The 57,671-nt window shown below is 63.7% G+C and carries 25 protein-coding genes and 4 pseudogenes (1 of these 29 running past the window's edge); 17 read left to right on the top strand and 12 right to left on the bottom strand.

All coding sequences use genetic code 11. From position 1 onward, the window contains the following. Nucleotides 1-234, bottom strand: partial view of a hypothetical protein gene (locus tag ABH933_RS43410; protein WP_429428645.1) — the start only. Its footprint begins 294 nt before the window's first position; only the first 234 of its 528 coding nucleotides appear in the window; it begins with the start codon at nt 232-234; the stop codon falls past the left edge of the window. 629 nt (nt 235-863) lie between these two features. Beyond that, complete coding sequence (locus ABH933_RS43405; RefSeq protein ID WP_429428643.1) at nt 864-1,106, bottom strand: MbtH family protein; 243 nt, start codon at nt 1,104-1,106, stop codon at nt 864-866. A gap of 822 nt (nt 1,107-1,928) precedes the next feature. Here ABH933_RS43405 and ABH933_RS43400 point away from each other — a divergent pair. After that, complete coding sequence (locus ABH933_RS43400; RefSeq protein ID WP_429428641.1) at nt 1,929-2,720, top strand: FkbM family methyltransferase; 792 nt, start codon at nt 1,929-1,931, stop codon at nt 2,718-2,720. Nucleotides 2,721-2,761: 41 nt separating this feature from the next. Here ABH933_RS43400 and ABH933_RS43395 read toward each other — a convergent pair whose 3' ends face one another. Then, on the bottom strand, nt 2,762-3,775 hold the full coding sequence (locus ABH933_RS43395) for an IS110 family transposase (protein ID WP_429428647.1): 1,014 nt from the start codon (nt 3,773-3,775) through the stop codon (nt 2,762-2,764). A 965-nt stretch (nt 3,776-4,740) separates the two neighbouring features. Here ABH933_RS43395 and ABH933_RS43390 point away from each other — a divergent pair. Both ABH933_RS43390 and ABH933_RS43385 read left to right on the top strand, forming a co-directional pair. Further along, entirely contained in the window at nt 4,741-6,531 is a 1,791-nt protein-coding gene (locus ABH933_RS43390) for a cutinase family protein (protein ID WP_429428639.1), read from the top strand. Between the two features lie 879 nt (nt 6,532-7,410). Then, the gene (locus tag ABH933_RS43385) at nt 7,411-8,772 is read left to right on the top strand and encodes a cytochrome P450 (RefSeq protein WP_429428637.1); all 1,362 of its coding nucleotides are present in this window, start codon (nt 7,411-7,413) and stop codon (nt 8,770-8,772) included. Between the two features lie 669 nt (nt 8,773-9,441). Here ABH933_RS43385 and ABH933_RS43380 read toward each other — a convergent pair. Then, nucleotides 9,442-9,834: pseudogene (locus tag ABH933_RS43380) on the bottom strand (transposase); the annotation flags it as partial. Nucleotides 9,835-9,842: 8 nt separating this feature from the next. Between ABH933_RS43380 and ABH933_RS43375 the strand changes: the two are divergent. Continuing rightward, nucleotides 9,843-10,575: pseudogene (locus ABH933_RS43375) on the top strand (transposase); the annotation flags it as partial. A gap of 563 nt (nt 10,576-11,138) precedes the next feature. Here ABH933_RS43375 and ABH933_RS43370 read toward each other — a convergent pair. Beyond that, nucleotides 11,139-35,606: a non-ribosomal peptide synthase/polyketide synthase gene (locus ABH933_RS43370; RefSeq protein ID WP_429428635.1), complete on the bottom strand. Its 24,468-nt coding sequence runs from the start codon at nt 35,604-35,606 to the stop codon at nt 11,139-11,141. A gap of 1,682 nt (nt 35,607-37,288) precedes the next feature. Here ABH933_RS43370 and ABH933_RS43365 point away from each other — a divergent pair. From ABH933_RS43365 to ABH933_RS43325, 9 genes and pseudogenes are all read left to right on the top strand, one after another. Continuing rightward, nucleotides 37,289-37,639: pseudogene (locus ABH933_RS43365) on the top strand (helix-turn-helix domain-containing protein); the annotation flags it as partial. 59 nt (nt 37,640-37,698) lie between these two features. Then, nucleotides 37,699-38,412 carry an IS630 family transposase gene (locus tag ABH933_RS43360; protein ID WP_429428633.1) on the top strand — a complete coding sequence of 238 codons (714 nt, stop codon included), beginning with the start codon at nt 37,699-37,701 and terminating at the stop codon, nt 38,410-38,412. 543 nt (nt 38,413-38,955) lie between these two features. Next, nucleotides 38,956-39,192: a hypothetical protein gene (locus ABH933_RS43355; RefSeq protein ID WP_429455300.1), complete on the top strand. Its 237-nt coding sequence runs from the start codon at nt 38,956-38,958 to the stop codon at nt 39,190-39,192. A 477-nt stretch (nt 39,193-39,669) separates the two neighbouring features. After that, complete coding sequence (locus tag ABH933_RS43350) at nt 39,670-40,005, top strand: helix-turn-helix domain-containing protein (RefSeq protein ID WP_429428631.1); 336 nt, start codon at nt 39,670-39,672, stop codon at nt 40,003-40,005. Nucleotides 40,006-40,764: 759 nt separating this feature from the next. Then, entirely contained in the window at nt 40,765-41,580 is an 816-nt protein-coding gene (locus ABH933_RS43345) for an alpha/beta hydrolase family esterase (RefSeq protein WP_429428629.1), read from the top strand. A gap of 100 nt (nt 41,581-41,680) precedes the next feature. Beyond that, nucleotides 41,681-41,797, top strand: a pseudogene (locus ABH933_RS43340) (ISAzo13-like element transposase-related protein); the annotation flags it as partial. A 167-nt stretch (nt 41,798-41,964) separates the two neighbouring features. Continuing rightward, entirely contained in the window at nt 41,965-42,144 is a 180-nt protein-coding gene (locus tag ABH933_RS43335; protein WP_429428628.1) for a hypothetical protein, read from the top strand. 586 nt (nt 42,145-42,730) lie between these two features. Further along, nucleotides 42,731-44,080: a lipase family protein gene (locus ABH933_RS43330; RefSeq protein ID WP_429428626.1), complete on the top strand. Its 1,350-nt coding sequence runs from the start codon at nt 42,731-42,733 to the stop codon at nt 44,078-44,080. Nucleotides 44,081-44,370: 290 nt separating this feature from the next. Next, nucleotides 44,371-44,964 carry a hypothetical protein gene (locus ABH933_RS43325; protein WP_429428624.1) on the top strand — a complete coding sequence of 198 codons (594 nt, stop codon included), beginning with the start codon at nt 44,371-44,373 and terminating at the stop codon, nt 44,962-44,964. Between the two features lie 300 nt (nt 44,965-45,264). On the opposite strand, the gene ABH933_RS43320 is transcribed toward ABH933_RS43325, so the two are convergent. Next, nucleotides 45,265-46,362, bottom strand: coding sequence for an acyl-CoA dehydrogenase family protein (locus ABH933_RS43320; protein ID WP_429428622.1), 1,098 nt, complete (start codon nt 46,360-46,362; stop codon nt 45,265-45,267). 564 nt (nt 46,363-46,926) lie between these two features. Between ABH933_RS43320 and ABH933_RS43315 the strand changes: the two genes are divergently transcribed. Further along, entirely contained in the window at nt 46,927-47,166 is a 240-nt protein-coding gene (locus tag ABH933_RS43315) for a transposase (RefSeq protein ID WP_429428620.1), read from the top strand. Between the two features lie 23 nt (nt 47,167-47,189). Here the strand turns inward: ABH933_RS43315 and ABH933_RS43310 are convergent, their stop codons facing one another. Beyond that, on the bottom strand, nt 47,190-48,176 hold the full coding sequence (locus ABH933_RS43310) for a hypothetical protein (RefSeq protein ID WP_429428618.1): 987 nt from the start codon (nt 48,174-48,176) through the stop codon (nt 47,190-47,192). 1,453 nt (nt 48,177-49,629) lie between these two features. Here ABH933_RS43310 and ABH933_RS43305 point away from each other — a divergent pair. Together ABH933_RS43305 and ABH933_RS43300 are read left to right on the top strand one after the other, a co-directional pair. Beyond that, entirely contained in the window at nt 49,630-50,058 is a 429-nt protein-coding gene (locus tag ABH933_RS43305; RefSeq protein ID WP_429428617.1) for a hypothetical protein, read from the top strand. A gap of 52 nt (nt 50,059-50,110) precedes the next feature. Next, complete coding sequence (locus ABH933_RS43300; RefSeq protein ID WP_429428615.1) at nt 50,111-50,401, top strand: hypothetical protein; 291 nt, start codon at nt 50,111-50,113, stop codon at nt 50,399-50,401. A gap of 507 nt (nt 50,402-50,908) precedes the next feature. Here ABH933_RS43300 and ABH933_RS43295 read toward each other — a convergent pair. Continuing rightward, nucleotides 50,909-51,562, bottom strand: coding sequence for an IPT/TIG domain-containing protein (locus ABH933_RS43295; RefSeq protein ID WP_429428646.1), 654 nt, complete (start codon nt 51,560-51,562; stop codon nt 50,909-50,911). Nucleotides 51,563-53,338: 1,776 nt separating this feature from the next. Further along, nucleotides 53,339-53,518 carry a hypothetical protein gene (locus ABH933_RS43290; protein WP_429428613.1) on the bottom strand — a complete coding sequence of 60 codons (180 nt, stop codon included), beginning with the start codon at nt 53,516-53,518 and terminating at the stop codon, nt 53,339-53,341. Nucleotides 53,519-54,046: 528 nt separating this feature from the next. Here ABH933_RS43290 and ABH933_RS43285 point away from each other — a divergent pair. Continuing rightward, on the top strand, nt 54,047-54,589 hold the full coding sequence (locus tag ABH933_RS43285) for a hypothetical protein (RefSeq protein ID WP_429428611.1): 543 nt from the start codon (nt 54,047-54,049) through the stop codon (nt 54,587-54,589). Nucleotides 54,590-55,229: 640 nt separating this feature from the next. Here the strand turns inward: ABH933_RS43285 and ABH933_RS43280 are convergent. Genes ABH933_RS43280 through ABH933_RS43270 form a run of 3 tightly spaced genes read right to left on the bottom strand, consistent with a single transcriptional unit; the run spans nt 55,230 to nt 56,632 of the window. Beyond that, nucleotides 55,230-55,433 (bottom strand): FAD-dependent oxidoreductase, encoded by a 204-nt coding sequence (locus tag ABH933_RS43280; protein ID WP_429428609.1) that lies wholly within the window; start codon nt 55,431-55,433, stop codon nt 55,230-55,232. A gap of 52 nt (nt 55,434-55,485) precedes the next feature. After that, nucleotides 55,486-56,490: an NAD-dependent epimerase/dehydratase family protein gene (locus ABH933_RS43275; RefSeq protein WP_429428607.1), complete on the bottom strand. Its 1,005-nt coding sequence runs from the start codon at nt 56,488-56,490 to the stop codon at nt 55,486-55,488. A gap of 10 nt (nt 56,491-56,500) precedes the next feature. Continuing rightward, nucleotides 56,501-56,632, bottom strand: coding sequence for a hypothetical protein (locus ABH933_RS43270; RefSeq protein ID WP_429428605.1), 132 nt, complete (start codon nt 56,630-56,632; stop codon nt 56,501-56,503). Nucleotides 56,633-57,671: the final 1,039 nt, after the last annotated feature.

Raw genomic sequence — 57,671 nt, 5'->3', positions numbered from 1 at the left:
GGACCGGCTGCGCTCCATTCCGACTGAGTCGAGGAAGGTTGCCGTGCTGGCCTCAGCTTGGGCGGCGCCATCGTTGAGCTGGATTGCTTGCTCCCGATTCAGCCACTCCGGTGAATCGACTTGTACGTCGCCGAATCGCAATTTGCCTGGCGGAGGCGCAATTGGCGGCACTGGAGCTACCGGCACGGGCGGATGCAACGCTCCCAGGGGAGCGAGGTACTTGTTCTCCGGCATCGGCCGCGCCCACTGTAGCGAACTCAGCGTGTTATCTGGAATCCGAAACCCCTGGTACGGATGTACGTTGGGTACTTCAGCTGCAGGCCACTGCGCCGGCTGGTCCGATCGAGGTTGGTTGCCCCAGATCCGGTCAGGCTGTGGTCCTTCAGACTGAGTCTGGCCGGGCCGAGACGGGTCGGGCTGACGTTGGCCCTGTTGAGAATGGTTGGACTGGGCGACATTGGTGTTCTCGGTGTACGAGGCGTTCGCGAGCCCGGTTCCTGCCAGCCCGAACGCCACTGGAACTGCTCCCGCGGCAACCAACGACACAATTTTGTATCGGTGCAGGTGGGGAGTTCCATGTTTGCCTAAGCCCATAGATCGCCTTTCATGTGGAAAAAGATTCAACCCCCCACATCTGTTAACAAACGAGCTACGGAGATGCGCAAGGAGTGTAGCTACTCGATTGCTTTCTGTTACCTCCTTGTCGGTTCGGCTCATGGACTCACCCGCAAGCCATCCGACTTCCGGCATTCCCCGCCATGTGGGACTGCCAACCTTCATCGGATGTCGGCGGACTCGGTTGATGCTCGATAAGCCTTTCTATTGGTGCCCTCGTTCTATCGCAAGTGTAATTCTCGTACGGGTCACGCCTCGCTGACTTGAGCTGCTGCGGCTTCGGCACGCATGGACTGTCTCAGGCTTTTCGGACGCATATCAGTCCAGTTGTTCTCGATGTATTCCATGCAGGCGCTTCGACTGTCCTCGCCGAACGCTCGACGCCATCCGTGCGGGATATCGGCAAAGCTTGGCCACAGGCTATACTGTTCTTCATCGTTGATCAGAACGGAAAACCGGCCATCTTCGCCGTCGAATGGGTTCGTGCTCATCTCACCTCACTGTATACCGGCATTGTGTGCGAATGTATGTCATCCGCCCTCCGCTGTGGAAGTTCGGGCAAATCAACTGGGCCTGCCGACGATCTGAACAGTAGCGACATTGTCTGCGTCGTGCATCAGGTGGTTGGAATCAGGAAAATAATCCCGGGTACGTACACGCTATGTACGTACCCGGGATAACCCGATTGGCGCCACCAGCAGTTCTCCGTCCGCGCGAGTCGACATCCCCGCAGACCATACCTGCGAACCGCACCTGTTCTGTACCACGCGGCGCACGGATGGGAACTGACCGGAAATCTATCCACCGTGAGCCAGGACGTCAAGCACTGCCGCATAGCCAGCGTGTCACAGGGCTTGTTCGTGACAAATCGGGTAAATGTGAATATTGGGTCACTGGGTGCGTGCTATAGGCGACTAGTTCGACGAGAATCGCCCCCATCCGTGACTACCGTAGCCTCGAACTGCACATGGTGTTGCTGGCGGATCAAAGCATCCGAAAGGTAAACGCTTCGTGCAGCATGCGACGTCGCAGTAGGAGAAACGCGGTCAGGAAGTACGCATCAGAGCGTTCGGTGCGGCTACCATCATCCGGAATGCTGGCAGCCGCCCCGAGCCGTGTCCCGGCGAGTGCGCATCGGAAACGATCGCTTACGGCGGACAGCCTGCATGGACAACACCCGCTTACGCCCACGCGTAGCACCCTTTCTCCGGCCACATTGGCAACAACATGGTCGTCGACGCAGGTCTCCTCGAGCAGAGCAATGCGGATGCTCTGGCCGTCGTCGACCCCGACTACGAAAGGTTCACCAGCGTATGCTGACCACCCCCCTCCAGCGGCTGCGACTCGACGATGACAGGATGGTGATTTGCACGAGTCCAGCCGAGGCGCGCATGTTGTGGCGCGAGACGATGGCGACGAACGGTTTCTATCGACACGCCGCCGCCCGCCTACGGCCCGGAGAGATCGTCCTGGATATCGGTGCGAATATCGGACTCACTGCAATGATGCTCGCCGAGGCCTGCCCCGGAATTCGGATCATCGCTGCCGAGCCCGTGCCGACGATTTTCCACTGTCTGCAGCGCAATATGGCCGCTCATGTGCCTCATGGGGTGTCGCTGCAGGTTGCGGTCGGCGCTGTGCCAGGAATTATGCCGTTCACTTGGTATCCACGGGCGTCGGCCAATTCCGGCCTATATGCCGACCGCGAAGGAGACGGTGAAACAACTAAGATCTTTCTGCGCAACAGCGGCCTAGATGATGAATCAATCGAGCACATCACTGCCGGCTTGCACGACGGCGAGCAGATCGACGTGGCGGTGACTACGGTGTCGGCAATACTGGCCGAGCACGCCCCCACCGCCGAGATCGGATTGCTCAAAGTGGATGTGGAGCGGGCGGAATTGGATGTATTGCGCGGCATTACCGAGGTGGACTGGCGCCGCATTCGCGCCGTTGTGGCCGAGGTTCACGATACTGATGGCCGCCTGGCCCAATTCTGCGACTTGTTGGGCCGGCACGGACTATCCCCGCACCGAAGGCAAGATCCAAGCTTGACCGGAACCGAACTGCACGAGATCTACGCTGCCCGGCCATTGGCCAACTGACCCGAAGGGGCTGCAGGAGTAGCGGCGGATCTTGACCTAGGTCAGACTGGCTGAACCTGAAGTTCGGCAGACCTCCGATTGTCTTTAAAAGTCAAGCGACGGCTCCTTCGGATGGTGCGGCGGCTGGGTGGCTGAAGGCTTTGATCGGATCGAACGGCTCTCGGGATTGGAGGCAATGACGGAGCTGGCCGAGCATTTTGTTGAACAGATGTCGCAGTGCCACCGGGTGCCGGACTCCGGGCGCTCGATGGCGTTGGCAGTGCCCGCGCGCGGGGTCGCAGCGGGATGCGGCAGCGAACGCCCAAATCCAGCCAGCTGCCGCGAGGCGGTCGTTCTTGATGCGGCGATAGGTGATGGAAATCGACTTGCCCGAGGCACGGGTGACCGGTGCGGATCCTGGTAAGCCTTGAGTGTCCGGTCGGTGGCGAATTTGGTTCTGTCCTCGCCCATCTCGGCCAGCACCCGGGCGCCGGTGAAGTCGGCCAGGCCGGGAAAGCTGGTGATGATGGCGTAGTCGGGGTGCTTGCGGAATTCCTCGGCCGCGGTCTCTTCCAGGTCATCACAACCGGTCCAGGCGATGTCCAGGGCCGCCAGCAGCGCCAGGGCCTAGCGGCCGAACGCCTTCTCCACCAGCTCGGACTGACGCAGTTGCAAGTGCCGAAGTCCGGCGAGGATCTCCGCGGCCAGGGCGTCGATGCCGCGCTGGCGGTCAGCGCGGCGCAGCGCGGCGACGATGCGGGTCTTAGTGGCTTAGCGAGGTACGCCGGGGTGGGCACGATGGCCAGGACGGCGCGGGCCTCGGGCTTGGCGAGGTTGGTGGCCGACTTCCCGGCGAACACCGCCAGGAAAGCTGGAAAGTATTCGCGCAGCAGCGATCGGAGTTCGTTGCCGGCATTGGTGCGGCGCCAGACCGCGTCCTGCTCGGCGCGGGCCAGTACCGAAATAGCTTGGGCGCGTTCGCTGTCGGCGGGCAGGCGGCGGTGCAGGTGGGCATCGACGCGCAGTATGTTGGCCAGGGTCGCCGCGTCGGCGTGGTCGGACTTGGCCCGTGCCATGCAGTGACGTTCGCAGTAGCGGGCCACGGCCATCGGGTTGATCTCGAACACCAGCCGCCCGAGGCGCGCAGCGCGGCGACCATCAGCCCTTGCGGGGTTTCGATCGGGATCAGGATCGGAGCGTGGTGGGTGTCTCCGGCTTCGGCCAGCAGCTGCATCAGCTCCGCGAAACCAGTTGGTTCGTCGCCGATGCGGTTCTTCACAACCAGTCCTCGTTCGCCGGGCCCATCGGCGCATGGGGCCACAGGTGCTGGAGGCGGTGTGCTGCGCGCTGGCCGGGCCGCTGGCCCTGAAGAGGTGGAGGGTTGGAGGGTTCCTACTACCGCGCGATGCGTATCGCCGCGGTGGACGGGTTTCTTGCTGGCACGCCGGAAACGGAAGCAAATCGCCGCCGGCTCGCTGCTTCGACGAACGCTAAGGGGCAACCAGCGAGGATTCTCAGGCCAGGGTTGTGACGCTGACGGAGACGGGGGCTGGGCAACAGTTGCGGTGCGGACGAGTAATTGGTCGAAATGAATCGGTATTGCCCGAAGCCGAAAATCTGCCCCTGGAACCAATCCGCGACGCGTCGCGGAGCGAATAACGTTAAGGTGTCCGCGGATTCGCCCGGGCGTGCGGGCGTTAAGGGGTGACACCATGTTGGACAACCGGTTGCCTGTCCGATTCGTGATCAATGATCGGATCTGGTAGCCGGCGCCTGTCTCATACGAGACAGCACAGGTTGTCGTCGAATCATTCGAATCAGAAGGAGAACTCATGCTGTTGGATGTCGTGAGCGCCTTGCTCAAGGGAGTCGTGCAGGTCTTGGGCGCGCTGTTGTCCGGGGGCGCCTGATCGCCGTCGGCCCCGGGGCGGACGATGCGGCGTCCGCCCCGGGGCCGTCGACCGGTTGTTCGCCTGTGTGTCGTGCAAGGTGAATCAGGTAGTAGCGATGGTTTTTTTCGCGTCAATGTAAGGCGGGAAGATTGCGCGCGCGTTCTTGGCTGGTCGCCGTGATCCGGGGTACGGCCACCACGGTGACAGCACTGATCCTGGCCGCAGCGGCGTTCGGTGGGGCGCAGGCTGCACCAGTAGTTATCGCCCCGCCGGAGCAAGACTGTCCGAGCCTGTATGTCCTCGGAGTGCAGGGCACCGGCCAATCGTCACCCGAAACCCTGCCGACCGGACCTGATACTGGGATGCTGGGCGCGGCCCTGGGCCCTTTGCATGCGATCGGCGAACATCTGACGGCGCATGCATACGTGCCGTACGAGGCGGGTTTCGGTGGCGCGGTACCGGGCGGCAGTGTGCCCTACGCGGAATCGGTCCGCGGCGGCCTGGAGCGTCTGCGGTCGATGGCGGCGGCGGTACTGGCACGCTGCCCGCGCACCGAGCTCGGATTGGCGGGGTATTCACAAGGGGCCCATATCGTTTCGATATTCGCCCGGCAGATCGGCACCGGTTCGGCGGCGATCCCGGCCGACCGTGTCGCTGCGGTCGCATTGCTGGCCGACCCTACTCGCGGACCGGGCGCGGCACTGTTCCCTGGTGCACCCGGCCGAACCGCACCCGCTCCCACGCCAGGCACCACCGGAACCGACGTATCGGGACTGCGCGTCGGCCTTCTGCGGGTCGCCGACGGCGAAGGGATCGGGCCCGAACGAGACATCACCTCCGATTTCGGGCTGCTCACTGGGCGGGTGGCATCGTTGTGCCTGCCCGGCGACCTAGCCTGCGACGCACCCCGCATGCCACTGCTCCGGGTACTGGTCAACATCGCCGGACAAGCCGAACTGAACCCGGCCGATCCGATAGCGACACTGACCTCGATACAACAGGCGGTTCACACCACCCTCACCAATACCGTCACCGAACTGGTCGACCACGATCTGCGCGGGTCCACCCTCGGCACCCTGTCACTGACTCCGGGATGGTCGCTGAGTCAGCGCCTCGCCCAGGCCTCCGACCCACGGGAAAGTCCCGACGCCCGCGAGGCCGCGATGAAGATTGGCACCGACACAGTGAATTCGCTGCTGGTGCTGACCGGCCGGATCCTCACGACAGCCGACGTAGCGGAGATCGCTGCCCTCGCCCCGATCAACCCGCCGGCCGCGATGACGTTGCTGGGTGAGAAATTCATGACCGCAGGACATCATCGCGTATCACGCACCGCAATGTTCCATCTGATGACGGATATCTTCGACGCGCTCGCGCAACTGGCGGACGACAGCGGCCAGTTACTCGACACCGGCATTTGGTCTAAATACGTCGACGCCGTCGATCAGCATGGTGCCTACCTATCCGATGCCTTCACAACCAGCGGACAACCCGCGGTCGGATTCATTACCGACTGGTTCACCGCCGTGGCCCACGACCTTGTCTCTCACCGCCTTCCACTCCCGATACACGCCGCTTCGCCCCGACTCACACCAACTGTGCCCCCAGCACCGCTTTGCCCCGTCACCAGACCCACCGACCCGCTCTTCCAGTCCGCCCCCGCGCCGATACCGCCGACCGACTGGACCAGCAGCGATCCCAGCACCTCACGCATGGCGGTGCACACCCGCGAACTTGATCGCGACGCGGCGTGGGTGCTCGTCCTGGCAGGGATTGCCGCCGTCGCTTACACGGCTAGCGGCGCACACACCCGCAAACACCCCGATCCGGTGCAGCAGGGAACACCCACACCGACCGGCCCGAGCACACCAACACACACCCAACCCAACCTCGTCTCGGTGAACACGCCCGAGGTCATCATCCACAGAAGGAACACATGATTCTCAGACTTGTCGGAAGCCTCGTCGGTGGTCTACTGGACCTGGTGATCAGCCTGCTGATCCCCTGAGGTAAGCCACGCCCATCCCGCATCAACGCGGTGACCCGGCCGCAGGGACTGTGGAGTCAGCACGTTCGCCGCACGTCTGCCGGTGAATGTCGATATTGTCGACCGCCGTGACCGACGGGCCCTAGAAACTTGAATGAGCCTGCAGAAGGAGCGGCTTCAACCTCGGCATCACAGGCAACCCGGCATCGTCAGCAGAATCGACCGCGAGCCGCATTGCCTCGAGGAAACCAGCTTCTTGATGGGGCCTGCCGCATCCTTCTTTGCCACGCCGTCGAGCTTATGCAGGCAGAGGTCAGCTGGTCAGCGAACTGCGGGGTCAGGTAGCCGTGCAGGAAATCCTATCCGATCCCGAATATGGTTGCGCGGAAACGGTTCCCGCCCGACTGATGTTGGACGAGCAAAGCTGCGAGCTGGTTGGCCGCTGCGATGCGCAGCTTGTGGTCGCCGCACTGACGGGTCAATGGACCGTCCCAGATTTGGGCCCACTGCGGTTGCAGGTGTCGAATTCACGGCCCGTCGGCGGGTTGTTTGATCGGCGCGTGCACGCCGATGCCGGCGCCTCGTAGCCGCCGTCGGTCCAGGGCCGGCAGATTGCAGTTGGGCGACAGCCCAATACAACGCTGCAGGACCTGTGCAGGACGGCGACCGCATCGTGGACCGAGCCGGGTTCGACATCGGCTACCCGCACCGCCCGAAAGTAAGCGGGGCCAGTTATTGACTGGCAATGCGATATCCGCTGGATATCGGGGCGGGAGGTGTTGTGATATTCGTAATGTCCAAAGGGACGCGATGCTTCGACGATGGAGGCTCGATGAAACCGCAGTACGTATATCGGTGGGTCAACAATCACGCCCTAATCCGCCTGTTTAAAAGGACAACGCTCCGGCGCGGTGACCTGTTCGCGCGGTTGAACGGCAGCGCGGAGGGTATCGAGAATCCGTACGCTTTGATCGAGGAGATGCGCGGGGAGGGCGGGCTGCACCGGGCCCTTCCGGTATGGATCACCTTCGATCACGGTATGGTCCGGGAAATTCTGCGCGACAACCGTTTCGGTGTCGGCGTGCCGACCGTATTCGGTGCACTCCGGCCCGTGCGGCGCGCGCTGGAACGCCGACCCGTCCCACCGAACCCGGCGGATCCGCCGTCGATGCTGATGATCGACCAGCCCGAGCACACCCGGATGCGCAAACCGGTCACCGCGGCCTTCACCCCGCATGCCGTCGCCCGACTGCGTGACAGGATCGAGACAGTTACCGAAGAACTACTCGCGGCGCTTCCAGACGATGGGCCCACCGATCTGGTGGCAAAATACGCGGCGCAGGTGCCCATCGCAATCATTTCCGAGATGCTCGGCTTCCCGGACTCCGACCGCGAGATGTTCCTGCGCTGGGGCGACGACATCAGTCCGTTGTTCGACCTCGGGATCTCCTGGCGAACACACCAGCGGGCGATGGAATCTTCGGAACGGGTGCACCGGTATCTCATCGAGCACATCGAGCGCCTCCGCGCCGAACCTGGCGACGACATCCTTAGCAGCCTGGTCACTGCGGGCGATCTGGAGACCTACGAACTGTGCGCATCGGCGACCCTTCTGATGGCGGCGGGCTTCGAAACCACGGTCAACCTGATCGGCAATGGCATCGTATGGCTGCTGGGCCACCCCGATCAGCTGGACCGGTTGCGCGCCGAGCCGCAACTCTGGCCCAATGCAGTGGAGGAGATCCTCCGGATCGATCCGCCAGTGCAAACTACCGCTCGCACCACCCGTACAGCGCTCGAGATCGGCGGTGTTCGGTTGCGCAAGGGGTCAACCGTGGTGCTGTCGCTAGCCGGCGCGAACCGTGACCCGGCCGTCTTCACCGACCCGGCACGTTTCGACATCACCCGGGACAACGCCAAAGGTCATCTGACCTTCAGCAGCGGCATCCATGTGTGCCTCGGTGCCGGTCTGGCCCGTATGGAAGCGGCGCACGCCCTGCGCTCACTGTTCGAAAGGTTTCCGGACCTGCGATTGACTGATCCGCCCACCCGGCGGCCGCTGTTCACCCTGCACGGTTACGAGCGCCTTCCCGTCCACACCGGTCCGCGCGTCCGCGGCCACCAGCCCATCGGCTGCACCCCAGCTGACCACGTGTTCGCAGGCCAGAAGCAGGGGTTCGCCACCGACGCATAGCGACAAGTCCCGGGGCCTTCGGGGAATCGACAGTACGGCGGCCGATATGGCAGTCGTGCCCAAATTCAGTGTTCACAAATTCGCAGCAACGCGTTGCGTAGGTAGATTGCATTTGGGAGTCGACCAATCCGATGCGACTCCGGGTACGAATGTCAGGCGTCAATATTTCCAGGTACGTCGTTGCCGTTCCTCGGAAGGAAGGTCGTTATGGGTGCGGGCAGGCACAGAGCAGTGAACCGGAATCGCATTCGAGTCGGCACCGTGGCGACGATGGGTGCGGTACCGCTGGCGTTGGCGATCATGGGAACCGGTTACCGCGAACGCTGGACCTTCGCAAGCAGGTCAGATAATTCAAGGAGAACAGGTCGCCCAGTCGGGCGGGGACATTCCAAACCTCCGGCGGTGCGAACTGGCCGACACCGCCAAAAAAAGCCTCAGCTCTCTGCAGGTGGGGGCGACCACAGACACACATCGGCTACCTTGCGCCGGTCGGTCAGCTACATCTACCCGCTCAGGTTGCACCCTTGCCACCGATCGCGCCGCCACCCGGCAAGATCCGCATCGGCGATGTCGTGGTCGACGCTCCACACTGGCTCGACAAAGGCCTGGTGACTCAAGTCAACGATCAGTCGGCCAGAGATATTGTCAAATCCTGTGGACGAGGTCGGTTCAGGCGACTTCTGTTGCGCCTGAATGGTCTTCGTCGTTTCGGTGTGATGTCGATCGGTCGTTCGAGCAGCCTGCCTTTGTGGAACAGGGCGCCGTTGCGGACGAGCGCGACCAGGTGCGGGGCGTTGACCGCGCGCCAGCGGGTCTGGGCTGCTTCGATCAACTTGTAGGCCATGGCGAGCCCAGCTGCCCGCGAGCCCGGTCCCTTGGTCACTTTTGTTCGCAAACGAACTGTCGCGAAGGTTGATTCGATCGGGTTCGTGGTGCGCAGATGGATCCAGCGCTCGGCCGGATACCGGTAGAACTCCAGGCATCACCGGTGATCTTGGCGACGGCCTTCGGATACTTGGCCCCGTAGTCGATCTCGAACGCTTTGATCGCGAGCTGCGCTTTGCAAACAGGTACTCAACCAGGCACTGCAGCAGCTGCCGTGGCAGCCCGGCTACCGAGTCGGCCGGAAAGTGCTGGTGCGCACCGATTCCGGCGGCGGCACCCACGAATTCACCCAGTACTGCCACAACCGGCATCTGCAGTATTCGGTCGGCTTCGGGCTTACGCAGATCACCGCCGCCGCGGTCGATCTCATCCCCGCCGAGGCGTGGACCGAAGCCTGCGACGCCGACGGGAAGGTGCGTGATGGGGCGTGGGTGGCGGAGCTGACCGGGCTGATCGACCTGACCGGCTGGCCACCCGGCATGCGCGTCATCGTGCGGAAAGAGCGCCCGCACCCCGGTGCGCAGTTGCGGTTCACCGACCGCCACGGCCTGCGGTTGACTGCGTTCGCCACCAACGCCCGCCGCGGACAGCTGCCGGATCTGGAACTGCGGGCCGGCGCCGCTTAGGGAGGACCGCATCCGCAATGCGAAAGACACCGGCCTGGCCAACCTCCTTTTGCAGGGATTCGACCAGAACCGGATCTGGATCGAGATCGTCTGCCTGGCAACAGAACTCACCGCCTGGATGCAGATGCTCGCCCTGGCAGACCACCCCGCACGCCGCTGGGAACCCAAACGGCTTCGGCTGCGACTGTTCTCCAAAGCAGCCCGCGTCGCCTGCCACGCTCGCCGAACCCACCTCCGGTTCTCCGCCCACTGGCCCCACACCGCACTGATCCTGACCGCCCTGGCCCGCCTCCACCCTGACTGTCCAGCACAAACCCCACTTACGACACGAAAGGCCAATCAACCCCGGGCCCGTGGAACCCCGGCAGCCGACCCGCTGAACGGGCCACGAATCATGCCGTTTTGCGGCCGGAACAGCCGCAAAACACCAACCCGAACCCGATCAGGCCAGCACATCAACCCCACGAAAGATCCGAGCTAATCAAGCGCTCCGGTCGAGGCCCGTTGCGGGAATTACCTGTTCCGCGACCATGGTCACGTCTTGTCGTAGCCGGCGTCCTCGGTCATCTCCGCCCCCAGGGCGGTCTCATGCACGGTCTTGCTCGGCTGTTTGAGCAGCGGGCCGACTAGATCAATGTCCTGCTGACCTGAGGCAGCAATTGCCGGGCTAGCTTCCTGGTGTCCACCGCGTCCTTCTTCGCCGCGAACTCGAGTTTCTCCGACATCAGTCGGTCCCCTCCTGCCGGACCGCCAGGCCGACAGGAAGGGACCGAGATCAGATCGAACGCTATGCCGACACTTCCCGTTGGCACAACCCTTTCCGATGGTGTTAGGCAGGCGCCTGTTGGAAGATGATTAGCATTCGTTTATGAACCTTTCCATGACCGAGCCGACAACGGCCATTGCATGCGGATGACTAAGTTCGAGGTGACGTGCGTCAACGACCGTGTTGTGAATCTTGCCTGTGACGTACGGGCGCCACGTCCGGGCAAGAGCCTCATCGTCCGCGCGGTCTTTGCCCGCGGTGAAAAAGAGCAGGTCTCCTTCGAAAACTTCAGGCCGGTAGTCGCCAGCAATGTCGCTCGCGGTCTCGAAACTCTGCATCACCCGATCCGCCTGTTCGACAGTGAACAGCCCGGTCCCGACCACTTGGCTACGAATGACTGCCCAGGCTTCTTCGTGGGTGTGCGCCTGTACCATGTCGCCAAGTTCGAACAGTTCCCGCCAGCCGCCGAGTAGGTCTGCTACCAAGCGTGCTGGCGCGGGTTCGTCCGCAGTGCTGGTCGTCGAATCAGCAGACAGATCCGGCACGCCGACTGCGGAATCCAACAGGGTCAGAGTTCCGACAATTTCCCCGTCGCGCTGGAACTTTACCGCCATCGCGTGTGCGATTTGCCCGCCTAACGACCATCCGAGCAAGTGGTAAGGACCGCACGGCTGCACCCGGCGAATCTCGTCCACATATCGTTCGGCCAATTCATCCACTGAAACTGCACCTTGTTCGCCTGCGACGACATGCGGATCCTGTAGGCCGTACACCGGTCGATCCTTGTCCAAATGCTCGACCACGCTGCCGTAGAACCATGCCAACCCGCCGGCGGGGTGTACGCCAAATACCGCAGGTTTCGATCCGCTCGCACGAAGCGGAAGCAGTACCTTCAGACCGGAGCTGCCCGAGGCTTCGTCGGCCCTGCGCGCCAGTGCCATCGGTGTCGCGTCGTCGAACATCCATGGCAATGCGACCGTCACATCACGAGCGCGCAGCTCGATCACCACCATCGTGGCCAGCAGCGAATTGCCGCCCAGGTCGAAGAACCCGTCCGAAGCCCCGACGCGCTGGATGCCCAAGACCTGCGCATAAACGTCAGCGATCACCTTCTCGGAATGGGTTCGCGGTGCGACAAACTCGGTCGACGACGTGTCGAAATCGGGAACGGGCAGAGCTTTTCGATCGAGCTTGCCGTTGACCGTCAACGGCAGATCCGGCAGCACCATCACCGTCGAGGGCACCATGTAGCTGGTCAGCACCTGGGCGGCGGTCTCGCGGACCTCGCCCGGATCGATCGGCCGGCCATCGATGCCCACAACGTAGCCAATCAGCTGATCGACGCCCTGCGCATGGCGATGCACCGCCGCCGCAGCGCGGACCACATCAGGATGCCGGAGCAATGCGGACTCCACCTCACCGAGTTCGATGCGATAGCCGCGCAGCTGCACCTGTGCGTCCGCTCGGCCGGCGTAGGTCAACTCGAGCCCGCGCGCGGATTTGCTCCACCGGCCGAGATCACCGGATCGGTACAACCGCGAACCATTCGGACCGAAGGGATTTGCCACGAATCGGCCCGCGGTCAGAGCCGGGGCGCGCAGGTAGCCCCGCGACAATTGCCCGCCGGCCACATAGATCTCCCCTGCGACGCCGATCGGCACCGGCTGAAGCCGGTCGTCGAGCACATACACCCGCATACCCGGCAGCGGTGATCCGATTCCGGTTACGTTTGTCTCGTCGATCTCGCGGAACGTGACATGCACCGTCGTCTCAGTGATTCCGTACATATTGACCAAAGATGGCGATCGCAGATCATGAGCCGCAAACCAATCGGCCAACCGGGACACATCCAGCGACTCGCCGCCGAATACGACGTAACGCAGGGCGAGTCGACCAGCCGTGCAACCGGATTCGCGATACTCACGCTCTGCTTCGGCGAAACCGTAGAACGCCGACGGGGTCTGGCTCAATACCGTCACGCGTTCCCGCGCCACAAGATCGACGAACGCCTCCGGCGACCTGGATGTGTGGTAGTCGACGACGACCAACCTGCCACCAGACAGCAAGGCTCCCCACATTTCCCACACTGCGAAATCGAAGGCGTACGAATGGAACATCGTCCACACATCGTCTGGGCCGAGGTCGAAACGTTTGGCCGTATTGGCAAACAACGTGACTGCTTCGCGGTGACTGACCGTCACTCCCTTGGGACGGCCCGTGGACCCGGAGGTGTAGATCACGTACGCGACGTTGTCCAGCCGCAGGTTCGGCACCACCGAAAGGGAGCCGACCGGGGCGTCGGCACAATCCTCGACGTGCACTACCGGTACCGCGCACTCCGGCAAGTCCGAAGCGGTCTTTACGGATGTGAGCACCACCACTGGACGCGCGTCGTCGAGTACGAACCGCAATCGGTCAACGGGGTACGCCGCGTCTAGCGGCAGATAACCGGCGCCTGCCCGAATCACCGCAAGCAGGCCCACAACCAGTTCGATCGAACGCGGCAATGCCACGGCCACCAGGGACTCCGGCTCCACTCCCTGTTCGACCAGCCGAGCCGCGACCTGGGCAGATCTCCGCTCGAGTTCCGCATAGGTCAGCTTCGAGACACCGTCGGTGACTGCTACGGCGTCCGGCTGGGCCATGGCTCGGGCAGCGAACAAGTGCGCGAGCGTCGCATCTGCGACCACAGCGCCTTCTTCTCCTGCCGAGTCCAGCAATTCGCGGCGCTGTATCGGATCGACGATGTCGACATCGCCGACCGGCACCGCCGGATTCGCAGTAACGTACTCCAGAATCCGCACGTAAGCGTGGGCGAACCGAGTCATCGTCTCGTCCACGAAGAGATCGGTGGCGAAGGTGAGTCGTCCCGCCATGCCACCGGGGCGGCCTCCCTGACCGAATTGCTCGACCAGCTTCACGTTCAAGTCGGCCTGGGCTTGCTCGAAACCGTTTTCCAGCGGCTCGATGCTCAGCTCCGACAGCTCCAACGCGGCCTTGCTCAGGTTCTGGACATCGAGCGTTACCTGGTACAGCGGAAGATGCGCGGTCGACCGGGGCGGATTCAGCGCTTCCACGACTTGCTCGAAAGGCACATCCGCGTGCGCGAATGCCGCCAGATCCAGCTCACGGGTCGAGGCGAGCAGTTCGGCGAACGGCTGCCGCGTCGACACCCGTGACCGCAACACAAGGGTATTGACGAACATACCGATCAGATCGTCGAGGTCACGCTCTCCACGTCCGGCTACCGGGGTGCCGATCGCGATATCGCCGACGCCGGCGAGCTTGGACAGCAGCACAGCCAGCGCGGCATGCAGGACCATGAAGACTGTCGCGTTTCTCGCGCGTGCGAGGGCGATGATCCGCCTGTGCAGTTCGGCAGGAACCTCGAACTCGACCGCGCGCCCACGCATGGACGCGACCGCCGGCCGGGGCAGGTCGGTCGGCAGCTCGAGCAGCTCGGGCAGCCCGTCGAGGGTGTCCTTCCAGAATCGCAACTGCTGGGACATGACCGAGTCCGGGTCATCCGCCGACCCGAGCATCTCGTGCTGCCACAGTGCATAGTCGGCGTACTGGACCGGAAGTACCGGCCATGTCGGCTCTGTGCGTTGTCTGCTCGCCTCGTATGCCATTGCCACGTCCCGCGCGAGCGGGATCATCGACTGGCCGTCGGCGCAGATGTGGTGCACGCAGATGACCAGAACGTGGTCCCGATCGTCGAGAGCGAACAATTCGAACCGCAACGGGGGCGCCAGTGTCACATCGAAACCGGTCGAGACCATGGTGATCGCCCGGTCCATGACCTGGTTCTGGTCGATGTGGACCGGACTCAGCACGGGAGCGACCTCGTCGGTGGCGACGACAACCTGGCAGGGCTGTCCGTTCACCATCGGGAACTTGGTCCGCAGCGACTCGTGCCGGTCGATGACCAGTTCACACGCGTGCCGCAGCGCATCGACGTCGAGTTCTCCGCGCAGACGGATCACCAGCGGGATGTTGTACCCGCCGCCGGCGGTGTCGAACTGGTTGAGGAACCACATCCGCTGCTGCGCCGGTGACAGCGGTACGCGCGCAGGCCGGGGCCGCGTCGTCAACGCCACCCGGGAGTCGCAGTCGAAGGTTGCCAGGCGGGCAGCGAGTTCCTCGACCATGGGCGCCTCGAACAGGTCTCGGACCCCGAGACGCACTCCCGATGCCGTGCTCAACTGCGCAGTCACGCGGGTGGCGGACAGCGAATCGCCGCCCAGGTCGAAGAAGCTGTCCGTCGCCCCTACGCGGTCGACGCCCAGGACGCTTCCGAACACCGCGGCGACACGTCGTTCGGCGTCGGTGCGTGGCGCGACCCATTCGCGGCCGTCCGCGAATTCCGGGACGGGAAGCGCCAAGCGGTCGAGTTTGCCGGTCCTGGTGAAAGGAAGTTCGGCGAGCGCCATGAACACCTCGGGCACCATGTGGGCGGGCAGTCGCAACCGCGCAGCGGTCCGAAGGTCGCCCGGATTCAGGTCATCGTCGGTGACGAGGTAGCCGACGAGCCGGTCGACGCCACGTTGGTCCTTCCGTCGCAGAACGACCGCTTGTTCAATCCCGGGATATTCGGCCAGAACAGTTTCGATTTCACCGAGTTCGATGCGCTGGCCGCGGATCTTGACCTGGAAATCGCGGCGGCCGAGGTATTCCAGGGTGTGCTCGGGTATCCAGCGGACCAGGTCGCCGGTGCGGTACATGCGCGAACCTGCCGCACCGAACGGATTTGCCACGAATGAGCCCGCTGTAGCCGATGCCCGGTTCACGTAGCCGCGCGCCAGTTGCACGCCCGCGAGGTACAACTCACCCACCACCCCGATCGGCACCGGCCGCAACCACGCATCCAGCACGACGGCCTCGACACCACGGTTCGGCCCGCCGATCGTCACCTGACCACCTGGCCGCAACGCGGCACTGATCATGGCGAGAATCGTGGTCTCGGTCGGGCCGTACCCGTTCAGCAGGGTTCGGCCCGGCGCCCACGCCTCGACCGTTTCCGGCGACACCGCCTCGCCCCCGGCTATCAGTACCCGCAGCGAATCCATACCGGCCGGCGACATCGTCGCCAGGACACTGGGGGTGATGAATGCATGCGAGACCTGCTGTGTACGAATCAGTTCCGACAGCTCGTGACCAGCGAACACCGCTGGCGGCGCTGCCACCAGCACGGCGCCGCTGGTGTGGGCCAGCAGTACCTCGAGGACCATCGCATCGAAGCCGGGAGCGGCGGCGAGCAGCACTCGTGATTCCGTGTCGACATCGAACCGGTCCCGTTGCACGGCAGCGAAATTCGCAAGACCCTCGTGGGTGACCGCGACACCCTTCGGCGTTCCGGTCGAGCCGGAGGTGTAGAGGACATATGCCGCATCCTGAACGTGCGGTGTACGCACGAGCTCCTGGTCCGTGACGCCGGCTGTCGGTCGCGCGGCGATCGACAGCTGTGCGTCCGGATCGTCGAGGACCAGCGGGCGCACTGTGCCGGGCAACAGATCTCGCGCCCCCTCGACCGTTACCGCCACCCGGATCTCGGCATCCGCCACCATAAGTGCGATGCGCTCGGCCGGATTTCGCGTATCGATGGGCACGAACGCCGCGCCCGCTTTGGTCACCGCCCACAGGCCGACCACGAATTCCATCGACCGCGGCATCGCGAGGGCGACCTGATCACCCGGTCCCACACCCCACGCGATCAACTGCCGCGCCACCTGGTTGGACCTGGCATCCAGCTCCGCGTAGGACACCGTACGCGGACCGGAAACTACCGCCACCGCATCGGGATTCGCCACCACGCCCGCAGCCAGCAACTCCGCTGTGAGGCATGGTGATATGGCGCCGCCGCCCGACGCGGGCACGAGCTCGCGCCGCTCGTCCGCGGTCATCAGATCGATCGAGCCGAGACGTGTAGCCGGATCGCTGGTCAGGTTCCGCAGCACGGTTTCCAGACGGGCCGCGAGACCGGCCGCCATCACCTCGTCGACGCGGGCTCGTTGGTAGCGGACTCGGATATACAGCTTGTCGGTGTGGTGTGCCTGCACGGTGATCGGGTAGTGCGCCGCGTCGGAGCCGTCCGCTGAGACCACACGCATACCGTCGATGTCGGCATCGCCCAGGCCACTGCTGTCGACCGGATACGACTCGAACACGACCAGGGTGTCGAACAACTGGCTGGTGCCTGCGGCCGCCATGATCTGCGACAGTTCGAGGTAGTGGTGGTCGAGCAGACGGGTGTTGCCGGCCTGCAGCAGGCGCAGCGCGTCCTCGATGGTCAGGTCCCGCCGCACATTGGCGACGACCGGAATCGTATTGATGAACAGGCCGATCATCGACTCGACGCCCGGCAGCTCCGCGGGGCGGCCGGATACCGTGCTGCCGAAGGCCACTCGTTCGACGCCGAGCAGGTTACCCAGCACCACGGCCCAGGCGAACTGCATGATCGTCGCCATCGTCACGCCACGTGCCCGCGCGAATGTCACCAGGTCTGCTGTGGTGGCTCGATCGACAACGATCGGCAGATCGATCGGAATGTCCGCCGTCGTCACCGTTCGGGGATCGGCGACGAGCGTAGGCTCGCTGATCTCCCGCAGCGCGTCCCGCCACACCTCGATGCCGGCGTCGCGATCGCGTCGGTCCAGCCATTCCAGGTATTGCCGATACGAAGCCGCGGGTGCAAGCAACTCCGGCTGTGCGGCAACGGCATACAAACCGATCAGCTCACGCCACAGCAGCGGCAACGACCAACCGTCCAGCAGCAGATGGTGCGCCGTCAACACCAGCCGGAACTCGCGCTGCCCGACGGCGATGAGCAGGAACCGCAGCAGCGGCGGGTCGGCGGGATCGAACACGACCGCCCGCTCGGCTTCGATCAGCTCATCTACTTCCCCGGTGCCGCCGGAGAGATCAACGCTGTGCCAGGACACCGCAGCGTCGACCGGAATGACCTGTGCGGGAACGCCATCGACCGTTCGCGTGAACGCCGCCCGCAGGTTGGGATGCCGCTCGAGCAGAGCTTGCGCGGCACGCGCGAGCCGATTCTCGTCGACCGCGCCCGCGAGGGTGAGGACCGACTGCGCGGTGTAGACGTCGAGTTCGCCCGCGGCGAATTCGGCGTGGAACAGCAGACCCTCCTGCAGCGGCGCCAATGACCACACGTCGCTCAGCGGACCGTACCGGTCTGCGAAGGCGTCCAGATCGCGCTGCGTGAGGTCGACCAGCGGAACATCTGCCCGGGACAATCCCCACTCGTCGTCGGCACCGGCAATGGTGGCGATCTCGGTCACGGCGTCAAGCCATCCGGCGACGAGTTCGGCCACATCATCCTGTTCGAGCAATCGCGAGGCGTAGCCGATATGTGCCGACAGCTCCGGTCCGATCTCGGTGTCCACGATATTGACGTCGATCGTGATCACCGCTGCGGCAGGCATATCCGGATCGAAGGCGGATCGCCGGTCGAACTGCTCATCGGTCGGGACCCACGCGACATCCGACAGCGACGTGAGGTCCACGCCGGCGCGGCCGAGATTGTTGAAACTGATCTGTGGCTGGGGCGCCGCCGCGAGCCGGTCGACCGTGTCCGGGTTCAGATAGCGCAGCAGGCCGTACCCGATGCCCTTGTCGGGGATCTCGCGCAGCTGATCCTTGACGGACTTCACTGCCGTACGCAGATCCGCGTCATCGATTCCGGCCAGATCCAGGCTGACAGGGTACGCACTGGTGAACCAGCCCACGGTGCGTGAAACATCTGCTCCAGGGGCAGTCTGCTCTTCGCGGCCGTGTCCCTCCAGGAGGACTTTCATGCCCGGGCACCGAATGCCGCGCCGTCTGCGCCAACGGGTCAGCGCGACGGCCAGCCCGGCCAGCAGCGCATCATCGACACTGCCGCGCACAGACCGCGGCACCGAGTCCAGCAACGCCGAAGTCACCGCGGCGGGAACGGAGACCGTCAGGTTCCGCACCGTAGCGTGGGTGTCGACCGCAGGATCCAATTCCGCGGTCCCGAGAAGTGGATCGGCTGCGGTACTCATCCGCTGCCACAGCTCGAGTTCGCTGCCACGGTCGATGGCGGCCGCGGTCAACGCGTGCGCCCATCGCCGCATCGATGTGCCCTGTGCCGGCAACTCGACCGTGTGTCCCTGCCCGATCTGCTGCCAAGCGGTGACAAGGTCGGGCAGCAGTATCCGCCACGACACACCATCGACGGCCAGGTGATGAATCACGATGAGGGCACGGGCATCGGCCTCCACGCCCGATTCCGGAAGCAGGCACGCGACCTGCAACATCAGGCCCTCGGGGGGGTCGAGACGACCGGATGCCTCGGTCAACGCCGCTTCCACCACGGCGGTGAAACCGTCGGTGCCCGGCGCCTCGTGCGCTCCGAATCGTCGCACGAACACCGCGCCGCCGGCATCGGCGGCGTGGGCAGGCAGCACGTCCATGTACCGTTCGCGCATTCGCGACCGCAGCATGTCGTGCTGTTCGAGCACTGCCAGCACGGTCGCGGTCACGTCGTCGACTCGCGCGTCCCGTGGCAAGCGAACCAGCATCGACTGCGCGAACCGATCAGCTCTCCCGAGCCGCTCGACGAACCAGGACACGATCGGCGTGAACGGGATGTCTCCCACGCCACCACCGGGCAGCTCCGCGAGAGACACCCGGCCCGCCGCCGCAGCCACCTGCGCCAGCCCGCGCACGGTCTTGCGCTCGAAGATGTCCCGCGCCGTCACGACGACGCCCGCCGTCTTCAGCCGCGAGGCCAACTGGATCGACATGATGGAGTCGCCACCGAGCGCGAAGAACGACATCGTCACGCCGACCGACGCGACGCCGAGCACGTCCGCGAAAGCGGCCGCGATGGTGCGCTCGAGGTCGGTCGCCGCAGCGGCGGCATCGGCGTCGCGAGTATCGAAAACGGGTTCGGGCAGCGCTTTTCGATCCACCTTGCCCGTCGAAGTCAGCGGCATGTGGTCGAGCACGGTGATCGTCGACGGCACCATATGGGCGGGCAGGACAGCAGCGACATGATCGAGCACGGCACTGGGTTCGACGCTCGCCGCGTGCTCCGCCACGATGTACGCGGCGAGCAAGGGTTGTCCACCAGGTCCCGAACGGCTCACGGTGACAGCGGAAGCAACATGTGGGTGTGCCAGCAGCGCGGCGTCGATCTCGCCGAGTTCGATGCGCTGGCCACGGATCTTGACCTGGAAGTCGGTGCGGCCGATGTATTCCAGCGCACCTTGCGCGGTCCAGCGGACGATATCGCCGGTGCGATACATCCGCGACCCGCGCCCACCATATGGGTTCGCTACGAACGCACCCGCAGTCGCTGCAGGGCGGTTCAGATAGCCACGCGCCAGCGCACCACCGGAGAAGTACAACTCCCCGCTCACACCGACCGGCACCGGACGCAACCGGGCGTCGAGCACCACAGCATCGACACCACGGATCGGACCACCGATGTTTATCGGGTCGGACGGCTGTACCGGATCGCTGATCGTGACCACGATCGTCGTCTCGGTCGGACCGTAGATGTTGTGCAACTGCCGCCCGGGCGCCCAGGAAGCGATCAGGTCCGCGGAGACCATCTCACCTCCGACCGCCAGCACCCGCACTGATGCGAAGTCCGCAGGCGACATCGTTGCCAGCACGCTGGGCGTCAGGAACGCATGCGTCACCTGATGCTCGCGGATCAGTGCGGCAAGATCCGGGCCGCCGAAGACTTCCGGCGGCGACACGACCAGGCAACCGCCGGCCGCGCACGCCATCAATGCCTCGAGTAGCACCGCGTCGAAGGCGGGCGCCGCCACTTGCAGCACACGTGACGTGGCGTCCACGCGATAGCGGACCCGCTGCTCGGCGGCGAAGCCGGCCAATCCTTCGTGGCTGACCACGACACCCTTCGGTGTTCCGGTCGATCCAGACGTGTAGATCACGTACGCGGCATCCCGAAGCTGAAGTGCCCGGGCGCGAGCCGCATCCGTGACGGCCCGGCTGGAGTGCGCGGCGATCTCGGTGGCTGAATCCGGTTCGTCGAGCACCACCCATCGGACATCGCCCGGAAGTGACATACGCGCGGACGCGACCGTGATCCCTACGGTGACACCGGAATCGTTCACCATGTGCGCAATCCGCTCCGCGGGATATCGCAGATCCACCGGTACGAACGTGGCACCGGTCTTCGCGATCGCCCACATGGCGACGTGGTAGTCGACCGAGCGTGGCACGGCCAGCGCGGTGAACGTTCCCGGCCCGGCTCCCAGGGTGAGCAGGTGCGCGGCGAGCTGGTTGGACCGCTGATCGAGCTCGATGTAGGTGAGGGTCTCGGTGTCCCCGATCAGGGCGATCGCGGCTGGGTCTGCTGCCACGGCCTCGGCCATGAGGTCGGGCAGCAGACGCGGCGACGTGGTCTCACCGCCGCGCACCGGGAGGAGCCGTTCGGACTCCTCGGGGTCGAGCAGATCGATGCCGCCCACCACGCGGCCCGGATCGGCGGTGACCGCTTCGATGACCCGAATGAACCTCTGGGCGAGCGATTCCACCGTGGATGCCGCGAAAAGGTCTGTGGCATAGATGATCTCGCCGTCGATACCGGCCAGCCGTTCACCGTCGACGCGTTCGGTCATCAGCACGGTCAGATCGGTTTTCGCCTGCGCGATACCAGGGTCGAGCAGTTCGACATCGACACCGGGCAGCTCGAATCGCGCCGCACGCATGTTCTGCAACCCGAACATCACCTGATACAGCGGCGTATATGCCGTGGATCGGGCGCGGTCGAGGACATCGACCAGCCGTTCGTAGGGCACGTCGGCGTGGGCAAGCGCATCGACGTCGACGGCGCGTACCTCCGCCAAGAGTTCGCGGAACGACAGGTCGTCTCGAACCCGCGTGCGCAACACCACGGTATTGACGAACATGCCGACCAGATCGTCCAGCACCTGGCTGCCTCGACCGGCAATCGGAGATCCGATCGAGATGTCCTCGCTGTGCGCGGTGCGCGACAACAGAATCGCGAGTGCCGCATGCAGCACGACGAACACCGTGACGCCCTCACGGTGTGCCAGCCGCACGACGTCGTCGTGCAGCCGCGCCGGCAATGCGAAGCCAACACTGTCACCGACCATCGACATGGTGGCGGGCCGAGACCGATCCGTCGGCAGGTCGAGCAGTTCCGGAGCATCACCGAGGACGTCGTTCCAGTACGCGATCTGCCGGGCGATCGGCGACGACGGATCGTCCTCCGCGCCGAGCATTTCGCGATGCCACAGGGCGTAGTCGGCGTACTGGACTTCCAGCGGTTGCCATTGCGGCGCTTCGTCGTTCACACGCGCTGCGTAGGCGGTGAAGATATCGCCGGCCAGCGGCGCCATCGACGAGCCGTCGGCGGCAATGTGATGGACCACGAGCACGATCACGTGCTCCTCGGCGCCAGTGCGATACACCCGTGCCCGTACCGGCACCGATTGCGCGACATCGAAACCTGTTCCGACGGCCTGCTGGATCCGGTCGGCCAGCTCCGCCTCCTCGGCGACCGGCTCCGGAGCCAGCACCAGCTCCCCGGCCACGGCGGCCACATCCCGCACCACCTGGCACGGTTCTCCGTCGACGGCGGGATACACCGTGCGCAGCGGCTCGTGCCGTTCCACCACATCGAGTAGAGCCGCCTGCAGCGCATCGACATTCAGCCGGCCGGTCAACCGAGCCGCGAAGCAGATGTTGTATGCCGCCGAGGCGGTATCGAACTGATTCAGGAACCACATCCGCCGTTGCGCGGTCCCCAATGGGACCGCAGCCGGTCGCGGCCGGGCTACGAGTGGGACCACCATGGAGCCGGTTCGCCCGCCCAGACGTTCGGCCAATCCGGCGATCGTCGGTTCGTCGAAGATATCGCGGATGCCGACCTCGACACCGAGCGCCGTGGTGACCCGGGCCGCGATGCGAGCGGCCGAGAGCGAGTTGATCCCGATCTCGAACAGGTTCGCCGTCACGCTCACCCGATCGCTATCGGTGAGCATCTCAGCGACGATCGACGCAAGGATTGCTTCGCGTTCGGTGCGAGGCGGCACGACCTCCTCGCCGTCGTCGAACACCGGCTGCGGCAAGGCGCCTCGATCGAGCTTGCCGTTCGGTGTCAGCGGCATCGCCTCGAGCACTTGCACAACGGCCGGAACCAGGTAGGACGGCAGTGAACGGGTGAGCTGGGCGCGAATCGCGCGCCCATCGGTCACCGTATTCGGCACCAGCGTCACGTATCCGACGATTCGTTCCGCGGTGGCGACGGCGATAGCCCGTGCGACGTCCGGGAGCGCGGACAGCGCCGCTTCGATGTCACCGGGCTCGACCCGCTGGCCGCGGACCTTCACCTGGAAATCACTGCGGCCCATGTATTCCAGCTCGCCGGCCTTCGTCCATCGCCCGAGGTCACCGGTGCGATACATGCGTTCACCCGGCGCACCGAACGGATCCGCGACGAAGGCGCCGCAGGTGAGGTCGACGCGGGCGTGATAACCGCGCGCCACCTGGACACCCGAGACATAGAGGTCACCGACGACGCCGACAGGCACCGGTCGCAGCCGCGAATCCAGCACGTAGACCTGCATGCCGGCCACCGGCATACCGATCGTGACCGTCGAAAGGGTCGCCGCACCCGGCAGGCAACGTGCAGCCGTGACGACTTCCGCCTCGGCCGGGCCGTACCAGTTCGCCACCTCGGCGTGCGGGAACACACGCGCCGAGCCGTCGACGGAACGCTGCGCCAGCGCCTCACCGGCGACGAATACCCGCCGGATCGACGGCAGCTGCGTAGTGGTGGTCTCGAGCAGGACATCGAGCATCGACGGTACGAAATGCACGGTACTGACCTGATGATTCGCGATGACGCCTGCGATATACGCGGGGTCGCGATGCCCGTCGGGTGCGGCGACCACGATCCGCGCCCCGACCTGCAACGGCCAGAACAACTCCCACACCGCAATATCGAAGGTGATCGGGGTCTTGTACAAGACCGTGTCGGACGCGTCGTGCGGCCACTGCCGCTGTGCCCATGCCAGCTGGCTCACCGTCGCGGCATGGGTCAAGGCGACGCCCTTCGGGACTCCGGTGGAGCCGGAGGTGAACAGGACGTAGGCCGCATTGTCCGGTCGCAGCGGCGCACGTCGCTCCGCATCCGTGATCGGAGTGCCGGGAAGGTCAGCCACGTCGACTCGATCGATGCGTGCGGTCTCGAATCCGACCGGAAGTGCGTCGCCGTCCCCGGACGTGGTGAGCACCAGCAGCGGCTGCGCCGCGTCCAGCACACCGGCGATTCGTGTGCTCGGATGATCCGGATCGATCGGCAGGAACGCGGCGCCCGACTTGATCACCGCGTACAGCGTCGTGATGAGTTCGACCGATCGCCGGATGGCCACCGCGACAACGGTTTCCGGGCCTGCGCCACGGGCGATGAGCCATCGGGCCAGACGGTTGACGTGGGTGTCGAAATCCCGGTAGCTCAGCACGGTGACGTCAGGAAGGCAGATCGCTGGGGCATCCGGGGTGCGGGCGACCTGTTCGTCGAAGGCGTCGACGAGCGTTCGGCCGACCGCGGCGGGGCCGCCGGTGTCGTTCCACCGCTCGAGCACCAGGTACCGCTCCGCGGCATCCAGCAGCTCGATGCCGCCGACAGCCGTATCCGCATCGGTCGCGGCGGCGTCGAGCACCCGCACGAATTGTTCGGCGAAACGCCTTACGGAGTCCTCGTCGAACAGGTCGGTGGCATACGTGAGGCGCACCGTCATGCCGGTCGGTTCGTTGTGGGTGCCGTGCCCCTCCGTCATCATCAGCAGCAGGTCGTAGATCGCGGCACTGTCGCCGGGATCCACGTTCTCGACCGAGAGTCCCGGAAGTTCGATCCGGGCCTGCGCCATATTCTGATAGGCGAGCATGACCTGGAACAACGGCGTATAAGCCGTCGACCGGGCGGGATTCAGTGCTTCCACCAGCTGCTCGAACGGGACCGCGGCATGGTCGAAAGCCTCGATGGCCGTGCATCGTACCTGGTTCAGCAGGCTCGAAAACGATTGGCCGACCTCGACCTTGCTGCGCATCACCAAGGTGTTGACGAACATCCCGACGAGGTTGTCGAGCGATCGGTGGCCGCGGCCGGCATGAGGCACGCCGATCACGATGTCGTCGCTGCCCGAAAGCCTCGACAGCAACACCGCCAGCGCGGTGTGCACGACCATGAACGTCGTCGCTCCGGCGCGCCGCGCCAGCGACTCCACCCGGCCCTGCAGCTCAGCGGGGATCACGGCGTAGACGACCCCGCCCCGTTGCGTCTGCACCAGCGGCCGCGGCCGGTCGGTCGGCACTTCGATCACATCGGGGACGCCCGCGAGTTGCGTTCGCCAGTAACCGATATCGCGGGCCACGTAGGAGTCCGGGTCGTCCGCTGAGCCGAGCACTTCACGCTGCCACAGAGCGTAATCAGCGAACTGTACGGCCAGCGGTGCCCAGTCCGGAGCGTCGCCACTCGACCGGGCACGATAGGCCGTGACGATGTCGGCGGCCAGCGGCGCGACCGAAAAACCGTCGCAACTGATGTGGTGGACAGCCAACGCGGCCACCCATGACTGGTCGGACATCTGATACAGCGCAAAGCGCAGCGGCACACCCTGCGACACGTCGAATCCGGCGCCGAAAAACTCGGACAATCGGGCCGGCAGCTCGCGCTCACCGACCGGTTGCGGTGTGAGGTCCCAGGCCCCGACGACGTCGGCTGCATCGAGTACGACCTGTGAGGCCGTGCCGTCGACGGCCGGATACATGGTGCGCAGGCTCTCATGCCGTTCGACGACATCACCGACGGCCGCTGCGAGCGCATCGATGTCGAGGACGCCGTCCAGTCTCATCGCCAGCGGCACAACGTATCCGGGCAAATCCGGGTCGAACTGGTTGAGGAACCACATCCGTGCCTGTGCCAGCGACAGCGGAAGGCGATCCGGGCGCGGCTTCCGAGCCGGCGCGGGCAGGTTCGGTATCGCCCGCAGCTGCACGATGCGTTCGGCGAGCTCGGCCACGGTGGGTGCTTCGAAGATGACCTGCACCGGTACACCCACGCCGGCGATATCGCCGATCCGGCTCAGCGCGCGCGTCGCGATCAGCGAATTTCCGCCCAGGTCGAAGAAGTTGTCGTCCGCGCCGACTTCTGGAAGATCGAGCAGGTCGCCGAAGATTCCGGCCACCGCCTGCTCGATGAAACCCTGCGGCGCGCGGTATTCGGATTCCCGGCTTCTCGGGTCCGGCACCGGCAAGGCGCGGTAGTCGACCTTGCCGTTGGCCGTGAGCGGAATCGCGTCGATCCGCATCACAGACGAGGGCACCATGTACGCCGGCAGCCGTTCCAACAGGAACTTCCGGACCTGCTTGACGTCCAACACGTCCGCGGCCACCACGTAGGCGATCAAGAACTGCTCGCCGCGGTCGGCGCGCACCTGCACGATGGCCGCGGTCACCTGCTCGTGCGCGACCAACGCGGCTTCGATGTCGCCGAGTTCGATCCGCAGACCGCGGACCTTCACCTGGGTGTCGGCACGGCCGACATAGCGCAGGCTGCCCTCCGAGTCCCGGCGAACCAGGTCGCCCGTGCGGTACAGCCGAGAACCGCCGGCACCATCGAAGGGATCGGCGATGAACGTCGCTGCCGTCAGACCGGGACGCTCGTGATAACCGCGAGCCAGCTGGACGCCACCCAGATACAGCTCTCCGGTCACCCCGACGGGAACCGAGTGCAGCCGCGAGTCCAGAACTCGCACAACGATATTCGCTTCAGGGATGCCGATGGGCACCGCGACGGCGTCGAGCGTTTCGATGCGGTGAGCGGTGACGCTGACCGCGGCCTCCGTCGGCCCGTACAGGTTGTCGATGCGCGCGGCGCTGAGTTCCCGGAAGCGGCGGACGGTGTCGGCCGGCAGTGCCTCGCCGATGCACAGCACCCGCCGCAGGTCGGGGAATTCGTGCGCACCAGCGGCATCGAGAAATGCCGACAGCAAAGAGGGCACGAAATCCACGGTGGTTATGCGATGTTCGACCATCAGCCTGGCCACGGCACGCGGGTCGCCGTGCGCGTCGGGACCTGCGACAACCAACGCCGCGCCGCAGGTCGACGCGGAGAACAGCTCCCAAACCGACAGATCGAAGGTGACCGGCGTCCGCAAAAGCATGACATCGTCGCCGCCGAGCCCGTAGTGATCCCGCAGCCACCGCAGTTGATTCACCACCGCGGCATGCGGTACCGCCACGCCCTTCGGCACGCCCGTGGAACCGGAGGTGTAGATGACGTACGCCAGATCATCCGGGCGCAAGGCCCGGGTCCGATCGGCGTCTGTCACCGTCGAGGTATCCGCGTGCTCGGCGCCGAGCTGCTCGAACGCCCACACCGGTACGTCATCGGGCAGATTCGCCTCGTCGGCCTGCCGGGTGATCACGGCACTCGGCCTCGCGTCGGTGACCACCGCACGCACCCGATCGACCGGATGATCTGGATCCAGAGGCAGATAGGCGGCGCCTGCCGCGTGGATTGCGTACAACGTGGTCAGCAGATCAACGCTGCGACGCATCGCGACGGCAACGACGGTTCCCGGGCCGACCCCGCGCCCGATCAGCACCCGGGCCAGCGAATTCACCCGCGCCGCGAATTCTTGATAACTGAGCCGGCCACCGTTTTCGGCATCGACGACCACCGTGCTGTCCGGGCTCGCCGCCGCCTGCGCGGCGAACAGGGACGTGATCGTCGCGGACGAAACACGCGCCGGCTCCCCGCTCGACCGCGCCGCCAGCTCGCGCGCCTCATCGGCGGTCAGCAGGTCGATATCACCGACAGCGCGGGCGGGATCGGCCACGATCGCCCGCAACAGCAGCAGGTAGCGGTCGATCAACGAGGTGATCGTCGCCTCGTCGAAAAGATCGGTCGCGTAACCGAATTCGACTGTCATGTCGCCGGGTTCACCGTCCGGCGCCAGCGTGTCGACGAGGTTCAGATGCAGGTCGTACTTGGCCACGCTCGGATCAGCCATCCGGGCCGAAACCGTCAGGCCCTCGAACTCCACCGTCGGGATCTCGAAGTTCTGGAACGAGAATCCGACTTGCGTCAACGGCGCGTGTGCCGTTGAGCGAGACGGATTCAGCACCTCGACGAGCCGTTCGAAGGGGATGTCGGCGTTCTCGAATGCGGCCAGATCGGTGGCCCGGACTTGATCGAGGATCCGCAGGAAGGACACCGCAGGCTCGACACGTGTTCGCAATACCAGCGTATTGACGAACATTCCGATCAGACCATCCAGTCCGGGCTCGCCACGGCCGGCGATCGGTGTGCCGACCGCGATGTCGCCGCTCCCCGAAAGCCGCGCCAGCAGCGCCGCGTACGCCGCGTGCATCACCATGAAGACCGTCGCATCGTGGCGACGGGCCAACGCGATCGCCTCGCGGTAGAGGCCTGCGGGCACCGTCGCCGACACCGTCGCACCTCGGAATGACTGTTTGGCCGGCCGAGCACGATCGGTCGGCAGGTCGAGCACCTCGGGCAAGTCGGCGAGAGCCGCGCGCCAATACTCGATCTGGGCGGCGGTCAGACTGTGCGGATCGTTCTCCGTACCGAGCAATTTCCGTTGCCACAGCGTGTAATCCGCGTACTGCACCGTCAACGGAGACCACTGCGGTGTCTGTTCCCCGACGCGGGCTTTGTACGCGGTCGTCAAGTCCGCAGCCAACGGCGCGAGCGACGACCCATCGAAGCTGATGTGATGGGCGACCAGAACCAGAGTGTGATCGTCGGGTGCGCTGCGCAGCAGAGTGATCCGGAACGGAACCTCGGATGTGACATCGAACCCGGCGGCCACCTCCGCGGCGATGTACGCCTCGATGGCGCTTTCCTCGACCGGCACCAATGCGGGCTGTGCCGTCTCCACCGGCACGATCACCTGGTGCGGTCCGCTGTCGCTGTCCGGATAGACGGTTCGCAGCGTTTCGTGCCGCTCGATCACATCCGCGATCGCCGCGTGCATCGCGGCCACGTCGAGGTTGCCCGACATGTGGACGACCATCGGAATGTTGTATATCGGCGACGTGGTGTCGAACTGGTTCAGGAACCACATCCGTGTCTGTGCGGGCGACAGCGGGATCCGGTCCGGGCGCTTTTGCGGGCCCAACGGCTTCCGACCGTCCGCGTCGCTGGTCCGAATACTTTCTACCAACGCGGCGACAGTCGGCGCCTCGAACAGTGCGCGCAACGAAACATCGACGCCGAATGCGGCACTCAGTTGCGCTGCAACCCTGGTGGCCGACAGCGAGTTGCCGCCCAAATCGAAGAAGCTGTCGTAGACGCCGACACGCTCGATCCCCAGCACGGCAGCACACACATCGGCGACCATCTGCTCGGCCGCGTCGCGCGGTGCGACGTATTCGGTCGTACTGGCGGCAAAAACCGGTTCGGGCAATGCCGCACGGTCGATCTTGCCCACTGACGACAGCGGCAATGTCTCGAGCAGCATCACGGTGTCCGGGACCATATGCGACGGCAGGCGTTGCGCTGCGTAGTCCAGCAAATCCGCGGTGTCGATAGTGTCATCGCTCGGCACGACGTAGGCCACCAATCGCGACACGCCGTCGATTGCGACGCCCACGGTCACCGCTACCGACACGGCGGGGTGCGCCGCGAGAACGGCCTCGATTTCGCCGAGTTCGACGCGCTGCCCCCGAATCTTGACCTGGAAGTCGGCGCGGCCCAGATATTCGAGTGTTCCTTCGGAGGTCCACCGCACCAGGTCACCGGTGCGGTACATGCGGGTCCCGGGGCGGCCGTACGGATTGGCCACGAAGGTGGCAGCCGTCGCGACCGGCCGGTTGAGGTATCCGCGGGCCAGCTGCACTCCCGAGACATACAGCTCTCCCGCAACCCCGACCGGCACCGGCTGCAGGCCCGCATCCAGTGCCACGGCCTCGACACCACGAATCGGGCCACCAATGGTGACGCGGTCCGCGGCACACAACGGATCGCTGATCGCGACCATGATCGTGGTCTCGGTGGGCCCGTAGCCATTGAACAGCTGCCGTCCCGGTGCCCACACCTCGACCGTTTCCGCCGACACCGCCTCCCCACCGGCCACTAGTACCCGCAGCGAATCCAGACCGGACGGGGACATTGTCGCCAGCACACTCGGTGTCACGAATGCATGCGACACCCGCTGCGTCCCAATCAATTCTGCCAACTCATGACCCGCGAAAACATCCGGAGGCGAAACTACCAACGCCGCTCCGTTTGCGTGAGCCATCAGCAGCTCGAGCACCACCGCGTCGAAACCCGGTGCTGCCAACTGCAGCACTCGCGAGGAACTGTCGACCTGATAGCGATCCCGCTGTTCGGCAGCGAAATTCGCCAATCCCTCATGCGTCACCGCGACACCCTTCGGCGTCCCAGTCGACCCGGAGGTGTACAGCACGTAGGCCGTGTCCGCGATACAGCAGGGACGCACTCGATCCGCGTCCGTCACCGCAGCCGAGGATCGAGCTGCGATATGGACGGTTGTGTGGGGAGCATCGAGCACCAACCGCCGGACCGAGTCCGGAAGCAGATCCTGCGACGCCTCGACGGTGATGCCCACCCGCACGTCGATATCGGCCACCATGAGGGCAACACGCTCGGCCGGATTGCGCGGATCCACCGGCACAAACGCCGCGCCCGCCTTGGTCACCGCCCACATCCCGACCACGAACTCCACCGATCGCGCCATCGCCAACGCGACCTGGTCGCCCGGGCCGATGCCCCACGCGATCAGTTGCCGCGCAAGACGATTCGACCAGACATCCAGGTCCCCGTACGACACGGTGTGCCCACCGGTAACCACCGCCACGGCATCGGGATCCGCGACCGACAACAACTCCGCCAGCACTCGTGGCGCCTCGGCATGGCGCCCCGACGCAGGCACCAGTCCTGCCCGCTCGACCCCCGACAGCACGTTCACCCTACCCACCCGCAGGCGCGGATTCGACACGACTGCATCGAGGATCCGATTCAGCCGCAACGCCAACTCTTCGACCGTCTCCCGATCGAACAGTTCTGTGGCGTAATTGATCCTCAGGGCGACATCGCCTCCCACGGAAGCATTTTCGGCAACCGTGACGATGAGGTCCACCTTCGCCGGTTGCGGTCCCGGATCCAGAATCTCGACTGAAAGTTCCGACAGCTCCAGGCTCGGGCGGTCCATGTTTTCGAGGGCGAGGTAGACCTGGCACAGCTGTGCGTACGCGGCCGACTGCTCGCGATCTATTTCATTGACAACCCGTTCGAATGGAAGGTCACTGTTGGCAAAGGCATCGACATCGATGTCCTTGACCCGCGCCAGAAACGCAAGGAACGATTCATCGGAACGCACCTCGGTGCGCAGCGGCACCGTATTGACGAACATGCCGATGAGCGGCTCCAGTGCACGCTCGCCGCGGCCCGCAACTGGTGTCCCGATGGTGATGTCCCTCGAACCCGACAGCCTGGCCAGCAGAACTGCCAATGCCGCATGGATGACCATGAAGGTAGTGACGCTGGCTGTGCGGGCCAAGTGCTCGATCGCAGCAAACGTTTCGGCTGGGATCACACTGTCGGTGATATCGCCACGCATGGATTGGCGAGCAGGACGCGGACGGTCCGTAGGCAGCTCCAGCACCGGCGGCGTCCCCGCCAATTGTGTTACCCAATAACGCAGCTGACGTGCCGCCAATGACTCAGGGTCGTTCTCGTCGCCGAGCAGGCTGCGATGCCAGATGCTGTAATCGGCATATTGGACGGTCAGGGGCTGCCAATCGGGGGTCTTGTCCTGCGACCTGGCTTCGTAGGCGGTCGTGATATCGGCCGCGAGCGGTGGAAGAGACGAACCGTCACAGCAAATATGGTGCAGGACCATAACCAGGACGTGCCGGCGCCGGTCACCGGAGGCGAGCAGCGCGACCCGGATCGGTGGACTTGTACGCACGTCGGAGCCAGTCGAGGTCAGCTCGGCAATCCGATGCGTGATGTCGGCGAGGTCGACTGTCTCCGGTGTCAGATCGAGACCGGCTACAACGTGCTCGGCAGTCAGAACAACCTGCGTTCCTTCGCCTTTCACGTCGGGATAGACAGTCCGCAGGGACTCGTGCCGATCAAGCACATCTGTCAGAGCCGTGCGCAGCGCCGTGACATCGAGTCGGCCGCTCAGCTGTACCACCAGCGGAATGTTGTACGCGGGGGAGGCTGGGTCGACCTGATTGATCAGCCACATCCTGTTCTGCGCCGGCGACAACGGAATTGGCTCGACGCGCGGCTGCGCGTGCAGCGCAGGCCTCCCGGGGCGGAACTTGGCATCGATATGGGCGGCGAGTTGGGCCACGGTCGGCTTGCCGAACAGATCGCGAATCGACACATCGGATCGGGTCACCTCTGCGATCCGTGCGGCGGCATTGGTCGCGGTGAGCGAATTGCCGCCCAGTTCGAAGAAGCTGTCCAGCACGCCGATTCGCTCGAGATCCAGCACCTCGGCGAAGATGTCCGCGATCACCTCCTCGACAGCCGAACTCGGCGCCACGTAGGCCGCGGCAGAATCGAAAACCGGCTCCGGCAGCGCCCGCGAGTCCACCTTGCCGTTGACCGTCAGTGGCAGCTCGGGCAATACCACGACGGCGGCTGGCACCATGTACTCAGGCAGTAATGTCGCGACATGCGTGCGCAAAGTGTCAGCCGTACACGCTTCTTCACCAGCAGGCACGACATAAGCGACGAGCCTGGCCGCCTCCGTGCCGGGGAGATGCACGGTGACAACTGCCGCTGAAACCGCGCTATGTGTCAGCAACACATTACGAATCTCATCCAATTCGATGCGGAATCCACGAAGCTGAACCTGCTGATCGGCACGACCTCGGTATTCCAGCTCGCCCTTGTGGTTCCGCCGTGCGACATCGCCACTGCGATAGAGCCGCTCGCCCGGCCGACCGAACGGGTTGGCAACAAAACGGGCAGCGGTCAGCGAAGGGCGGTTGAGATAACCGCGGGCGAGTTGGGTTCCGGCAACGTAGATCTCGCCCCAGGCGCCCAACGGTGACGGCCGCAGTCGTTCATCAAGAACATACGTGCGCAGACCCGGCAGTGCTGAACCGATCGCGCTCGGCGCGTTCGGCGTTGCAATGCTCGGTGTCAGGCCGAGATACGTCACGAAAACGGTGGTCTCGGTAATGCCGTAGCTGTTCGCCAACACCGGGAGCGTCGGGTTGTGCTCGTACCAGTCCGCCAACCCCGCCGGGTCGAGACGTTCGCCGGAGAGTATGACCAATCGCAGCGAAAGCTCCCCTTCAGGCTTACCGACATCCTCATACCGCCGGCACGCCGCACCGAACTGCAGGAACGCGGACGGCGTCTGGTTGAAGACCGTCACCTTCTCACGTGCCGCCAATCGCACGACATCATCCGGTGAGCGGGTAGTGAGGCTGTCCACGACAACCACACGGCCACCACTGACCAACGCGCCGAAGATCTCCCACACTGAGTAGTCGAACGCGAACGAATGGAACAACGTCCAAACATCTTCGGCCCGGACGCCGATTTCGGCGCACGCGTCCACCAAGTATGTCGCCACCGCGCGATGGGCGATGGCCACGCCCTTGGGTCGTCCCGTCGACCCCGACGTATAGATGACGTAGGCGATGTTGTCGAGGCACAGCGGGCGTATCCGGTCAGCGTCGGTGATCGGCGCCGCAACCTCATCACCGACCGGACCGGCAACGTCGTCGAACAGCACTACGCGACTTGGGTCGCCTGGAATATGCTCACGCATGGCATGAGTCGTCACAACGGCAATCGGCTTGGAGTCGTGCAGAACGTATTCCAGCCGATCGGCCGGATGCGCTATATCCAACGGCAAGTACCCCGCGCCTGTTTTCAGCACGGCCAGGGTGGCGACGATGAGATCGGCATCGCGTGGCATTGCGATCGCTACCAGCGAGTCCGGGCCCGCCCCGAGTGCGATCAGGGTGCGGGCGAACCGATTGGAACGCTCGTCCAGCTCCTGGTAGGTGAGGGTCGTCTCACCCGACGTGACGGCGATCGCTGACGGTGTCGAAACGGCCTGCCGCGTCAGCAAATCCACGAGTGTAGCCGTATTCGCCGCGCCGTCGCGGCCGGCCAGCACCCCAACGATCCGCGCCTCTTCAGCGGGGTCTACGAGTGAGATAGCGCTCAGAGCTGTTTCGACGGGCGAGTCCATGACGCGTTGCAGGAAGGCTATGAACCGGCGTGCATGTGCGTCGAGTTCATCCTGGCCATAGAGATTCGCGTTGCCATGCAGTTCTAACAACAGCGGCGCGTCGGCCCCGGAACGGTACAGATTCAGCTGCAGATCGTCCAACGCGCCCGAGGTCAATGCGCGGTACCGGCCGACAGCTGACCCGAGGCGAATTTCCGAGTCGAAGAAGAGGATATTGACGATCGGACCGAACGAGTTCGCAGATGCGTCCAGTGCGCGCGAGTCGCGGCGCAGATCCTCGAACCGATAGAGTTGGTGCCGCATCGCGAGGACGAGTTCGGACACTGACGCCCGGACAAGTTGCTCCACGGTGGTCGTCGTATCCACGGTGAACCGGATCGGCACCATGTTCGCCAACATCGCGGCGGCATTGCGCAAGCGCTTGGTCACACGCCCGCTTACAGGCATCGATAACACCACATCGTCGCCACCGGTCATCCGCGCGAGGAACGCAGCGAAGACTGCCACGACTACCTGAGCAGGCGATGCTTGCAGGTTGTGAGAGAAACGGTCGAGCATGTCAGATAGCTGCGACGGAAGCTGCAGGCCGGAGACACGATCGACCTTGCTCCGCCGCGCGGTGCGACCCGACAGACTCGGCGGCGTCGGCAGGTCGGCGACCTTGCCGAGCCAGTACGCCCTGTCGTTCTCGAACCGAGAACTTGCGCGATACGCATGCTCCGCTTCGATGATGTCACACAGCCCGGCCGCCTCCAAAGGCGTGGGCGGCCTGCCCTCGAGTAATGCGTTGTAGTGCTCGGCCGTCCGCATCAAACTGTTGAACGCGCCGTAGCCATCGATGATGAGATGATGGGCACGCCCATACCACAAATACCGATCCTCGGCGATCCGGATCAACCGCGTGGCGGTGAGCAGGTCACGGCTCAAATCAATAGCTTTGGTGTTGTAATCACGCTGCATCCATTCCATTGCCGCCGCGAACGGATCACTCTCGCCACTTACGTCCAGTATAGACTCGCTGTACGTGATGCCGTGGTCGATGAATTGATATGGAACGCCATCGGACTCGACCACCCGGACGACGAGAGATTCGGTTTCGTGGCCGGCAGAGTTCACCGCTTCGGCGAATACATCGGCGTCGATCGGCCCCTCGATCTCGACGTAGTGTGCGATGTTCATTGCCTGCCCGCCGGGCAGGTTATCTGCAAGCCACATGCCGTATTGCGCCCTCGACAGCGGAATCAGGTCCGACTGGCGGTCGGCAGGTACGGCTGACTTCAACTTCATCTAAACCCTCGCTCAGACTCGGAGGAACCGGAACACGACATCAGCTTCTACTCGCGCCCGAAATTGCCTATATACACATTTCGTCTACCTCGGAGCGGCGCCCACTCCCCTGCGCCGGAACATGGCGATCAGCAGAGCATTCGACTCACCTGGTCGGACCCCAGAATCCAACTCGGGTGTTACGTTGTAGTGCGATAACGCCCCCAATGTCCATTTGTCGATGTCTCCCAGTATCTCGAAATCTGAAAGGTCGGACATTTCGAACATCTGGCGTGCGCAGGCCCACAGGCAAGCAGCTATCTCAGGATAAGCAGGCCACTGTACAGACCCCGGCCCACCCGGCAAACAGCATTTCGAGTCTCCGACGCTGTGCTGCAATGCGTTCACTCACCACGAAACGTCAGCAACAATCAGACACACGAAGTGCGCTGCTACTCAGAGTGATTCAGCCAACGCGAGATCCAACATCAGGTGGCGGTGAGCATAACATGGCAAGATCCGGACCCTGAAACAGCCGCACATGGTCCCGCGGCCGAATCCGACGACTCGGGCGTCGACCGTTCCTGCGGCCCCATCGCCCCGGGCCTTCAGTGCTTTCGGCGCCATGTGTGGACGGTGTAATTCGATCGAAGCCACGTCACGGTCGACGCCACTTTGACAACACGGTCCCGCTCCCAGGCCCACGCCCCATTCCTCTCGATACCGGATGCACCATAACTGGCATCTGACGCAAACACCGCACTCGCCGACCACCCCTTGCCAGGCTGCAACTGCTACCGGTTGCCCCTACCACACAAACCCTGGAGAGCCGAGCACACACGCACACACACCTCCAATTCCACGCGGAGCGCAACAGCGAACAACGAGAAACGCAGTGCGAAATAGATCGAATCGCGACAAACCGACTCAAGATACTCGTCGGCATGTCGCGCTACCACTGGGCCATTCGGGCATCACCGAGGTTATAGTGCATCTATCGAATTTGAACAGAGGGTAGGCCAACAAAGAGGTAGGCCGATATCTTATGTTTCGAAAGCCGTACTGCACGCAGCAATCAGACGCGACCTGCACTTAAGGTTGTATTGTCGGTTTTTTCGGGAGCACCGTTCGGCGATCGAGTGCACTTCCCTATATCCGCGACTTGTGCACGGACGGGGCCGGTTCGGATGTCGTGTCGCGGGCTGGGGCAGTATTAGTGTTGCGTATCGTCATTTCTGTTGCGTGCCGTCGAAATGGTCGATCTGACCGGGTCTGTCACCCGCCCATTCCGGCCCGAACTTGGGCCATCCTGCGCCTTCTTGGCACCGAATCTTTCACCGAATCTGAAGCATGCTCGGTTCGGCCGATCGGGAATGCGATCGGGCCGCCGATTCCTCAGCAGCTTCAGGCCGACACCGCATGGTTGGGTAGGTCCAAGAGAGCCCGCGGCACAGCACGGCTGACCTGATGCGACCGCCCTGATCCGCACGTTGCGGCTCCAGGCGGTTTCGCGGATCGGGGTGGACACGCACACCCTGACCGCACCAATGACGCAATCGGAACGGTGGATGTGCGTTACTTGACGGGCCGAATTCAGTCCGAGAGTAAGGATGATGCGAATGTCCGACCGACCGCGTTGCCGCACCCTGCTCACCGCCGGCGCGCTGCTAGTGTCGTGTAATTGAAAGTTGTTTACGGACAGTGTGTTTCGGCATGATACTTCGGTGACGCTTTCTGATGAGGCGCGAGATGAGTTGCGGGCCAAGCTGTCTGCGGAGTCGTATGACGGATCTGTGGGGTGGCGGGCGCGGATGGTGTTGTGGCACGACGAGGGCTGTCCGGTCACCGAGATCGCCGAGCTGGCGGGTACGTCGCGGCCGACGGTGTACAAGTGGCTGAACCGGTACGCCGAGGCCGGTGTGGCCGGGCTCGAGGGCCGGAAATCGACCGGGAGACCGCGGTCGGTGCCGGGTGAGACTCGGGCGCGGATTCTGGCGTTGAGCCGGATGTCCCCACCGGCACACACCGGGCTGACGCACTGGTCGAGTGCTGAGATGGCGAAGTACCTGCGCCGCTGGGAGCGGATCTCGGTGTCGCACACAACTTCATCGCGGTGTTGTGGCGTGAACACGGCCTGCAGCCACATCGTCAGGGCACGTTCAAGCTCTCGACCGACCCGGAGTTCGCGACGAAGGTCCTGGATGTGGTCGGGTTGTATCTGGATCCGCCCGACGGGACGGTGGTGCTGTCGGTGGACGAGAAAACCCAGGTCCAGGCCCTGGACCGGACCCAGCCGCTGCTGCCGATGGACTTTTCGGCCACCGAGAAACGCACCCACGACTACGTTCGTCACGGCACCACGAACCTGTTCGCGGCGTTGAACACCGGCAACGGGCAGGTGATCGGGAAGTGTTTCCCGCGCCGGCGCACCGCCGAGTTCGTGAGATTCCTCGACCATGTGGCCGCCCGTTACCGCGACCGGGAGCTGCACGTGATCGTGGACAACCTGTCCACCCACTCCGGCGACGACATCGACACCTGGCTCGCCACGCATCCGCGGGTGCACCTGCACTACACGCCGACAGGAAGTTCGTGGATCAACCAGGTCGAAACCTGGTTCGGCATCATCACCCGCCAGGCCATCCGCCGCGGCACCTTCGGCTCGGTCCGCCAACTCATCGCCCACATCGACAACTACATCGAGCATTGGAACTCCGACGCTGCACCGTTCCGGTGGACCGCCACCGCCGACGAGATCATCGAAAAGGTCACCATCCTCGAGCGAGACTTCCGAAAACTGTTGGACAACAACAGAAATGCGAAGTAAACAACTATCAATTACGAGACACTAGTACTGGGCACCGGCCTACTCACCCCCGAGGCGCAGGCCGCCCCCAACTTACCGCTCGGGGGTGGCCCGGGCGAGTCGGCACCGGACGGGCATGTCGAACCGCACGATCGTTTCGAGCAGGCCCCAGAGAAGGCGGAACGGCTCGGTGGCGGAACCGTCAACAAGCTGCTCGACCTCGGGACAGAGTTCGGGACGAACCTCGGGACAGAAATGATCCAGCTCGGGAGGGACGCGATCAAGTGCGTGCTGAATATCGCCAGCCCTGAGATCCCCTGCGAGATGTGAACTTCGGCCGGGCCAGAGCAAACTGATCTGGCTGGGCTGACTTGCAGGCTACGACGACCTGATCGACCTCGCTGAGAATATGGCCAGACTTGCCCACCCGGCACGCCGCACCGGCCCTCGGTTGCCGACCAGCTTGGACCCTTCGGCGTCGACCTGGCCCACGAAACCCTGGACCGGCACACGGCTGTCCTTGCTGGCCACCTCGACCTGCAGTCCGACACACCACTGTGCGACTTGGCCGAGTCTTTCATCGCCGCCGAACTCGAACCGCGCACGCCGCCGCCGATCGCGACCACCGCGTCACGGCGGCGGCTGAGCGCATTCGCGGATGATCCGCCCGACGATGTCGGAGTTCTAGCCCTCCGCATCATCCCGCTGACCGCCGAACGACAAGCTGTCGCGTCCGCCGGATTCTGGACCGCTCGGTCAGCTCGATCATCGGGTACACCGGAGTGGTTGCGCTGGTGGTGATCTCAGCCACCGAACCGCACTGTTGTGGGACCGGTGAACCCAGTGCCGGTGATCGTGACGCTGTTACCCCCTGTCGAGGGCCGAGGTCGGAGATAGAGACGTGATGGTAGGCATGGCGCTGGTCTCCTTGCCACTGTGGTGGTGATGGTTCTTCTGCTGTGCCGGGTGGTTGCCCAACAATTTGGTGGCCCGCTGGTATCCATTAACGATCCGGGATCGGTTGCCGGGCAATATGTCTGCCCGTCCGTTTTCGTCCGTTTCGGATTCCTGCCGCGTCGAAGAAGCGGAGACCCCGCCCTGGAACTGGAACCTCATACGCTCCTGGGGTTTTCCCATCCACCAGATTCTTGTCGGGCCCGTCCCACTCGCTGAGTTGCTTGCCAACGCCCCTCGGATCTGGAGTACCGGTCCGGCAGCGAGGTTTCGTCAGTGAGGCGTCAGCGGGGAGAACCATCGGCCGCTCACGGGGAGGACCTAATGCTGCGTTCCTCAATGATCATTTATCTTGTTGTGGGTCTTGTCGGTTCGGGTGTCGTGGGGTGGGTTCTGCCGAAGGTGTCGGTCGCGCGTCCCGCACGGGATGCGTTGGAGGAGCGGAAGATTCGTAAGCTCGCTGGGGCTCGGCATGCTCCGGGTGATTGGATTCGCCGGGCGCGGATGATCACGGCGAGTTGGGACGGGAAGTCCACCGCGGTGATCGCAGATGAGCTGGGTTGTCATCCGCAGGCGGTGCCTGAACGCTTGCACCGGTTCAACACCCACGGTTTGGAGGGTCTGGGTGATCGTCCGGGGCCGGGGCGTAAACCTCCCTGACCGAGACCGAGCGCAGTCGTATCGTGGCCTTGGTCGCCACCACGCCACCGGGGCGGTTGACGCGGCGATCCGATGGCACTCTGGACGCCGAGCAGGACGGGGCACCGTCGGGCTGGACGCTGGATTCGCTGACCGAGACCCTGCGCGCCGAAGGCATTGTCGTGAGTCGTAGTCAGGTGCGCAGAGTACTTGTGGCAGAAGGGATCAGGTCGCGTCGTCCGCGGTCGTGGACGACGAGCAAGGACCCGTACTTCGTCCCAAAAGAACCCATATCGTCGGTCTCTACACGCAGCCACCGGCCGGGGCCACGGTAGTCTGCGCCGACGAGCTGGGCCCGGTCTCGCCCCGCACTTTCGGCCCCTTACCGGGGTGGTCGGTCGTCGCACCGCATCAAGGCGCCGCTGGAATATTCGCGAGGCCCGGACAAGATTTTTATCATCTTTGAGGAACGCAGCACTAGCCCACGATCGGCACGCAGGTCGTCCAAGTCGAGAATCCGCTCGGCCTCGATGACCGCGAGCCGCAGACAGGCCAGCGCATCGGGACCGCGGGCGCGCTAGATGGAATCGAGGTCGAACGGATATTCGGCGCAGCCCAGCCCGTAAGCGATGATCCGCACCGGACGACTCGCCGCGACGGCCGTTCCCACTACAAACGGCGGCCGGCCGCGTGCGACACTCAACCACCATGGCTCCCTACTCGGGCAGATTGCTTCGGCGGGCTTGCGCCCTTAGTGTTGGCGTCTTTCTCATCCTTACGATGACGGTATATTCCTCGCCCGCCCCGGCATCGGCAGCCAACTGCACCACGGAGCCGACCCATGGCACCGTGACCCGATTTGTTGGGAACCGGATGTACGCCCTCAATGTACCGCCGGGTCTGAAAGGTCCGGCTCCGCTGATGATCAGTTTGCACGGTACGGGAGACACGGCGGCAGGCATGGAGGCGGAGACGGGTTGGAGCAGCTACGCCGCGGCTCACCACTTCATAGTCGCCTATCCACAGGGCATCGCCCTTGACCAAACCTGGCACTTCGAGCGGGGGTCCATCGATGTGGCGTTCTTGACCGGTCTGGTCCGCAACGTCGAATCGACCTGGTGTATCGACGCACGGCGGGTCTACGCCGAGGGCTGGTCGAACGGCGGCATCATGGCGCAGCGACTGGCATGCGACGCTGCCGACGTGTTCACCGCCGTCGCGGGCTGGGAAAGCAGCGACGCGATCGACCCGAACCCCGCGACGTTCAGCCTCGGGACACCGTGTCTACCCGGACGCCCGATTTCGGTCGGGATATTCCAGGGCCGGCTCGACCCGATCTCGAGCCCTATAGTCGGTGCGATCAACACCCAAAGCTGGATCAGCCGGGACAACTGCCCGAGGAAGGCGGTGACGTCCACGTCCACCATGTCCACCGATCTGTTTGGCGCCTTCACAACGCCCGGGCCCTGTGCGGATGCAACCGGGTTGGTGTGGCGTTTGGAATTCAATACTGCGCATGAGTGGCCGACCGGCCCCATCGGTGAGGACTTACGCGGTCGAATCTGGAGCTTCCTGTCCAGCTATTCGCTGCCGTAGGTCAGTTAGCTGGTCAGTTGGCTGATGTCACGAGTACTGAGCTGAGTGGATCGAACGCCCTCCCAATGATCGCAGACCGCGCAGGGCCTGGTGAGAGATTCACCCGGCCGCGCAGCGGCTGCTGATCACTGCGGACTGCGGCGGATCCAACAGCTACCGCTATCGCTTGTGGAAGGCCGAACTCGCCGCGTTCGCCGCCGAGACCGGCGTGAGGGTGACCTTGAGTTTCGCAGTTTTCGGCGAACAGGTGTTCGATGCTCATCGCACCGGAGTTCTTAGCCGATGCGGGGATAGTCGTAGGGATCGACCGACCAGCGTGGCGGCCGGACCTGGGGTGAGTCCGAGGAACTCGCGCTCGGTCTCGCAATCCGCGCAGATGGGTAGATGTCGACTGCTGTGCTGGAACGAAGTCTCGATCCTCGTCCGGTTGCGCGAATCTCGGCCGGAAGCGGTTCCTATCCGCTTGCGCTGCCGACCAGGCTGCCGATGGGCAGCGGGCACAACGTCCCGCTGGAGGCCCCGCACCCGTTCGCCCAGTCGATCATGGACGCCGACCACCTCTGACCCGCCCGAGACCGCCGGGCCCAGCTGGGCGAGCGCGCTGAGGGCGAGAGCGATCCCGATACCGCCGAGCCACCGTGCGGTGGTGTCGGAGCCTGGCGCTGCCGCGACGGAATTCTGATCGGAATCCTTCGGCGCCAATTGCAGTGTGGGAACCGGGCGTTCGGGTTCGGTGCCGTCCAGATTGGGGCCCGCCACAATCCGAAAAACCGCGCAAATAGCCTCGACGGCACGCTCGAACCGTTCACGTCGAGCTGTTACTCGAACCTATAGGCATTCAAGGACACCGGCTCGAAAGCCTGAAATGCGGGCACGAAATTGGGTTTCTCTGCCGACCACATCGAGGCGATGGCGTCGACGTCTACTACCCGCACGCAGCCTCGACCCGGTCGGCCGGCAGTCGAGGCCGAGCCTTCGTTCCATCGGGTGTTATTGCTTCGCGGTGTGCACCGTTTTCGCCGACACACCTTATTGTCCGGCGACCACCGTGCCCTGCTAAAGTCTCGTCGCACAGCTTCATGACAGTACCCCCAGTCAGTTTTCGTCCGAACTAAAAGGATGTGGGCTTGTGAGAGGGTTTCTGACAGTTATGGCAGCCATTGTCGTCGGTTTCGCGTTCTTGGGCGAACAGCCCGCTCGAGCGGACGTCGGCCCGCTGCCGTTGTTACCGGGGAATCCTCCCTCTCCGCTGCAGACCTGGATCGACAACAACATCAAACCGCCGCAACTTACTGCCGGCCCCGAACAATCGCCCGCCGAGCAGCAGACGGCATTGTGGCGTGGATTATTGTCCTCACCCACCGGGGATCCGACCTTCGACGACTGGCCCGCGAATCTCGCAACCCTGAAGCCGGGGCAGATCATCGAACAACGGGACGTGACGGCGACGACCGTGCAGCATTTGGAGGTGCCGATCCAGCGTGCGGTGTTACTGAAATTCCGCTCCACCTCGGCGACCGGCACACCCTCCTTCGGCACCGCGACACTGATCACCCCGGCGGCCTCCTGGAACGGTCCGGGACCCCGCCCGGTGGAGGTGAACGCGATGCCGATCAACGCTCTCGGAGCGCACTGCACCCCCGGCTACCAGTTGTCGCACAACATCCTCGACCGCACCAACACCGACCTCGTCTGGTTCATGCCAGCCCTCAACGCATCCCTGAATGAGGGCCACGCGGTACTCCTGCCCGACCACGAGGGCCCGCTCATGGCATACGCCGAGCCGAACGTGGCCGGGCACATGATGCTCGATTCCATGCGCGCCGTGCGCAACGCCATGCCCGAACTCGCAAACAGCCGCTACGCGGTTAACGGATACTCCGGCGGCGCGATCGCCGCCTACGCGACGGCCATGCTGCAGAGGGAGTACGCGCCGGAACTGTCGGAGGTTCTGACGGGAGTGGCCTCGGGTGGACTGGTCTCCGATTACCGCGATATCGCCCACCGTTTCAACGGCTGGATCGCTTCGGGCATTCTGCTGTCGGTGTCGACGGCGATAGCGCGCGAACATCCCGAGATGCTTCAATACATGAATCATCTCGCGCAGTGGATCGCGACGTCGCCGACGCGCGATCTGTGTGGCGATGCCGATGGCCCGCTCGGCGTGGTCGGCATCCCGATGGACGCGGCGACGAACATCAGCAACTCGCTCGACAGTCCGGTGGCCGAAAAGTTGTACCGCGAAATGGATTTGACCAATCGGACGTCGGGTGTGCCGTTGTACCTCTACCACGGCGCCTGGGATCCCTGGATTCCGCTCGAGGACGTTCAACGTTTGTACGGCGAACAATGTGGCCGTGGCGTCACGGCCGTGCTCCGCATCGTGCCCGGAGAGCACCTGACCAGTTACGTCACCAGTTATCGCGGACTCGACGACTGGATCAACGCGCGATTACGTGGCGAACCCGCGCCGAACGAATGCGCCGCCGCGCCACATTGAGGCCTCTATGAAAAAGCGACACCGCAGTGTTGTGGGTCCTGCCCGTCCGGAACACGTGTGACCTCGCTTGGTAATCCCGTCGGCCGCGTGTGGTGGACGGGATTACCGTTCGCGGTCCAACCGGACGACGAGCGATGAGAACGCAACGACGCAATACGTGCCGATGCCCAGTCAGGGAACTCGAACCTGACTTAGGACACTTCCGGCCAGATTTTCTGCTTGCAGGGCTGTGACCTGCATCGTTGGCTGGTTGTGCGAGCGGATCGGGGCACTAACGGTAGGGTCGGTGGGTGTTCGTGCGGCGAGTGCGGACCGCGTCCGGCGCGGTAGCGGTGCAGGTGGTCGCGAAGGTCCGCGGCCGTGTCGAGGTCGTCGAGCATGTCAGCTCGGCGCGCACCGACGCCGAGCTGGGTGTGTTGATCGAGTACGCGCGTGGCGTCGTCGCCGCTGGTCAGCAGCAGCTGGAGCTGGGTGTGGAGGCCGTGGTCCCGGTCGAGCGGATGGACGATGTCGCCGATTGGCGTAGCGGGCGGCTGCCGGTCACGGCGGAACCCGCGGCTGTGCAGGTGGCGGTGACCGGCCGAACGGTCGCGACAGGTTCGCATCTGCTCTACCAGGCGTTGGGGTCGGTGTTCGATCGGCTCGGATTCGGTGTCGTGACCGACCGGGTGTTCCGGGATCTGGTGATCGCGCGGATCGTGCGTTCAGGCCGTGACCGGGCTGGCGATCGGAAACATCGTGAAGCAACTTCGGCCGCTCCGCAGCGCCACGATCACCATCAACGGCGTCACCCAGACATTCCCGCCCGAGATCCCGGCCACTCAAGCGGCGATCCTCGACCTGATCCACCGGGCCGAACCGGGACACTCAAGCAAAGTTCCTAACTCAGGAGATTCCTCGGCCAGCGGTCCGAACCGAGCGATCGACGGCATGGGTAGATGCGACTGCTGTGCTGGAACGAAGTCTCGATCCTTGTCCGGAGGGGATAATGATCAACGAAGGTGCTTGAACCGCGCCTGAATGAAGGTAGACATCATATTGCGCAGCAGATCCCGGGCTCGCAGCAGCGAGTTGCTCGGACAGCATCTTGGACGGGTCGATAGGCTGGACAGCGGTTATCGCGTGGAATCTTTCTTCTTCGTTGAACTTGGCGGTTCTTTGAAGATTCACGCGATGACCACCCTCTACCCGGCTACGACACGCTCAGACATTGCTGGCGTCCGGTCGTACACCATCCTGCTGTACTCAACCGTTGACCGGTCCGAAGCCCTACCCGCCGATGAATATTTCTCCTCCAGCTGACCGAGCGGGAAAGATGCGCCGCCGAGCCAGCGTGCGATGTCCTCAGCCTGTGAGTAGTAGCGATGCAGCGGATGCGAGGTCACGATGCTGCCTTGGTGCAGGTGATGGCACATCCGTATGGTCGCGGGCAACTTGGAAGTGAGGTAATAGGCCAGCACATCGAGGTCGTTATAGAGTCGTTCGCGATGCTCGGTGCTGTCGTCATCTTGCGTCAGCGCCCGATTCGCCGACAACGCAATTACGTGCAGAGCGCGAGATGCGACGTGGAGCTCGGCAATCGTCCGGGATGCCGATGTGAATCTTGCGAGCGCGGCCGAGTAATACTGAATCCGCACGTGTTCTGTTTCCAGTGCCAGTAAGCCTTTCAGCAATCCATCAGCCACAGAACCGATCGACACCAGTGCATACCGGTGTAGCTCCGGGATGCCACCCAACAACAGTTGTTCTGCGGGAATCTCCACGTCATTGAAGTGCAGCGAAAATTCCGGCACTCCGGTCAAGGATAAGCTCTGGGCACGCTCGAGACCCGGTACCTCCCCATCCACTACGGCAATTCCCAAATCTGTCGGGACCAGGATCCACCGAGCCCGGTCCGCGTACGGCACGCCGACCTTGCGACCTCGGATCCGTACTGTATAGCCGTCGATGGCTGCGGTCGTCTCCGGCTTTATTGCGAACGGCGCACCGGGTTCATTGAGCGCCGCAGTGAGCACTGCGCCCCCAGCGACAGCGGGAAACACCTTCTCTGCCAGGGATTCCGGTACCAAGTGCAATAACGGGAGCACCCCGAAGCCCAATGTTGTCAATGCGGGCACTTGGACAGCGTCAGTGGCCAGCTCGGTCAATATGGTGGAAACATCGAGCAGCCCCCGACCTTCTCCGCCATAGCGTTGCGGGAGCGCTATCGACAGCAGACCGCTGTCCACAAGCTTTGGCCACAGTGCGATATCGCGTGCGCTATTATGTTCCAGAAATCGCACGACAAACTCAGCAACAGCATCTTGACTCTCATACCTGGTGCAGACCACTGTAATGCTCCCCGATCAGTTGCGGATTAGGCTGTACGATTCGCGCGGTTGGTCCGAAATCCACCCTGCGGCAATGTGCAACAGGTCTTCGCCGAGACCAACGATGTTCGAAAACAGCACATGGCCAGTAATTCCTGCGACACAGTACACCTCTGGTCATGGCAGTTCCAACAGGGCCGGCAATGAGTCCGCGGACTTCCGTCGGAGGCGAGTCATTACCAGTTGCCGATGCTACGCTCTGCAACTGATTTCGAAACCAACCAGCATCCTGATAATCACATGATTTGGACAGCAATCAACTATCAAAATTCTCGCTCAATTGAACGCGCGTCAACACTCGCTCGTTCTTTGCCCGTCGAAGTTCATGCACCAGACATCGGTGCCCACAAAGGTCCAGTCTCGTCAGAAGCCCCTACTGTGGTCGGGAATCGGGTGTGGCCCGTTCCCAGAGAATGGGACCGCTCGGTATTAGACTCCTGTTGGCCCTGGTGAGGGCTGAAAGGGACACTGTGGGACATGGCAGGACGTAAGCGACATTCCGCGGAGGACATTATGCGGAAGCTGCGCCGTGCCGACGAGCTCGCTGCTGCCGGGCAGACGGGTGAGCAGATCGCTGCGGAGCTGGGGGTGTCGGCAGCGACGTTGTACAACCGGCGCCGCCAGTACGGGGGTGTGGATACCGACGCGGCGAAAGAGTTGAAGGAGCTGCGGGAGCTGACAGGTATCACCAGGATCCTCATCCCGGAAACCGCTTGAGACACAAGCGAATAGGGATCGTGTCAGGTTGTCGATTCGATCTGCATATGCTCCAATTGGGCCGTGCCGTCGGAGCTCTCACCAACACCGACCACTGCGACAAACTCGCGATCACCGGCACGTCGATGTAGGAGACTCCAGGAGTTGGCGAGATACCAGCTCGCCCCGGCGGTACCACGCAAGCCTAAGCCGGCGCAGAATATCCAGTATCTGCCGGGGTGAAGATCCGGACTAGGCCGCACACGCGCGATGAGGCCGATGTTGCGATCTCCGCTCGATTCATACCGGCTGCCGTCCGTCAACTCCAACTGCTCGAAATGGGAACCGGCCCTAGAGCCACTCCCATTGAGAGTGAACAGCGGACGCTCGACGGTTTCGAGGTACCTGCGTGTGCAGTCGTTGCACGTCAGTCCGAAGCTGATGTAGGGGCGGTCGCTATCCGCAATCATGTCCCGGTCGCTCCGGATCTCAATCAATATACTGGCATGTCGCTGGAGAACAGAAAACACGTACAGTAGTCCGCGAACTTCGTTCTGCGGCAAGGCAACCAACACATCTGCGCGATGGTCAGCCGCAAACGCTCGAATCTTCCTCTCGAATGCGAATCGATAGGGAGCCTCAGCCGCTAGGCATGCTCGCACAGGCCGCAGCGGTAGTTCGAAGGTCGGGTAAACGAGAGTAATCCCGCTTGTGATCGTCTCAGCCCCGAGGAATTCCTCAATTTCGATGTCTGTTCCGGAAAGGCCCAACTCGTGCGCTCGAGCGGCGATTGGTGCAGACTCCGCCATCTGAAATAACCTCTCAATCGTCCAGCCGGGGAACATTTTGGCCAACACCTGGCAATGGTAGTCGCGGGGGAGCCCGACCATCCTGCCCGAAAGCCACCAATAGAACTGTGTCTTCGCTGGCCCATACCCTGGAAGGATGGGAGGATCGAGCTGCGCGGCGCACCGATCGTAGGCCGAGAGAAAATCCGAATGACTCTTAATATGCTGCTCCGCCAGCAGCATCTTCAGGAAAGTAGCCAATCAAACCCCCTACTTCCTGCAACCACGCCCAGATGACGGCGACTCGATCGACAGCCGCAGCCCAGCTGAACCATCAACGATGCCCGGAGACAGCCTGGACGCAGTACCACTTTTGGCGATCGGCGCGCCAGTCCGGAGAGGCTGGACCGTAGCGCCGCACGCACCGGCCTCTTGGCGGGCCTAGTGTTGTTCAAGGCAGGTACGCCAACACAACACCCTGTTGCCGATTCCCTCCGAAGCGGTAACCGTGACCTGCACGGAACCAGCCGTGCAGGCACAGCCGATCGCCATGAACTTCCTATCCGAGCTGACGGTCGGGTGGTCACGGTAGCCCCGAGCAGACGATCGAAGGACCAGCGGACCCGACACATCGTTCGCACTCCCTTCATGGGAGCCGAGGTCAGGAAGAGACGTGATGGTAGGCATGGCACTACCTCCTTTGCCAAGACGGTGCTTCCCCTGCTGCACCGGGTGGTTGCCCGAATCGATTGATGGCCCGCTCTTTCCATTAAGCCCTCTACTTCGTTGCAGAGCAAACATCGCCGGTCCGCTTTCGTCCGTGGTCCCAGTTTCCGCCGAGAGGCCATGACCAGCTGTGCCAGACTGGCCGTGAAAGGTGGATCGGGTCACCGAGTTCGGCCGCCATGCACCCGTCGGTTGAGTCGGCCCGCAGCGCGGCGCCGGTGTTGCCATCGGTCCGTTTCTGCGGGCCGCTCGCCGAACCCAGCGTGCATGTCTCCCTGCGCCGGGCTCTCTACGGTGTCTGCTGTCAGGCTTGGTTGGCCGTGGCCGAGGGTGTGGGGATCGTGTTGCCGCGATCCCGCTATCGAGTGACCGGCACCGCAGCGAGATTGAACAGTTCGATCCCGTCCGCCGACGGTTTCTGCCATTTGAGGCACCCCTGATTGTGGACACCGAGTTGACAGGATGAGCAGTCCTATTCGGTATCGAGCGGGTCCGCGGTTGGCTCGCCGGCCGAAGAGGCTGACCGATGCTGAGCAGGTCTGCCTGGCGATTGCCCGAGTCATGCGGGGTCTACATCCCAGAGCCATCGGCTGCGCTTCTGCCGCAGCCGACTCAGCGCGATGTTCAGTACCTGCCCATATCCCCTCGGACGCAACGAAGATCAACGCAACCGGCTTTCCTGGACGCGGCACTAACCAGCACGCCGACACCGATGTCATCGTGCCAACTACAACGGCGAACCTTCTTCGTACTATGCTGCAAATTTGCGGCAAGCTGTGCAAAACTTGTGCGCGGGTGCCAATCTAGAGCAGACTAGTCTGACTCGGTGCCGGTCGTCCGGGCACCTTCGGGGCGATTTCCGTCCGCGCGTCACCTGAAAGGGCAGTGTCCATCAGCTGGTCAGGATTGTTCGAGATCTCAAGGGAGAGAACGGAATGGAATCTGAGTGCGAAGATTCGAGGGGTCGGCAATGACAATTTCGACTGCGTATGAGGCACGCATGGATGCCCTCGAAAGGTTACCTCGCGCAATCGCTTACATCGACCGCATGCTCGCGGGACCGCTGGACAACGAGGAGGATATCCGTAAGCAGGCGGTGCAGCTCGGATACAACTTGATACGAGTTATGGTGTGTTCCACGTCAGATGTCGACGATCCGCTGGCGCGGTTGCTTGACAGGGCCCGCGCCTACAAGGCCTCTGCGGTCGTAGTCTCTAACCTCGATCACGTAGCGGGCGACTCAGCGCGGATCTGCGAAGTATGCGATCTCGAGACCTTAAATCCGCGAGCGAGATATGTGTATGTGCATACTTCCGTCGGCGATTCCTCGCGGGTGAAAACGGCTATGAGCGCGAGAATGGAGGAAACGATTCTGAAGACGTTTATGCGGCGTTCGTGAGCGCAGATGACTGGTCGACAGTCGGTAGCCAGTGATGCCTGACTCCGGCTCGATGTCGTACTCGAGCGCAGTGATCGAATGCTCGGCGAGCCCGGTCACGCCCGACATCGCGACCGAGTGGGTGCGCGCGGCGGTCCGGCACGCCACCACATATCGCGGCCTGGCCGAGGTGCTGGTGCACAGCCTGTTCGACGATGGCAGCGAACTGCACGCATCCTCCCTGCGGATGAACAGCATCGGCGAGGAACTCGTCAAACGCGCCGGCCGGGCCGCGGCGCTCGGTCCCGATGCCACCGCCGCCGATCTGTTCATGCTGTATCAACGCGGCGGCCTGGACACGTGAGCACGTCGGTCCCGTCCACGCGGGTCGCTTGAACACCTTGACGCTCAGCGGGTTACGCCCATCGACCGACCTTGCAGAGGCATGATGTGGTCGAGGAGTTGACGAACGCACTGAACATCACCCCCAGCGCCGTCGCGACAGCACCCGCGGGCCCCGCAGAGTCCGAGTACAAGCCAAACGATCAATGCGCCAGGCTAATGCAGAAGGCTCTCGCATTAGACGACGACAAAAATGTCAGATCAACAATGGACGCTGTGGTGCGCAGCAGAGCTGCGCACCACAGCCCTCGGAATCAATCATCCAGTCGAGCTCGAAGACGCAATTGCAGTAACGGTTTCGCTCCGAGTCGACTGCCGGCACGATCGTGACGACGGCACGGGTTCCTGCGCTATGACCGTATCGCGCGACCGCGCACGAACTCGCCGACTGACAGAGAGCAGCGGCGCCCAACCGGCCCACGAGGCCCCTTGCACTCTGAATGCGAACTATTCAGCAGTTCAAGTAAGCTCAAATGGCGATGCCGGATGCGCCCGTGAGACCACCGGCGACCAACGTCGGGTTCCCCCCGCCGATCGGCGCGGAGACCACCCTCAAATTTCCGCTGTCGGTGATGTAAAGCCTTCTACCAGAAACCTTGACGTCGGTAGGACCGGACAGGCCGCTCGCGGCCAAGCGGCTCTCCTGGCCTCCGTCTGGTGGGACCAAGGGAGTTACCGCACCACCGGTTGTCGGCACCGACACCACCCGATTGGCCGCGAATTCCGCGATGTAGAGGGTGCTTTCGACGCGCGCAATTCCCATGGGTTGACTCAGGCCGGACACCACCGGGGTCGCCGTGCCGCCGGCGGCCGGAATCGAATACACCGTATCTATGCCGTCGCTGACATAGATAAGGCCAACGGCGGGAGCGTTGTAGGTGTAGGGCATCGGGTTGCTCGTGCCGTCCAACAGTGCGGTGACTGTGACGTTCACCGTGCCGGTCCCCGGCGGGGCTATGGCCGTGATCTGAGTATTGGAGTCGATGGTGAATGTCGTTGCCGTCGTGCCGAAAGCCACCGTCAGTGGGCCGACATTGGCGAACCCCGAGCCGGCGATCACCACGGAGTTGAACCCGGCTTCAGGGCCGGACGAGGGTGTCAGTGACACAATTTGAGGTGCCATGGTATGTGTTCCTAACGCTTGCGAGTTCAGAGATGGTTGCGCGACAGCGGATGTCGATCTTGTTGTGAATCCGCCATATTCAGTAACTCTCGAGCGGAAGTGTTTCGGCAATCATTCCACAGTTCGTTTTCGTACGGTTTCAAGTCACGAGCAGGGGCACACGCACAGTCCATAGAACCCGCGTCCAGCGCCACCACGATCTGCAAATGCGGAGCTGCAATGCCGGCGGGTACCCCATCAGTGGATCCGATGCGCCGCCTCACGGCGTAGTGGCCAAGTTTCGCCGTCAGCGGCAATGGTTTTCGTCCGCTGTCCCGTTCGGCCCCGACGTACCGGTCCACGGCACGCCTCCGTCCCCGCAAGACCCGACGCAATGGGACACACACCACGCGCCGGTCGTGGAACACCACCCGAACCGCATCTCGCGTGCCCGGCGGCGCTCAACTGACAAGCGCCCCTGATCGTGTTCCACCTCGCGAGAACGTCGGACCGGAATCCAGCTCAGAGGAAACAGGCATGGAAGACAATGGACCTGCGCACCAGGGTGCTCGCCAGCCAACGGGATTTCTGTTGTCTCACACTCCCGCCGCGGCAGAGTCTCCAGCCGATCGGCCACACCTGCTCACTGCTGCTACCGGGTCGAGGCTTACTGGCAGGAGTATTCCGTCAGCTACTCGTTCGTTTCCTTGTTTCCAAGACGCTCGGGGCGGAGACGGATCACCCCCGATGCGGCCGATTCCATGCTGAGCGCGCTGGCTTTATGCCTATGCTCACGCAATGATCGATACAGGCTCGCGCCGGTACGGCGCTGCCTCGCACGGTGTTCGGTCCACGACAAGCCGGCGCAGGCCGATGATCCAAACATCCGGCCCAAGCATGGGGGCATGAAAACTACCCGGGCAGTGAGCGTCTGGCGCACCGGTCCGCTCACGAGTTCCAACACCAGATGCGAGAGCCTCGCTACCGAACTGGAGTCCTACTGCATCAAGTTGCAGAGCGAGAACGGAATTCAGCCATCTCTCACCATTGCCGCTGCGGAGTACCTGCCGATCGGCTGCGCCTGCCGATCGGCGACATCCATCGTGAACTCACTGTACGGCAGGCCGGATCGACCGATCGACCAGCAGCGCTACTCAGTGATCGCAGCCGAAAAGTGCTGCGTCAGAGCGAATTATCTGGTTTTCGTACCTTCCAGGTGCAAAATTGTTGTCGCGCAAGAAGAATGCTTCAGTGGGTCGAGGGGACAATCACCAGCCTGACAGCGGATCCGCTCCATCGGAGATGAAAGGCTCGAGCGCTGCGACAGAGGAAGTGCGTCGCCAGGCGCACCACCACACGGGACGCGAGCGTCGCCGGGCCGAGCAACAAGGGATTGTGCGGCGGGACGAGGTTTTTCGGTGCGTGTTCGACAATGCGGCGATGGCGATGGCGATTGCCGACACCGACCCATCGATTCGAGGGCGCGGATCGGACCTGCTGATCGGTGCCGTCATCGACTCGAAAGGGCCTGCGGGGGGAGAGATCCCGATCATGTCGATCACGCGCCCGAGTAACTCGGTCGAGGGCGATCGCTTCGCAGTGCACTCCCGGACAAGGCGAAATGCGCCACTGCTTCTCGTTCACATGGCCGGTGCATTCCGTGGCAGGCGTGCCGTTCAGAGCCGAGCCCCCGGTTTGCGGTCGAGGCGGCCCAGGGCGCGACACTCCTGAAAACTCAGGAACTGTCGAACCCGACCTGGTGCCGAGGGAGGCGGTGTTCGCTGTCGGGGCTGCCGTTCAGAACTTGAGATTGCCAGCGGCTAAACCCCAGAACACGGTCCGGTCGATCGATCGGAAGTCCCAGCCCTCGCTGATGAGGTGTGAGGCGGCGACGTCGAAGTCCGCCCGAGTGGCGGTGCCCTTGGCCTCCAGCTCGGCGATCACGTATGCAGTCGCGGTTTCCACGGTGTCCAACATGCTGGTCTCCACTCGCTTGAAGGAAGCGGTCGATCACGGCCTCTACAACTTTAAGGAGCAATCAACGGTCATGGAGCTAAAATCCACTCTCCGCCAACCGATTACGGCATATCTTCCCGATTTGGGGCGAAAATTCCAGTCCGAACCCCCAACTCGGTTCACTGGCGCTGCGAGGCGGCTGTCGCATCTCGTGCGGTTATCACCACCCGCGACTGAAGCATTGGCCCGCAAGGCCATTGGAGTCGCAGAGCGCCACCGTCATCCTCTGCCAGCGAATCCTCTGACGGATGCCGCAGCTTGCGGCGAGGAATTTCGAGTGACGAACCGGATCGTGGTGAAGTCGCTGAGAAGCTGTGAGCCCGGGTGACTTCGCTGTGGGATCGTGCTCGATGTCGCAGCCGTTGAGGATTGCCGGTATGAGGTTGTTGAAGGAGTGCGTTGTGCGTGTGTATGCCCTCGGTGCCGATGTCCCAGCGCTGGTTGATGATCCGGGTATGCTGGGCCCGTCGGTCATGGAGGAGTATCGGGGTGTCCAGTCAGATCGCCGTAGCCGGGCGCCGAACCTTCGCCCTAGTCGCAATCGTCCTCGGCATCGGGACTGCCGTCAGCGGATTGGTGTACTGGGGTGTGACACTCAACCCTGGCGAATCCCGTTACGGGAGTTTCGATTTGCCTGGTGAGACCCTGGTCGACCTGCCCGCCGGGCGGGTCGATCTGAGCTTCACCATGGATCTGTCCAATCAGACCGTGGCCATCCCGATCCTGCACCTGGCCATCACCCCGGTCGACGGCGGGCCGGTCCCGAGGGTGGACGGGCGTATGGGAGCCGCGTTGAGCGACAACGGCGTCACCCATATCCGGGTCGGCAGCGCCGTCATCGACCGCCCCGGCCGATACACGGTCTCCGCGACCGGCGGAGTGTCCGCATCCCCCAACCCGCAATTGCACTGCACATCGGCCAAACGCACAAACCCGTTCCCTGTGGTGCTGACGACGCTGGCCATCGGTCTGACCCTGCTCGACACCGGCATCGTGGTGCTGGTCCGGCTCGAAGCGCGCAAACCCGGCTGACAGGCCCACCGGGGCCGTCCATCTGACGGCTTTCAATGCCCACGCGGTCGGACCGAATTCCCAAGGCAAGAGTCCGTGAGAATCCCGTCTGCCGGGGACGCGCATGTCCCTTTGACGAAAGGCAGGATCACCTGTCGTAGTACAGCGGACCTCGTCAACCAAATCTAGTTTAACGACCTATAGCGCAATGAGTTTCGTTGGTACGAATCAAGCGCCGTGCGAGGTACGCCGCGCCATCAACGCTCAGTGCTGCAGTCGGTGTCTGCCGCTGTCCCCCTCGCCCTCAGCCCGCGCCGGAGATGCCCCGGGCCCGGTCCAGGTTCCGGTGAAGCGGCGTAGTTCCTCGGTCGGATTCTCGACGCTGCCTCGCAGGCGAGCGCAGAACGCGTCCAACGAACCGTACCGGGCAACGATATCCCTCACCAGATGTGCCGCTGTCGCGTTCAGAGCTGCTGGCATCGCTTCCTTTCCCTTCATCGGTATCACTCGCTTGTGGGCCCCGCGTCGATCGGATAGCCCCGCCCGGCTTCGCAGCGGACCTGCCACAGGCGATGCGCGCGGGCGGGGCTCCACCACCGCGGCTATGTCGATCTCCACCCGATGTCGCAACGGCGGATGCCACCGTAACCATTCCGACCGCTCACGTAGCAATCTTTCGGCGAGTCCCCCAGCGCGCGCCTCGCATAACGGAAGAAACGCCGTGATTGTGGGTGGTGGCACCAGCGCCCAGCAGGTCGCGTTCGAGCACCGCGACCCGCACGCCGGGACCGGCCAGCCGCACCGCGACCATCAACCCGGTGACACCGCCACCGACTACAAGGACATCGTATTGTCCTGCCTTCATTGGTTATTCCCCTCGAGATGTCCGCCGAACAAAGTTTTCGGTGAGATGCGGATCAGAACGTTGCTGGGCTGCCGGGGCCGCCGCTGTTCAGCAGCTGCTCGTACCAGGGCACCGTGTAGCAGCGCGGGTCGGTCTCCTCGACACTGCCGCTCGCCAAGCCGGCGACGACGTCCCGGACGCCGTCCTGAATGGTCCGGGCCGGAACGAAATTCAGGATGCTCTCGATCTTCGAGAAGTCCATGCGGTGCGAGCGATCGTCCAGACCCGGGTAGTGGTCGAACCGATCCACATTCGTTTCCGCTCCGACGATCTCGGCGAGCTCGCGGGTGCGGAAGTTCATCGTGTTGCCGCCCAGATTGAATCGCTGACCGGTGACGATCTCGGCCGGTGCGCCGATCAGGCGAACGAACGCATCGGCGACATCGGCGATATGCACGAACGGCCGGCACTGCTGCCCGTCTCCCAGAACCGGGATCAACCCGCGGCGAACGGCCTGAATCACCATCTTATGAACCACCAGATCCAGCCGCATCCGCTGCGACATTCCGAACACAGTTGCCTGCCGGACAACCACCACCGTGAAGCCGTCGCCAGCGAAGTCCAGGACCGCGGCCTCGGCCTGCGCGTTCGCGGCCGCGTAGGTGGTACGCGGTTCAACCGCAGCCGACTCGGACAGCAAGCCCTCCTGCTGGCCGTACACACTCGACGACGACGGTAGAATGTACCGCGCCACACCAGTCTCCCGCGCCAGCTGGGCGCACCGAACCCGGGCATGAAGATTGATGTCCAGCGTCAGCTGCGGGTCGAGCTCGCCCGCCGGATCATTGGAAATCGCGGCCAGGTCGATAACACAATCCACACCATCCAAGTCGGATCTCGTCAGGGCGCGCACGTCTTTGCTGATCACCGTGAGATCGGCACTGTCCTGGGGCAGCTTGTCCCGCCCGAAGAAGAACCGATCCGCAACGACCACGCGAAAACCGTTGGCCAACAACGTTCTGGTCAACACCGAGCCGATATATCCGGCACCACCGGTCAGCATGATCTTCTTCGCCACGTTGTTCACCTCAGATGTGCGCTCTGCGGCCCGGCCGGGTTTTCCCCGTGTTCGGCGCCCAGCGCGCGATAGTGTCGTCGACGGCGGCCTGCGAGTGCGGCAGCCGCAACGGCGATTCAGGTTCGGGATCGAGCACGGTCATCTCTGCATCCGTCCTTCTTCATCGGTGTCAACGCGCCGGCACCGGGAATGCTGGCGGCCAAATGCGCTGACGGGGTGTAGTTTTGAGCATCAACCCGTTCGGGCCATCTGACGTCCACACCCGTCCACACTTCACCGGCTAGTCGAAGGATGAACGGTGCAGCCGAAGGGGACCAGGCCGAGGCCGCGCGGCTGCGGTACGCCCGCGAGGCCGCCAGATTGTCGCTGGAGGAGTTGGTTATCGAAGTGCCGGTGTCCGAGGGCGGGCTGTGGGCCGGTCGGGTGGTGGCTGCCGGTAGCGGTTGCGGATTTCGTGCCAGCAGGTGGCGGCCACGCATGCCCAGCCGGCGAGTGCGGCGAGCGAGGGAACGGTCACCAGCAGGCGAGCAGGGTGAGCATGGATCTCATAACTTCGGCGGGGGTGGAGCGACGGGGGTGAGGGCGCCGTCTATGACCTCGGTCCACCAGTGGTCCAGGGGGCTGGGGTCGGGCCAGTACGGGCTGGGATCCCGACGCTCTGGCCCCGACCCGCGCGCCGGTGAGCTGTTCGCGTTGCCTGCGCATCCTGGGCGCTACACCCGCGCCGGCGCAGCTGCTGCTGTTCGGCGAGGAGAAGGCCGCCGGGTAGAAGCGGCGATCAGCCGGGGAAATCCGCAGGGGCGGAGGAGAATCGACCGGCATGAGCGAGGTCGCCGAGGACGATGAGCGCGCGATCCTGGATCGGGTCGCGCAGCTACAGAGGTGCGAGACTGGTAAGGGCCCACTATCTGCGGTAACTCCTTAGCGTGACTTTTCTCGTCAATGTTCCCGGACCCCTCAACCACGGTGGAAAAGGGTGGGCGGACTGGCGGCTACCGACACCTGAAACACTCTGTCCGCGCGCCGAGGGCGCGCGGACAGGTTCGAAATCCTTTCGGTGTATCGAGGCTCAGACTGCTGTGATGGTGTTGGTGTCCAGGGTGATCGCTCCGTTGAGGGCCAGGATGTCCCCGTGGGCGGTGGTGCCGGCGCTCACCGTGGCCGAGGTGAAGATCAGGATG

Source organism: Nocardia sp. GP40 (assembly GCF_050434125.1).
Classification (GTDB): Bacteria; Actinomycetota; Actinomycetes; order Mycobacteriales; family Mycobacteriaceae; genus Nocardia; species Nocardia albiluteola.
The sequence above is the reverse complement of the archived record's forward strand: the minus strand, read 5'-3'. Positions and strand labels throughout refer to the sequence as shown.

Coding starts and splice junctions, on each gene's coding strand:
- ABH933_RS43350 (WP_429428631.1), top strand. CDS start 39,670: ATGCTGCGTTCCTCAATGATCATTTATCTTGTTGTGGGTCTTGTCGGT.
- ABH933_RS43405 (WP_429428643.1), bottom strand. CDS start 1,106: ATGAGCACGAACCCATTCGACGGCGAAGATGGCCGGTTTTCCGTTCTG.
- ABH933_RS43345 (WP_429428629.1), top strand. CDS start 40,765: ATGACGGTATATTCCTCGCCCGCCCCGGCATCGGCAGCCAACTGCACC.
- ABH933_RS43280 (WP_429428609.1), bottom strand. CDS start 55,433: ATGAAGGCAGGACAATACGATGTCCTTGTAGTCGGTGGCGGTGTCACC.
- ABH933_RS43295 (WP_429428646.1), bottom strand. CDS start 51,562: ATGGCACCTCAAATTGTGTCACTGACACCCTCGTCCGGCCCTGAAGCC.
- ABH933_RS43400 (WP_429428641.1), top strand. CDS start 1,929: ATGCTGACCACCCCCCTCCAGCGGCTGCGACTCGACGATGACAGGATG.
- ABH933_RS43310 (WP_429428618.1), bottom strand. CDS start 48,176: ATGCTGCTGGCGGAGCAGCATATTAAGAGTCATTCGGATTTTCTCTCG.
- ABH933_RS43330 (WP_429428626.1), top strand. CDS start 42,731: ATGGCAGCCATTGTCGTCGGTTTCGCGTTCTTGGGCGAACAGCCCGCT.
- ABH933_RS43290 (WP_429428613.1), bottom strand. CDS start 53,518: ATGTTGGACACCGTGGAAACCGCGACTGCATACGTGATCGCCGAGCTG.
- ABH933_RS43370 (WP_429428635.1), bottom strand. CDS start 35,606: ATGAAGTTGAAGTCAGCCGTACCTGCCGACCGCCAGTCGGACCTGATT.
- ABH933_RS43270 (WP_429428605.1), bottom strand. CDS start 56,632: ATGACCGTGCTCGATCCCGAACCTGAATCGCCGTTGCGGCTGCCGCAC.
- ABH933_RS43335 (WP_429428628.1), top strand. CDS start 41,965: ATGTCGACTGCTGTGCTGGAACGAAGTCTCGATCCTCGTCCGGTTGCG.
- ABH933_RS43315 (WP_429428620.1), top strand. CDS start 46,927: ATGGCAGGACGTAAGCGACATTCCGCGGAGGACATTATGCGGAAGCTG.
- ABH933_RS43385 (WP_429428637.1), top strand. CDS start 7,411: ATGAAACCGCAGTACGTATATCGGTGGGTCAACAATCACGCCCTAATC.
- ABH933_RS43395 (WP_429428647.1), bottom strand. CDS start 3,775: ATGGCACGGGCCAAGTCCGACCACGCCGACGCGGCGACCCTGGCCAAC.
- ABH933_RS43300 (WP_429428615.1), top strand. CDS start 50,111: ATGTCGTACTCGAGCGCAGTGATCGAATGCTCGGCGAGCCCGGTCACG.
- ABH933_RS43305 (WP_429428617.1), top strand. CDS start 49,630: ATGACAATTTCGACTGCGTATGAGGCACGCATGGATGCCCTCGAAAGG.